The sequence below is a fragment of the Streptomyces sp. NPDC002958 genome, assembly GCF_055563255.1.
In genome coordinates this window covers 282,720-338,355 of record NZ_JBVHDS010000007.1, presented here as the reverse complement: position 1 = coordinate 338,355, position 55,636 = coordinate 282,720, and the positions used below count along the sequence as shown (strand labels likewise).

Here is a 55,636-nt window from a genome sequence, read left to right as displayed (position 1 = left end):
AGCAAGCCGCCCATCTGTACGACAGCAGCCTGCCGGAGGGATCAGTTCTGCGTGCCGGGGCGCTGGGCGACTGGTCGTTCTGCTTTGAGGACTACGGGGCCATGGGCATGATGCCAGGTCCCCTGTCCGCGCTGTCCCACGGCACGGAGACCTTCAGCGTCTTGCTGGGTGGGGACGGCATGAACGGCTTCGCTCACTGGCGTGACGGACAGTGCACCGAGCGGTTCGAGCCCGGCTTCACCCACACCAAACCGAATCATCCGCACCCCTGGTGGGATGCGGTGCAGGAACGACTCGACGCATCGACCGAGGAGTACCCCGGCCTTGTTCCCGTGCTGGAAGCCGTAGCCCACCACACCAGGGCCGTACTCGACACCGGCACCCTCAACGGCCCCCTGCTCACCCTGCGGCTCGAAGACAGCAGCCGAACCCCCGACCCGCCACGCCGCCCTTACCCTGGAGCCCGTCGGCTGCTAGGGCGCGCGTTGGGCACTTTCCTGCCTCAGACACCTCCGCCGTCTGCCATGCGGCGCGTCCTTAACGCCCCCACCACCCAGCACACGTACGGCACCGAGATCGAGGAGTAGAGAGGACTGGTTTCTACGCCGCCGGCTCCGGTTCGGCCGGTACTCACCGCACGGGCTGCACGCACCCGGTCCCTCGGGGAGGTCGCAACTCGTGCATCGAATGATAGAAGCTTGGTATCATTGCATCATGCTGTATGGGATGCCCCGCCTGGACTCACTCGACCTTCAGATCCTGGAACAGGTCGATGCGATGCGCGAGCGGCTGCGGTTTGCGGTGCAGCAGGCCCCGATGAAATGGACACTCGATCTACGCAAGGCGCTGACGGCCAGCGCCATCGCGGCGTCGAACACCATCGAGGGTTACCGGGTTGCTGCCGCAGATGTCGCAGACCTCATGGACGGTGAGCGCGAGGTCGAGACCAGCGACGAGAACAAGGCGGAGACGCTGGCCTATCAGCAGGCCATGACGTACATCCAGTCGCTCCACGATGTCACCGACTTCCGATACAGCAAGGAAATCCTCAACAGCCTCCACTGGATGCTCCAGGGCCATCACCACCCGCGCAAGGTCGCCGGCCAGTGGCGCAGGACCTCCATCCGTATCACCGCCCCCGGCGATGAACTCGCCACCGACTACGAAGGCCCGGACCAGGACCTGCTCCCCGGCCTCATGAGCGAGCTCGTCGACTGGCTCAACGACGGCGACCTCGACAGCCATGTCCTGATCCGCGCTGCGATGGCCCATCTGAACCTGGTGAAGATCCACCCCTGGTCCGACGGCAACGGCCGCATGTCCCGTTCTCTGCAGACGCTTCTGATCGCCCGGGGCGGAGTCCTCGCACCCGAGTTCTCCTCGATCGAGGAATGGCTGGGCATGCCGGGCAACACCTGGGACTACTACAAGGTGCTGCGCGAGGTCGGAGGCCCCGTCTGGTCGCCGGAGCGGGACACACTGCCCTGGATCAAGTTCAATCTTCTCGCCTACCACCAGCAGACGCAGCGGGTGCAGCGTCGTGTCGACCGGTCCAACGACTGCTGGACGCAGCTCATGGAAGAGGCCGACGCGCACGGGATCACCGAACGACAGGTGACGGCGCTCCACGAGGTGGCGATGGCGGGGCGGGTGCGCCGCTCCCGCTACGAGAAGGCCGAAGCGATCAACACCCAGCAGGCGACGCGTGACCTGCAGGCGCTGACCAAGGCCCAGCTACTCACCGCCGTGGGCCGGACGAAGGGCCGCCATTACGTCGCAGGCCCGCGGTTCCCGGAACGGGTGCTGGCCACAGCCCGGCGACACCACACCATCAGCGATCCGTACGCCGCGTAGCGACAGCCCTCTGGCTCGCCGGGGCTGGACCGGATGCGGAGGCCACACGCCGCCTGGAGCGCGGCGGGGGGGCGGAAGACATGGCTGTCCAAGCACATGCGCGCCCGGACGCGGCGATCGCGGTGGGCCGCCGCCCTGCCGCGCCGGCCCTGGCCCGGGTCGAGGACATCAGGGCCGAGGCCGAGCGTCCCGAGCGCTTCCGGGCCGCCGAGGTCCTGGGCGGCCACCACGGGGGCGCCGCCCACACGGCGGCGTACCCGTGAGGCTCGTGCTCCTGGCCTGTTCGGAAGCGGCTACCTCGATGCCCCGGAGGGGGCGTAGGTCTTCGGCCGCAGGAGATCGGCCGCGGGAATCAGGAAGTTGTGCCGATGTGGGAGAGGGGGCCGGCGGCCTACGCTGCGGACCCGGTGCGCAGACGGGCGTGCCGTTGTCGGAGAGGAGAGCCTTGTGCCGATCACCGGCCAGAGCCATGTTCGTCTTGCCCGGCCGTCCCGTGACCTCGCCGCGGCCGAGCGGTTCTGGGTGGGGGGACTCGGGCTGACGGTCCTGTTCCGCGCCGAGGCGGGCCGGGAACCCGGGGCGCACGATCTGCTCATGGTGGGGCATCCGGACGCGTCCTGGCACCTCGAACTCGTCCACGGCGGTGGCCACCCCGTCGAACCCCGTCCCACCGACGAGGACCTGCTCGTCCTCTATCTCGACGAGCCCGTGCCACAAGAACTGGTGGACCGGCTGCGGGACCACGGAGGCAGGTGTGTGCGGTCGCCGAACCCGTACTGGAACGAATGGGGCGTCACCGTCGAGGACCCGGACGGCTATCGGCTCGTCCTCTGCACGCGCGACTGGTCCAACTCCTGACCGTCACACCCTGCCTTCACCTACGCACGTGTTCCACCCATGCGTTGAGCGTCAGGCGCCGGTGGCGAGGGTGCCTGCCTTCACTTCGGCCAGGAACGCCGACCAGGCGCGGTTGCCGAAGACGAGCAGGGGCCCCTGAGCGTTCTTGCTGTCTCGTACAGGCATGACGTCCGGCACGCCATCGCCCACCTCAAGACACTGTCCGTTGCCGCTGCTGTGGCTACTCTTCCGCCACGTGAGCTGCGTGCGTTCGTGCTGCACTCTCAACACCTGCTCTCAGTCTCTCGCTTCTGCAACTCTAATCAGCAGATCAGCACTCTCGTCCGGTCCCAGTGCCACGGCCTGAAGATGCTCGAACATCGACTTGTAACGTCGCATTTCCGCTTCGGACTCCAGGAAGAGATCTCCGGCGGGTGTGTCCACGTAGACCAGTTCCGGGTCTGCGGGATCCGGGAAATCCATGTGGACGAAGTTGCCCGTCATGCCCGCGTGAGCGCCTTTTTCGAACGGGATCACCTGGATGGTGATGTTGGGCTCTTCCGCCAGCTGGAGCAGGTGCCTGGCCTGTGTTCGCATCACTTCGCTTCCGCCCACGAGGCGTCGCACCGCGGCTTCGTCCACGATGGCCCAGAGCTGAAGCGGGTCTTTCTTGGTGAGCAATGCCTGCCGCTCCACGCGAGCTTGGACGCGCTGTTCCACCTCCTTTCTGCTGGCGGTCGGCAACACGCCTCTGACCACCGCACGGGCGTAGGACTCTGTCTGGGCAAGTCCTGGGATGAAGAGAGACTCGTAGTTGCGGATGGTGCGGGCTTCGCTCTCGAAGCCGATGTAGGCGGTGTACTCCTCGGGCAACTCCGAGTGGTACGGACGCAGCCAGCCCTGGTCGTTGGAACCGTTCTGGACCGCCAGGAGATCGGCACGCTGCGCCTCGTTCGCCGCGTAGAGATCCAGAAGAGCGATCAGAGTCCGCTTCTGCGGCCGGGCGCGTGCCTTCTCGACGCGGTAGAGGGTCGCCTCGTTGATGCCCGTCGCCTTGGCCACGTCTTCGCGTGTCAGGTCTGCTGCGGCTCGGAGCCGGCGTAGTTCGGCGGCCAGACGGCGGAGCCTCACGGTGGGCGGTCGTTGTCGCTTTTCCGGCACGCTGCGTCCCTTCGCTGCCTGGGTGGTACCCGCGAGTGTGGATGGTCACTGCGTGACGCCTCAAATCACCTCGAACGCATGGCAGTAGTACGCAATCCTTGCATTCTCCGTGTGTGCAAGAGCATGCCGAACGCGCAGTCACCGTCTGTGGATTTTCGATCACAGCGGGGTGCTGTGGCGGCTTGTGCTGTCTCAGCAAGGACCCCCGCGACCGTGGCACCGGTCCGGGGGCATGGCCAACGCTTACGAAGGAGCGTCAACGTGTTGAACCTTATCGGCCGTTTGCTCGAACCACTCCGGTGTCTCTTAAGTCGACTCCCAGGCAGCGAGCGGCGGGGTGGCGACCCCGTACGCCCATGCTTCCCCGTCCACCCAAGGCGTCAACTGAACGTCCAGAAAGTTGAGTTCGCCCGCTGCGAGCGTGCCGAGAATCGGCTTCGGCGGGAGCGGCGGCGGGTGTGGTGGCTGGCTCAGCAGGGGATCGAGGCGGGGCCGAGCCCGGTTCTCGGTGTGGTGGTGGGCCGGTGAGCGGGACGGCGGATCGTGCCGTCGTGCTGCGTTGGAGCCGGCATCCGCGTTGTGTTTCGCTGGCCAGGGCAGAACTGCGTACCGCGCTTGCGGGCTGGGGGCTCTCGGAGTGGGAGGAGCCCGCGGTGCTCGTGCTGTCCGAGTTGCTGACCAACGCCGGGCAGCACGCCCAGGTCTCGCCGGGGCGGGAGATTGAGACCCGGTTCCGGCCGTTGGGCGAAGGTGTGCGGATCGAGGTGCACGATGCCTCGAATGCGCCGCCGGAGGTGCGCGAGCCGGAGCCCGGAGCGTGTGGTGGGCGGGGACTGGTGTTGGTGGATGCGCTGGCGGACCGCTGGGGGTACGGGGCGCGGTGCGGGCCGGGAAAGGTCGTGTGGGCGGAGTTCGGTTCCGTTAAGCTCACTCCATGACCTCCGTACCGTGCCGAAACTGGTGGCGCTCCTCCTAGGAGCGGCCGCCTCATCTGCACGGAACCAGGGCCGTTCGATATGGACGGCCCTTTTCGTTGCCCTCGTACGGGTACGGAAGCCGGTGAACACGGCGGGCCGTCCTCCACGCAACAAGCATCGCGAGGAGAGAGACCCCATGAGCATCGCCACCGCATCGACCGAGCAGCGCGCCGCCGAGCTGGAGGCGCGGATCCGGCAGGCCCCGGAGAAGTTCCGGGTGATGACCGGGGACCGGCCCACCGGGCCCCTGCACCTCGGGCACTACTTCGGCACCCTCCACAACCGCGTCCGGCTCCAGGAGCTCGGGGTGGACGTCTTCGTGATCATCGCCGACTACCAGGTGCTCACCGACCGGGACGTCGCCGACCGGCTCGGCGAGTACATGGAGGGGATGCTGCTGGACTATCTGGCCGTCGGGATCGACCCGGAACGCTCGACGGTCTTCAACCACAGCGCCGTACCCGCGCTCAACCAGCTGATGCTGCCGTTCCTGAGCCTGGTCTCCGTCGCCGAGCTGAACCGCAACCCCACCGTCAAGGACGAGATCGCGCACTCCCGGCAGTCGGCCGTCAGCGGGCTGATGTTCACGTACCCCGTGCACCAGGCCGCAGACATCCTTTTCTGCAAGGGAAACCTGGTGCCGGTCGGGCAGGACCAGCTGCCGCACCTCGAAGTCACGCGAACCGTCGCCCGGCGCTTCAACGAGCGGTACGGGGCGGTCTTCCCGGAACCGGACGCACTGCTCTCCGACGCGCCGCTCCTCCTCGGCACCGACGGCACCAAGATGAGCAAGAGCCGGGGCAACTCCATCGCGCTGGGTGCCGACGCGGATGAGACGGCCCGGCTGATCAAGGGCGCGAAAACGGATGCCGAGCGGTACATCACGTACGAACCGGAGACCCGGCCCGGGGTGTCCTCGCTGGTGTCGCTGGCGGCGTTCTGCATGGACCGCGATCCGCACGCCGTGGCCGAGGAGATCGGCGGCGGGGGTGCCGCCGCCCTCAAACGGACGGTGACCGACGCCGTCAACAGCCGGATGGCGCCCATCCGGGCCCGTCGGGCGGAGTACGCGCAGGACATGGCGTACGTACGGTCGGTGCTCCGGGCCGGCAACGAGCGCGCCAACGAGATTGCCGGGGCCACGCTGGACGAGGTGCGGGGGGTGATGGGCGGCGCGCTGTAGCGGCGAGCGGTCAGGTGGTGGCTTCCGGCCAGGCGCCCCGGGCCGCCACCTCCAGGATCAGTGCCGCGATGTTCCAGGCGTCGTCCGCGCCGCTGTGGTGGCGGCCCTCCAGGGGGAGACCCGCGATGCGCAGGGCCTGGGCCATGCCGGGGCGCTTGCGCAGGCCGTAGCTTTCGGTGAAGGGGAGCTTCGCGTTGGTGTGGCGGTGGCCGAACGGGTATCGGGTTCCGGTGGCCCGGCACTGGCGGGTGAACTGGTTGCGGTCGTAGTCGCCCCAGCTGGCCCACGGGCGTGCCCCGGCCCGGTGCTCGGCCGCCAGCAGTCGGCAGGCGTCGGCGAAGGGGAGGCCCGTGCCCACCTCGGCCTGGGTCAGTCCGGTCAGCTCCGTGCAGAACGCGCTGACGGTGGACCGGGCCGGGCGGACCAGGATCCGGTGGCGCGCCACCCTCTCCGCCGACCGCAGGTCGACGACCGTCAGCCCGATCTCGATGATCTCGCTGACCGCCCCGGGTGGCGGTTGTCCGTCCCAGCAGGTCGCCTCGATGTCGATGACGTTCAGGAGTTCCGGTTCCGGTCCTGTTTCCATGGGGGGAGGGTAGGGGCCGGGGATGCGGGCCGGCACCCGGATTCCGCGGGCCACGCGGCCACCCGTGGCTCAGTGGTATGTCAACGAGCCTCGCCTGCGCAGCAGTTCGGCCAGGCCCCGGCGGGTCGCCGCGATCACCACGCGGTCCTCGGGGCGCAGTACGTACCCGGGATGCAGGTCCCAGACCAGGCCCGACGGGCGGTCCGGGGAAGCCGGGGTGGGTGTGGCCAGGTCCGGGCGGCGGTGCTCCGGCGGGGTGGCGTCCAGGGCGAGGACCCGCCAGGCGCCCGCCTGGAACGCCTGCTCCACCGTGCGGCCCTCCAACTGGTGGTGCCCCGCCACCTCGACCGCCGCGAACAGCATCACCTTCCGCTCGACCGGGATGGCGCCCAGGATCTGCCGGCCCATCATGGCGACGGCGAAGGACGGGGCGGCCAGGTGGGAGACGGAGCGGGAGCGGGTCAGGGCCTGGGGGTGGGCGGTGCGCAGGGTGCGGTAGACGGCGGTGGCGAACTCGTCGTCGAACAGGCGCAGGGTGACGCGCAGGTCCGGCTTGACCGAGCGGGCGTACAGCGCGGCCTCCAGGTTGGTGGTGTCTGCGCTGGTCAGGGCGAGGAGCGCGCGGGCGCGCTGGATCTTCGCCGCCTCCAGTACGCCCTCCTGCGTGACGTCACCGAGGACCACCGGCACGTGCAGTCGCCGGGCCACGGCGATGCCGCGTGCGTCCGGATCGTCCTCCACACACACCACGGGAACGCCGAGTTCACGTAGCCGGACGAGGACCCGCGTACCGATCTTGCCGAGTCCGAGCAGCACCACATGGCCGGAGAGACCGCGTGGCGGGCGGCGCAGGGACGACGCCGTACGGAGCGAACCGAAGGCCTCCAGCACACCCGCCACGAGCAGCGGCAGCAGCATCAACCCGGCGACGCCCGAAAGGAGTTGGATCACCTGGCGGGCCAGGGGGTCGCCGGTCGCCGGGTCGCCCATCGCGAACAGGTCCAGCAGTGTCAGATACGTAGCGTGCACCGGATCGTCGCCGGTGGTGAGCGTGGAGGCGACGGTGAGGCCCACCACGGCCAGGCCGACGCCCAGTGCCGACCAGCGCAGCCGCCGGGAGAAGAACTGGCTGAGCGGTGCGCCCCTGCCGCCCATCCGGGGCGGCGGACCGGCCGGTCCCGCCTGGCTGACCGCTTCCAGGACGATCGTGCGCCGGCCCGTCGCGGCGGCCACCTGCCGTTCGTCGGGCAGGAGTTGGGGGCCTTCGTCGCCGCTGCTGTCGGAGCCCTCGGTGCCCGCAGGGTCATGGGTGGTGGAGGAGAGCAACGCGAGGGTGCACAGACCGGGGTCGGCGATCCGGCCGTCCTGGGGCGGGGTCCGTTCGGCGGCGCGCAGCAGCAGGCCCTCCGCCTGGATGACCTTGCTGGAGCCGGTGAGGGCGGTTGCCGCGAGGGCGGGCGCGGCGGTGTCGGCGTCGGAGAGAACGGTGGTCGATGCGTCCGGCGCGGTCGGGTCCAGGCCGGGGGCGGTAACGGCGGCGGCCTGGTCGAGCAGGGTCTCCAGGTACTGGCCCAGCTTGCGGTTGTAGAGCCGGATGACCAGCCGGACACGGGGGTTGAGACGGCGGGCGGTCAGCGCGGCGCGGATATTGCGCTCGTCGTCGTCATAGACCAGGGCCAGTGCGGCGGCCGACTCGACGCCCGCCTCCTCGAAGACCTCGTCGGACGGCTCCGGCGCCTCCAGGATGCGTACCGCCTCGACCCCGGCGTTGGTGTCGCCGTTCCCGGGAGCACCTGCGGACCCGTTGCCGGTGTGCCCGCCGTTGCGGTTCATCGCCTGCGACATCCGCCCGAACAGCGCCGCCGCCCGGCCCCGCCCGGTCAGCGGCAGCTCCGGCCGGCGTGCGTCGCGCCCCGGCGGCAGAACAAGGGTGACCCGCTCCCCGTACACATAGCGCAGCTCCACGGCGAGCCGCTGGGCCAGTGCGTCGTCACCGCAAACGACCATGTGCCCGCTGAACGGGGAGCGTTGGGGCTGCTGGGGAAATGTAGACACGAGACCCAGCATGCCGTGCTCCTCTCCGTCGTATCCGCCCGGTCAGTGATCTTCCTGCGGAACGGCGGATGGCGGCGCCGCGTGCCGGGCCTGCGGGCCCGCGAGCAGATGGCGCGGGTCCGCGACCCGGACGATCGCCGACTCGACCGCCGCGATCCGGTCCGCGAGCAGCCCCAGTGCGGCGACCGCTCTGGCGACGGGGTCGCCGTCGGGGGCGCCGAGCGCCTGGGTACGGACGTAGGAGGCGGTGATCGCGGACCAGCGCGCGGACTGCTCGGCGGTGAGGCGGCCGCGCAGCGCGGCAAGTTTCAGCAGGTTGGACTCCGCGCGCGTGGTCAGCGTCTGGGCCTCGCCCGCGTAGTGGTCGTCGATGACGGCGGAGAGTTCCGCTTCGTTCATCACCGGGACGATCCGCTCGGCGATCTTGTTCATGTTGCGGTACGAGCCCTGGAGCCGGAACGGCGGCTCGGTGCGCGTCGCGTCGGTCTGCGCGGCCGAGGCGATGTACGCGGCGTTCACGGCCAGGACCGTGTCCCGGGCGGTCAGCAGGTGGCGCAGGACGGCGACGATCCGGTCCACCTCGGCGGGTGCGTACGGGTGGTCGAGCCGGTCCGCGCGGGCTGCCGGGTCGGTCCCGGAAGAGAGCCGGACGAACAGGGCCAGATCATCGCGGGAACGTCCGGCGAGCGGGGCCAGCACCGGGTTGGCGGTCAGCGCGTTCTCGATGAAGCTCAGCGCGAAGACGTCCTCGCGGCCGCTCAGCACCTCGCCGAGATTCCACACGTCGGCCCGGTTGGCGAGCATGTCGGGGATACGGAACCGCGTCCCCGACTCGGTGTACGGATTGCCCGCCATGCACACCGCGAACCGCTTGCCCCGCAGATCGTGGCTGCGCGGCTCGCCGTCCCGTACGCCCTCGATACGGCGGGTGGCGTCGCAGAGCGGAATGAATTTCTGGAGCAGTTCGGGCGAGGTGTGCTGGATGTCGTCGAGGTAGAGGAGTGTGTTGTTGCCCGCCTCCAAGGCGAAGTTGATCTTCTCGATCTCCTGGCGGGCGGTCGCGGTGCGCGCCTGTGCCGGATCGAGGGAAGTCACGTCGTGGCCGAGGTTGGGTCCGCTGATCTTGACGAGGACCAGGCCGAGCCGGTCGGCGACGTACTCCATGAGCGTCGTCTTGCCGTAGCCGGGCGGCGACACGAGCAGCAGCAACCCCTGCGAGTCGGTGCGCCGGTCGGCGTCGGCGGTGCCGATCTGCTTGGCGAGGCTGTCGCCGATCAGCGGGAGGTACACCTCGTCCAGGAGGCGGTTGCGGACGAACGCCGACATGACGCGCGGCCGGTGGTCGTCCAGCCGCAGCCGGGCACGCTCGGCGCTCACCAGCGCGGTGCGCTGCCGCTGGTAGGCGCGGAACCCGGGGACGGCCACGGTTCGGAACTCGGCGGTACGGGCGAGGAGTTCATCGAGGCGGACGGTCAGCCGGCCACGGTCGATGCGCGGATGGGTGCCGAGCAGGCCGTCCACGGTCGCGGTGAGCGGCGCCTCGCACTCGTACCGGGCAAGCGCCGGCTCCGGGCAGAGTTCCACGGCGACGGCCTCCGCCAGATCGCCCGCGTCGATCCCGGTGCCGCTCGCAGCGGCGTACGAGGCGAGCCAGCCCTCGACCAGCTGACGCCGGGCGGAGAAGTCGTCGTGGAGCGCGGCGAGGTCCTCGTCGTACGCCGAGGATCTCGTCGTACGACGGAACTTGTCCAGAAACGTGCGCGCGGTGGCGCTCGTGACGAAACCGGCCGGGCCGCTCGTCAGCTCCTCGAAGAGGTACGCGGCGACGGCCCGGGGATCGTCGCCCCGGATGGCGTCCGCCCACTCCTCCTGAAGACCGGCGACGGCAGGGGCGAGGCCGAACGTCTCACGGGCGCGGGCCAGCGAGAGGGCCCGCCGGGTCCAGGAGGTGCGCCGGGCCTCGTCCGTCCCGTACGCCCAGAACAGCTGCGCCGCCGCTCGTACGGCGGGCGGGCAGCGCAGCAGCCCCGCTCCGGCGTGCAGCCCGAGCAGGGTGGCGAGGATCGCGGCGGCGTCCTCGTCGTGGACGCCGCGCTGGTAGCCCTCGTCGTACGCGGCCGCCGCCGACTCCCGTACCAGGGACCTCAGTTCGTCGGCGCTCAGGGCGGCCAGCGTGTCGGCGCCGTGCTCGTCGAGGAGCCGGGCGGCCAGGTGCTCGCCCCGGTAGACCTGCGGGGACTCGGAGGGGAGGGTCTGCTCCCAGTACGGGCGGGTCGCCTCGAACTCCGGGTCGGTGACCGGGGCGCGGTAGTCCGTGCCGGTGAGGGCGAACGCGAGCCGGTCCCCGTGCGGGACGAGCGTCAGGTCGAAGGGCTGGGTGTTCACGGCGAACCGGTGTCGGCCGAGACGAATCGTCGCGCCGCCGTCCGCGTACAGCTCACTGCGGTCGCGCAGCGCCCGCCCGGCCTCCTGGCGGGCGGCCAGCAACTGCCCGTCCAGTTCCTCGGCGCGCACCGGGTCGCCGAGTTCCCGCAGCTCGTCCGCGGTGCGCCGGACCTTGGCGACCATCGGGTCGGAGGCGAAGTAGGTGTGGACGGCGTCGAGATCGGGCAGGGCGGCCAGCCGACGGGACACCGTATCGAGGACCCGGGCCGCCGAACCCGCCAGCCGCTCCGCCCGCCGGGCGCGAGCGTCCTGCAACGTCTGCTTACGGGCCGAGAACGCCTCATACACTTCCGTCCGCCGCCCGGTCAGCTCGGCGAGGAAGTCGTCGAACTCCGCGAACCGCGACTCCAGGTTCTCCAACTGAAGCAGAAGCCTGGCCAGTTGCGCGTCACAGGCGTCCGGGGTTTCCGCGGCGGCCAGCGCCCCCGTGACGGCCTGCCCGAGCAGTGCGAACTCGGCGGCGAACTCGGCCCGGCCCTCGTGGTCCAGGAGCTCGCGACGGCGCGCGTCGAGAGTGGCGCGGGCCCGGTTCACCCCGCCGAGGACCTCCGCGATCCGCTCCAGGATCGACGTACGGACCGTCGCGTCACCGATGTCGAGCCCGGCGACGACATCCGTGACGGTGCTCAAGCCGTCCGTCATCTCCGTCAGCCGGTCGCCGAGCGCCGAGGCGTCCGCGACGGTGGTGAGCGCGGACGCCTCGGCGGTCAGGTGCGCGACATCCTCGTGGTAGCCGGCGAACGCGTCGTCCCGGCTCAGGAACGCGACGGCGCGCCGGCCGGCCGAATCGATGTCGGCGGCCGTGTCGGCGGTCAGCGCGGCGATCCGCTCGGTGTCCGCGTATCGCATCTCGGCGATCGTCGCCAAATGGCCCTGGACACGGCGGAGTTCGGTGAGCTGGGTGACCCAGGCGGCGGCAGAGCGCGGGGCTTCGCCACGGATGCGGCGGACGAGTGCGGTGAGTCGGTCGGCCGTCTCGGTGAGCGCCTCGGTGGCCTGCCGGGTCAGCTCCTGCACCGTGTCGAACTCGGTGAGGACCTGCTGGGCGGTGGCCCGCAGATCCGCCAACGGGGATGCCAGTGCGCCGAGTTCGGAGTCGGTCAGCCAGTGGTAACGGTCGGTGGCACGGGTGCAGTCCGCGACCAGCTGTGCGTACACGGCGGCGGTGGGTGTCGTCTCGGCGGCGCTGTGCGCGAGTGCGAGGCAGTCGGAGATGCCGCGCACCAGATCGGCGTTGCCGATCCGGGCGAGCGGACCGGTCCGGGCAGGCCGGGAGGCGGCGTAGGTGTCGGAGACGTACGGGGTCTGCCAGCGCTGCAACGGGTGGACCCGGGCCGGTTCGTCGCCCGTGGCGGTACCTCGCAGGAGGACGAGCGTGCCGTCGTCGAGCAGGGCGTGGCCGCGGCCCTGGAGAGGGGTGGCGACCTCCTGCCGGATCAGGTTGTAGGGCAGGAGCAGGCTTCGGCCGTCGTCGGGGGAGCGGAAGGCATACAGGACGTCCTCGCCGTTCGGCGAGCGGACCGCGCCCTCGAAGACCGGGTCTGTGAGCGGCTCGGCGATATCGAAGGTCTTGGCGGCGCCTGTGGTGAGGTAGTAGCCGCCGGGGAAGATGATCCCCTGGTCCTCCGGGAGCCGGTGGCAGGCGGGCCCGATGAGGTCCAGACGCAGGACCGTGCCGAGGAGAGTGTTGAAGACCAGATACCGCCAGGAGTCCTCGTTGTACGGGCGGACGCGGAGCAGGACCAGCGGGCCGATCACGGCATGCTCGACATCCGCGTCGGCGAGTGACTGGAGGGGGTCGGTGACCGGCTCCTCGTAGATCCCGTCGGGGGTGTCGGTGTCGTTGACCGTCTTGACGGTGAGAGTACCGCCGAGTGTGTCGACGAAGAGGACGGCGTCCGTGCCGTCCCCGTCCCCGCCCACGGCGATGTGCGGGTGCCGACCGAGGACGTGGGCCTCGCGGCCCGCGACGGTCCAGGTGAAGTCGTGCGACGGCGGGAAGACGTGATCGCGGTCGCCGCGCGCGTCGAGGAACGCGCCGGACGAACCGTCCGGGCCGAGCGCCCAGCGCAGCACGCGGATGCCGTCGGCACTCTCGCCGGTACGGAAGACGGCAAGCAGCCTGCCGTCCACGCGGCGCAGTCGAACGAGGCGGGCGTCGCGATAGTAACGGTGCAAGGCGGTGAATTCGCGTACGAAGGCCTCGTCTTCGAGCAGACCGCCTTCGTCGTAAGGTCTCTTCTCCAACTCGGGTCCGAGCAGCGCGAGTACGTCGCCGACCTCGGCGGGTTCTGCTGCCCCTGGGCCCCGTTCGAACCCGAACAGCAGCCGGCCGCCCACGGCCACCAGGTCGCGGGGTACGGATAGCTGCTCGGTACGGATCTGCTCGGTGCCGGTGAGCCGGAGCTCGGTCGACCCGAACTCCTTCGTGCGCCGCGCGTTGAGCGCCTCGGCGCGGCCGGCGAGATCGGCGGCCCGGGCGGTCAGTCTGCGGCGCAGCACGTCGTACGTCCCCGCGTCCACGGGGCCGCCGGTGGGCGGTGCGGTCGTGGTGTCGGTTTCCATACGTACGGCTCTCCCTACGAGCTACGAGCTACGAGCTACGAGGTGTGTGGTTCGGCTGCGTCCCGCTGCCGAACCGTTTCCTCGATTGCCGGACGGGCTCGATCCGTCCTGCCCGTCCGGCGATCGGGGTTCGCTCTATGCGACCGGCGACCCGTTCCGCGAAGCGGGTACGTCGGACGCCCCCGCCACCGCGGACACCGGCACATCCGCCAGCCCCAACTCCCGTGCCGCGGACAGCAACTGCTGCACCTGTCCCGGCGCGACCCCCGTCCCCGGCGCCCGCATCATCCGCGTCAGCAGCGCCGACACCGTCAGGTTCTGCACGTCCCCCGTCGACACCGACCCCAGCACCCGCGTCAGATCGTCCGTGAACGACGACGTGCCGTTCAGCCACGGCCCGGCGAGCGCCTTCGCCGTGTCCGAGTTCTCGACGAACCCGTCGAAGCTCTTGCCCATCGCGATGGACGAGACGAGCCGGTCGAAGAAGACCGACTCCCCGCCGACGATGTCGATGTCGGCGTTCTCCAACCCCGTGGCCAGCACCGTCGCCTGCGCCTCGGCGACCTGCCGCTGCACATCGAGCCCGGCCAGCCGGATTTCCTTCTCCGCGGCGAGCCGCAGCCGGTACTCCTCGTGCCCCCGCGACGCGTCGTCCAGCGCCGCCATCGCGGCCGCCTTCTCGGTGAGCCCCGCCGCCTCGGCCTTCAGCTTCTCGCCGATCACCGCCGCATCGGCCGTCGCCTGGGCCCGCGTACCCTCCGCTGCCGCGAGCGCCTTGAGCCTGGACCCCTCCGCCTCGGCCTTGAGACGGGCGGACGCGGCCTCGGCCTCGGCGAGTCCGGCCTTCTCGATGACATCGGCCTCCGCCTCGCGCACCTGGATCTCCGCGAGACCGGGCGCCGCGGACTCCGCCTGGATGCCCTCGGCCAGCCGCAGCTTCGCCCGGGCGTCCAGGTCCGCGGTCTTCAGCCGGGCCTCGGCGAGCGTCAGCTGCTCGGCGGCCAGGTGGGTGGCCGCCGCTTCCGCTGCCTCCGCGGCCTTGATGTCCTTGACCAGCTTCTCCTGGGCCTCCGCCTCGGCGGCGATGATGACCGACCTGCGGGTGCGCTCCGACTCCTCGACGGCCCGCAGCGTCTTGATGGACTCCTCCTGCTCGGCGACCGTACGGTCCACGGCGATCCGCTCCCGGATCACATCGGCGACCTCGCGGCGCTCGGCCTCGACCTCCTTCGTCGCGGCGATCCGGTCGAGTTCGGTCTGCCGCTCGCGCCCGATGACCTCGATCAGCCGGTCCTTCTCGATGCGCTCGTTCTCCACGGCGATGACACGCTCACGGTTCTTCTGCGCGACGGCGATCTCCCGGGCCTGGTTCTCGCGCTGGATGCCGAGCTGCTCCTCGGTACGGATGAACGCGGTCTGGGCGCCGAGCCGTTCCTCCTCCTGGACCCGGGCGGTCGCGGCCTCCTCACGGGCCCGCAGCGTCTCGACCTCGCGGCGCTGCTTGATCTCGGCCTCGGCCTGTCGGCGCTCCAGTTCCAGAATGGTCTCGCGGGCGTCGACGTTCTGCCGGGTGATCTCCTTCTGCTCGGTGCGCTGGTACTCGTTGGTGCGTACGTGCTCGATCGCCGTCAGCTCGGTGATCTTCCTGATGCCCTGCGCATCGAGGATGTTGGCGCCGTCGAGCTGCGTCATGGGCGTCTGCTCAAGGAAGTCGATCGCCGCGTCGTCGAGGTGGTAGCCGTTGAGGTCCGTGCCGATGACCCGGATGATCCGGTCCCGGAACTCCTCGCGCTTGGTGTACAGATCGACGAAGTCCAGCTGCTTGCCGACGGTCTTGAGCGCCTCGGCGAACTTCGCGGCGAAGAAGTCCTGGATCGCGACCTTGTCGCTGGCCCGCTCCGTACCGATGGACTGGGCGACCTTGATGACGTCCTCGACGGTCTTGTTGACCCGCACGAAGAAGTTGATGTGGATGTCGGCGCGGATGTTGTCCTGGCAGATCAGGCCCTCGCGCCCGGTGCGGCGGATCTCGATGGTCTTCACCGAGATGTCCATGTACTCGGCCTTGTGCAGCACCGGCAGGACGACGGCCCCGGTGAAGGTGACATCGACCTTCTTGGTCTTGGAGATGATCAGCGCCTTGCCCTGCTCCACCTTGCGGAAGAGCCGGCTGATGACGAGAAGCAGGGCAACGGCGATGAGCAGGACAACGGCTACGAGCACACCGAAGCCCAGGGTGATGGCATCCATGACAGTCCTTGGCGGCTGGTGAGGAAGGTGAAGAGGCAAGAGGGCCTGCCCGGACGGACGGCCGGGTGGGCGGTTTCGGCGACGCGGCTGCGGCAGGTAGGCCGGTCAGCCGGAGCGAGGTGGAGGGCGGCGGGTACCCGGGCGCGAGTTCGTGCGCGGCTTCGGTGGTCCCGGGTCCAGCGCCTTGTCGTACGGCGAGACCCAGAAGAACTCGCCCTCGTCCTCGTACGCGTACAAAAGCCCCGTACTGCCCGAGGTGAGAACCGTGCTGTCCGCGTCGTCCGCGCTGTCCGCGTCGTTCGTCGGACTGAGCAGCCTGACCTGGACGATCGCGGTGGAACCGTCGGCCGCCGTAACCTCTGCCTGGCCGAAGTCGGAGCTGACGGAACCGGTACGGATCGTGCAGACCCGGCCGAGGAAGTCCCGCCGCGACGGAGGAGGCTCGTCCGGGAAGCGCCGGCGCACCAGGCGCACCAGCACCCGAATCACGGCCCAGGCGGTCAGCAGCGCCCCGGCGAACACGGCACAGGCGAGCGCGGCGCGGGTGAGGCCGGTGACACCGCTGCGGTGCAGCAGGACGGTACCGGCCAGGCTCGTGAACCAGCCGACGACGACCATCCCGGACACCGAGACGGTGACCGGCACCCCGCCGATCCCGGCCATGCCGGTGTCGAGGTCGCCGTCGAAGGAATGGTGATCGGCCGTACCGGTGAGCACGAGGAGCCAGAAGAAGACGACCACGACCAGCGCGGCGCCGAACAGGACGGTGGGAAAGGAGGTTGCCGCGCTCAGGAACTCCTGCATCGGTCCACCCCCTGTCGTCGCGGGCGGTCCGGTGGTGACCTTGGTGCTGCGGCACTGCGAAAAGCGGTGCCGCAGCACAAGGTCTTCCCCCGTGTCCCCCGTGTTCCCCCGGTTCGTGCTGACCGGATCGTGTCACTCGGGGTCTTGGGATCGCACTGCCGGAATCCGGCAATCTTTGTACGTCCTTGATGCCGGGCACCGGCACCGGCCGGTATGCGTTGGGTGAGTGTCAATGTCGCGTCAGGACTGAGGAGTGCGCGTGCCGGAGCCGGAGATTTCCGACGAATATCTGGGGGACTATGCCCGCATTCTGGCCGATGTCGCCGCCACCGGCCGCCGGTTGACCAGGGACGAGCTCGACACCCGCCGGCTCCTGGGCAGGGAGGCCGCCGAGGCCGGATTCCAGTTGCGCGCCCTGGTCGGCCTCCATCTCGCGGCGACCCGCACCGCCTGGCCGCAGGCCGCCTCCGCCGATGCCGCGTCGACCGATTCCGTGCTGGCCGCGGTCGAGCAGGCCGTCGACGCCTTCGCCGCGGGCTTCGAGCGGGCCCAGCGGCTCACCGTGCGGCGCGAGGAGGCGGCGCGCCGCGAGTTCATCGACGACCTGCTGTACGGGCGCAGCGATCTGGGCCGGCTCGCGGAGCGGGCCACCCGGTTCGGGCTGCGGCTCTCACGCGCCCACGCGGTCGCGGTGGCGATGGGCCCGGAGGCGTACACGGAGACCGACTCCGTACCGCGCACGGTCGAGGCGGCGCTGCTTGCGCGCTTCGGCGGCCGGAAGATCCTGCTTACGACGAAGGATGGGCGGCTGGTCTGTATCGCCCCCGGCACTCAGCCCGATGTCCTGCGGTATTTCGCCAAGCAGGCGCATGCGGCGACGGACGGCGGCCGGGTCGCGGTCGGCCGCCCGCACCAGGGCCCCGGGGGCGTGGTCCACTCCTACGACGAAGCGCTCGACGCACTCGATCTCGCGGAACGGATGGATCTGGACGATCCGGTTCTGTACTCCGCCGACCTGCTGGTCTACCCGGTGCTTACCCGGGACCGGCAGGCGATGGCCGATCTGGTGCGCAGTCAGCTGGGCCCGCTCCAGCAGGCCCGCGGCGGCGCAGAGCCCCTCCTGAGGACACTCTCCGTCTACTTCGACGCGGGCTGTGTGGCCGCCGAGACGGCCCGTCGGCTGTCGCTGAGCGTGCGGGCGCTCACGTACCGGCTGGAGCGGATCCACCAGTTGACCGGTGCCGATCCGTCCGACCCGATGCACCGCTACACGCTGCAGACGGCGGTCATCGGCGCCCGGCTGCTGGACTGGCCGGCCAAGGAGCTGTGACCCGGGCCTGCCCCGATGCCCCGGCCGCGGGCACTTGTGTCTGCTGGCCCTTATGCCCGCGGATGAGGAGCCGGTACGGCCCTGACGCACCCGTGACGCGTCGCTGACGCGTGCCGCGGGGGACAGAACGGGAAGGAAGTGGCCAGGGGTGTGCAAGGGGGAGTGGCACACCCCCGGCCTGCCGGGCACGGACCGGTGGTCAGCCGGTCCGCGGTCGTTCCGGCGGTGTGTGTGTGGGGGGGGGAGAGAGAGAAGCCTGGCGAAGCCGGTCCCGCGAGCAGAGTGGAAGGCCTACAGGTCGAACTCGTGCGGCGGAAGGTCGAGCGCGAAGCATGCCTCCCGTACGACGGCCTGCTCCGACGTGTCGAAGTTGCCGTCGGCGCCGCCGATGACGATGCCGATCTGGATGACGGCACGCGCCTCGGCGGGCTTCTTCTTCGCCTTGCTGATCTCCTGGAGCACGCTGACCTTGCCGAAGGCGAAGTCGGCGGTGAGCTTGTTCACATAGTCGTTGAAGCGGCGCTGCAGATCGTCCGCCGGGAAGTTCTGCAGAACTTGGTTGGAGGCGATCAGCGAGGCGACACGCTGGCGTTCGGACGGATCGATGGAGCCGTCGGCGGCGGCGACCAGGGCGCACATGGCCATGCTCGCGTCACGAAACGCGCCGCTCTTCAGGTCGTTCTTCTTCGCTTCCAGCTGCGACTGCATCGACGAAGCGGATTCCTTGATCCGATCCCACAGTGCCATGACGTCTCCATACGTTGCGTTGCGTTGTGTTGCCGGAATGAAATCCAACTCTACAGACGTGTAGAAGTCAGCGGGGTGGGCGCCCGCTGTGTCCCGGAAACAGCGGTAAGTAGGATGCTGCGACTCCGCGGCTGACGCGGTATCGCAGAAGGGCGGACCCCAGATGGACTCGGCCAGGCCCGGCCACCAGCCGGACAACGAGCCGCCCCATGCGGAAGTGCCCGACGCCGGGCGCCCCGACTCCATACGCCCCGACTCCATATGCCTCGACGTCGTGCGCCCCGACTCCATATGCCTCGACGTCGTGCGCCCCGACTCCATACGCCCCGACGTCGTAAGTCCCGCCCCGGTACGCCCCGACACCGCACGCTCCGACGGACGGCGGCTCCGCAGACGCGGGCAGGGCGAACTGGAGGCCCAGGTCCTCGCCGTACTGCACTCGGCGAACGGCCCCGCGACGGCCGGCTGGGTGCAGGAACACCTCGACGGCGACCTCGCGTACACCACCGTCATCACGATCCTCTCCCGTCTCTACGCGAAGAACGCCGTGACCCGGTCCCGCGAGGGACGCTCCTACACCTGGACGTCCGCCTCCGACGAGGCCGGTCTCGCGGCCCTGCGGATGCGCCGCGTACTGGACGGCGAACGGGACCGGGACGCCGTGCTCGCCCACTTCATTTCGGCGCTGTCCCCCCGCGACGAGGAACGGCTGCGCGCACTCCTGGCGCGTGCGGCGGCCCCGGACGACTCGGACGCCCCGGACGGCCCGGACGACCCGGACGACCCGGACGAATCGGATGATCCGAATGGCCCGGACGATCCGGCCGCCCTGGACAACTGCTGTGACACGGAAGGCCGATAGCGGTCCGATGGGTATCGATTCGAGTACCACCGGCCGGCACGGTACAAAGAGGCATGGCCGCGCACGAACAGGCACATGAGGACCGACCGCCGGACCGGGGCAGGGACGACGACGTCGACGAGGTGACACGCGCCGTACTGACGGCGTCCAGGCTGCTCGTTGCCGTGTCCGCGCGTTCACTGGCGGCGGTGGAGGACCGGGTGACGCTGCCCCAGTTCCGGCTCCTTGTCGTGCTGTCCACGAACAGGAACGCCAAGCTGGTGACGCTCGCCGAACGGCTGGGGGTGAACCCGTCGACCGCGATGCGCATGCTGGACCGGTTGATCGCCGCCGGTCTCGCGGAACGGGAGGTGAACCCCGCCAACCGGCGTGAGACGGTGCTGCGGGTGACCCCCGACGGGCGCAGGCTGGTCGAGGACGTCACGGCGGGCCGCCGCCGGGAGATCGCCGCCATCGTCGAACGCCTCTCCCCGGAGCAGCGCACCGCCCTGATTGACGCGCTGAGCGCGTTCACCGCGGCGGGCGGCGAACCGTCCGTGTCGGCGGACGGCTCGGACGTGTACCCGCTGGGCTGGATGTCCGACCGCCCCGCCCACCACGACGCCTGAGCGCAGCGGCTCAGGAGGCGAGCTCCTCCTGCGCGGCGGGCGCCGGACGGGCCGTGGGAACTTCGCCTCCGCCCGTACCGCCCTTGCCGCCCCGGCCACGCCACGCCTGGAGCCTGGCCACGGTCGGCTCGGTCCAGCGGGCGGTGAGCGGTCCGATGATGACGAGGATGAGGACGTACGCGGTGGCGATGGGCCCGATACGGGGCTCGGCCGCCACGGCAAGACCGGCGATGACGATGGAGAACTCACCGCGTGCGACGAGCGTGCCGCCTGCCCGCCACCGCCCGCGCGGGCCGATTCCTGCCCGCCGGGCCGCGTACCACCCGGTGGCGATCTTGGTGAGGACGGTGACGACGGCCAGCAGCGCCGCCGGAAGCAGCACCGGCGGAATCTCGGCCGGATCGGTGGAGAGCCCGAAGAACACGAAGAAGACGGCGGCGAACAGATCCCGCAGCGGCGTCAGCAGCTTGCGCGCCCCCTCGGCGACCTCTCCCGAGAGTGCGATCCCGACCAGGAACGCCCCGACGGCCGCGGAGACCTGCAACTCCTGTGCCACACCGGCCACCAGGACGGTCAGCCCGAGAACGACCAGGAGCAGCATCTCCGGATTGTCGGAGGACACGGCCCGGCTGATCAGCCGCCCGTGCCGCAGCGCCAGATAGAGCACGAGCCCGACGGTGCCGAGCGCGATGAGCAGTGCGATGCCGCCCCCGGCGAAGCCGGCTCCCGCGAGCATCGCGGTGAGCAGCGGCAGATAGACGGCCATCGACAGGTCCTCGATGACCAGAACGCCGAGGATGACGGGCGTCTCCCGGTTCCCCAGCCGCCCCAGATCGGTGAGCACCTTCGCGATCACTCCGGACGACGAGACCCAGGTGACCCCGGCCAGTGCGACGGCCCCCTCCGGCCCCCACCCGAGCAGGAGCGCCGCCACCGCGCCCGGGGTCGCGTTGAGTACGAAGTCCACGGCCCCGGACGGGTACTGCGTCTTGAGACTGGTCACCAGCTCCGATGCGCTGTACTCGAGCCCGAGCAGGAGCAGCAGCAGAATGACCCCGATCTCGGCGCCGACGGCGGTGAATTCCTCACTGGCTCCGAGGGGCAGCAGCCCGCCCTCCCCGAAGGCGAGACCCGCCAGCAGATACAGCGGGATCGGCGAGAGTCCTATCCGTCCGGCGAACCGCCCGATGATTCCGAGGCCCAGAATGAGGGAGCCGAGCTCCACCAGCAGCGCGGTCGTGTCGTGCACGGTCAGCCCTCCGCAATGATCTCGGAGAGCGCGTCGACGCCCTCTCGCGTACCCACGACGACGAGCGTGTCCCCGATGGCCAGCCGGAAGTCCGGCCCGGGCGACGGATGCGCACTGTGCGTCCGCAGCACGGCCACGATCGAGGCCCCCGTCCGCGTCCGTGCCTGTGTGTCCCCGAGCAGCCGCCCGCCGTACGGGGAGCGCGTCCCGAGCGGTATGTGCTCGGTGACAAGATCGATGCCCTCGGTCCGTACGGCGTCGATGGGCGCGGCGTCGATGAGGTGCGCGAGGCCGGTGGCCTCCTGCGGTGTCAGGGGCACCGAGAGGCGGCACGAATCAGGATCGTCCTGGTCGTAGAAGCCGATGAACCGCCGTCCGTCGTGGTGGACGACGACGGATATGTGCTGTCCCGACTGGGTCGTGTAGTCGTACTGCACGCCGACTCCGGGCAGCGTGGTGCGGTGGGTTCCCATGGCTTCCTCCCGAATCGTGCGGCGACGCGTTGACGCACTTGGTGATCTTTTTAACTGTGTATTACCTTATCCGGAGGCTTCCGCCGCCTCTGGTGTACGGGCACGGGGCGCGGCCCGCGACTAAAATCAGCCGGGCCGGAGGGCGGCCGGGGCTGCTTTCCGGGCGACCGCAGCAACCGGCGGAAGGGCCGAGAATGTCGCGCAGCCGAGAGCTCAAGTTCCGGGCGGTCACCTCGTTCCAGCGGCATGTGGTCAACCCGCTCGCCAGGCAGTCGCGGTCGCAGACCCTGCTGGAGACGACGGGCCGCACCTCCGGCCTTCCGCGCCGCACCCCGGTGGGCGGTCGGCGCGTGGGCCGGGAGTTCTGGCTGGTCTCGGAGTACGGCGAGAAGTCCCAGTACGTGCGTAACATCCAGGCCGACCCCCGCGTCCGGGTCCGGATCAAGGGCCGGTGGCACACCGGCACCGCCCACCCCCTCCCGGAGGACGACGCCCGCGCACGGCTCAGGAGCCTGCCGCGCTGCAACAGCGCCGTGGTGCGGGCGCTGGGGACGAACCTGCTGACGGTACGGGTGGATCTGGCGGACTGACGCCGGGCTCCACAGGTCCGGACGTGCGCGTGCCCGGCCGGTGCGGTGCGGCCGGGCACGGGTGGGTCGCGGGCCGGATCAGTCGGAGATCTCGATCTTCCCGTGGGTAGCTGCGGCGGCAGTCGCGTCCGGTGTCCGGCCGGGCACATCGGCCGAAGTGGCGGCGGCCGGACCGCCCTTGAGGTTCGTCAGCAGGGCTGCCAGGTCGACTCCCGTGGTGGAGCTGAGGAGTTCCATGCCCTGGGCGACGTTGTCCGTGACCGTACGCGACAGTTGGCTTGCGCCGTCCGTCGAGATCACGGTCATCTTGTCGATGGCGCTCAGCGGCTCGGACGCCTTGGCGACGACGTGCGGCAGCACCTCGACCAGCATCTGGAGCACGGCCGCGTCGCCGTACTGCGCGAAGGCGTCCGCCTTCTTCTGCATGGCCTCGGCCTCGGCCGCACCCTTGGCCGCGATGGCCGCGGCTTCCGCCTCGCCCTCGATGCGTACGGCGTCGGCGAGGGCCGAGCGGTGCAGCTTCTCGCCCTGACCGGTCAGCCGGGAGCGCTCGGCGTCCGCCTCGGCCTCCTTGACCTGGGCGATACGACGGGCCTCGGCCTCCTGCTCGGCCCGGTAGCGGGCGGCGTCGGCGGGCTTGCGGACCTTGGTGTCGAGTTCGCGGTCGGTCAGGGCGGCCTGGCGCTGGGCGACCTTCTCCTGCTCCGCGAGGACTTCCTGCTGGCGGGCCGCCTCGGCGAGCGGGCCGGCGGCGTTGGCCTTGGCCGCGGCGGCTTCCGTCTCGGCCTTGATCTCGGCCTGCTTGAGGTAGAAGGTCCGCTCGGCGATCGCAATTTCCTCGGCGGCCTTGAGCCGGGCCTGCTCGGAGGCGCGCTTGGCGATCGCCTCGGCGATGTCCGCTTCCTGCTTGGCGCGGGCGGCCTCGGGGCGGCCGAGGTCCTCGAGGTAGGAGCCCTCGGTGGTGATGTCCTGGATCTGGAAGGCGTCCAGGATCAGGCCCTGCCCGGAGAGACTGGCCTCGGCCTCCTCCGCGACCTGACCGGCGAACGCGGCACGGTCGCGGATGATGTCCTCGACCGACATCCGGCCGACGATGGCGCGCAGCGCGCCGGAGAGCACCTCCTGGGTGAAGCCGACGATGCCGTCCTGCTGCTGGAGGAATCGCTGGGCGGCGGCCCGGATCGCTTCCTCGCTGCCGCCGACCTTGACGATGGCGACGCCTTCGAGGTTGGACTTCACCCCGCGCAGGGTGACGGCTCCGCGCACGGCCACCGGGATGTGCCGGCTGGACAGGTCCAGGGTGAACTTCTGCTGGACGAACGGGACGACGAAGACGCCGCCGCCGACGACGACCTTCTGGCCGCTGTTGTCGATGCTGGTGCGGCCGGTCACCGGGTCGGTCGACTTCTTGCCGCGGCGTCCGGTGATGATGAACGCTTCGCTGGGCCCGGCGACCTTGTAGCGGGTGATGACGACGAGGGCGAGCAGTACCAGGAGTACGACGACTCCGATGACTGCGGTCACGACTGGGCTCATAAGAATGTCCCCCCTGCCTCCCCGCGGGGGCGGCAGCTTGTTTTCGGGCGGTGTACGGCTCGAGCCGGTGTACGGCTCCGGCGGTGGTCAGCGCTCGACGGGGCGCACCGCGACCGAGGTGGTCGACAGTGCGGCCTCCACCCAGATCTCGGCGCCGCGTTCGACCGGCACCGGGCTCTTCGCCGCCAATTTCACGGTCTGGCCCGCGAGTTGCAGCAGGACCTCGCCGTAGCCGTCGGCCGGGATGGCCGTGACGACCGACCCGGACGTGCCGATGAGATCGTCGCCGCGCGGTGTGGTGCTGGTCTGGTCCCGCATCAGGGCCCGGCTGAACTTCCAGGTGAGCCAGGCTGCGACGACCCCGGCCAGCGCTCCGGCGGCGGTCGCGGCGACCGTACCGACGCCGGTGGTGCCGAGCACGATCGCGCCGCCGAAGCCGAGCATCGAGAGGAATCCGGCGATGACGGGGAGGGACAGGAGGCCGTCGAAGAGGCTGTCCAGTACGCCTCCGAAGAGACCTTCGAGGATGCCGTCGAAGATCAGGGACAGGATGAGCAGGACGATTCCCGCAATGCCGAGACCGAGAAACAAGGTCACGTGATCACTTCCCCCGATCTCCGAAATCCCCCGAATGTTTTCGTCGAACTGGCTGGATGTTCCCACATATACCCGGCAACGGATACTGCCGGGTTCCGGCAGTCTTTTACTCGTTCTTGATGCCGGACAGTTGTTCGGCCAAGTGTGTCCAGCGACTGGAACATGGCTCCGAGCAGCGCGACATGTCCCGCTTCCGCGCCAGGAGGCAGGTATGACAGAACCGCCGTGCGCCGTGCGCCGTCCGCGGCCGTGCTCCTGCTGCACGGTGGCGGCGGAGAGACGGGCCTGGGCCCGCCCCCGCCCGGCCCGTGCCACCGGCCTGCTGGGCCCGGCCCCGCACCCGAGGCGGTCGCGACGGCGTTCCGGCTCCCGCCGGACGCACCGGCGACGCACGGAACCCTTGGCCTCGACCGGCTGGACCTCGCCCTCCCGGACTACGCCTGGTCCGGGAGGCGTTCCTGATGCCGTTCCGGTCCGTCCATCGGGAATCGGTAGACCGTCGACTCCCTGGCCCGGAAGCCCAGACGCTCGTAGAGCCGGTTCGCGGCGGCGCGGTCCGGCCGGGAGGTGAGGTCGACGGTGCGCGCGCCCGCCTCCCGGGCCAGCGCCAGTGCCTCCTGTGTGAGCAGGGCCGCGATTCCCTGCCCGCGTGCCTCGGTGTCGACGACGACGTCTTCGATACGGGCTCGCAGCCCGGTCGGCACCGGAAGCAGGAGCAGTGTCAGTGTTCCCACGACGGTGCCTGCGGCACGGGCGACGAGCACCGTGTTCGTCTCGCACCGCACCAGCCGGTTGACCGCCTTGTGATCCAGCGGCCGGGCGGTCGAGGACAGCTGGGGCAGCAGCCGACCGAAGGCGGCCACGATCTCCGGAGTCGCTTCGTGGACGATCTCTACATCGACGCTCATGCAGCGGAGCCTATAGCGGGCGGTGCGGGAGGCGCCGTGGTGCAGGAGCGGAGGAACGGGCGCACCCTGGTAGAGAGGTGATCGTCATGATGAGGACGACTGTCGGGTGGCATGTGGACCTGGAATTCGAGGAGGACTCCCACCGCACCCGTGCGGCAGCCCTGGTGCGGCTTCCGGACGGAAACGAGGTGCGGGCCCATGGATATGCAAGCCGTCACCCCTCCGACAAGGATCAGCCGAGGGTCGGCGAGGAGATCGCGGGAGCCAGAGCACTCAATGAGCTGGCGATGAAGATGCTGACGAAGGCGCACGACGAGATCGACGAGGCGTCAGGCCGGACCTCGCACCCGCTCACCTGAGCCCCCCGCTTGAGAGCTGCCGGCCCCCCAGGGGGCGTGGTGGCCCAGGAACATGTCGACGCCGCTCGTGATCAGACGGCCCGTGGTGGCGTCGTCGATGGCTGGTTCATGCGAGCTGAAGACGATGTGAGGTGGGACCGGGAGCGACAGCTGAATGATCGCCGTTCCGAGGACGGGGATGTCCAGTCGGCCACGTCCGGCGAGGGTGCGCAGGGCGTGAGGTTGGCCAGGGGTGTGCCGTTCGTAGCCGGGGTGGGTGGCAGTGCGGCCCGACGGAGGTGACCGACGGGCCGCACGTGCACTGAGGTGGGAATCCGGGCCCGTCCGGTGGATGAGGATTCGACGGGCCCGGCTGCGGATGCGCGGCAGGGGCGGGCGGTCGACGATTGAAGGCCGGACAGCGCGGGGTCCGCCCCGCCCCAGGAGGTTGACGTGCAGGCCGATGCGTACGCCCACAGCGGGATGCCGTTCGACTACGCGACTCTGGCGGCCCTGGTCGACGGCACGATGGCCGGGGTGGGCGTGCTCGACACGGGGCTGCGCTATCTGTACGTCAACCCGGCCCTCGAACGGCTCAATGGCGTTCCGGTCGCCGAACACCTCGGACGCACCGTCTCCGAGGTTCTCCCGGGCGTCGACGTGGGCGAGGACATGATGCGGGCCGTGCTCGCCGACGGGAAGCCCCGCGAGATCACGTCCAGCGGATTCACCGCCGCGGAAGGTGCGGTCCGGCGGTACTGGCACGGGGCGTACCACCGGCTGGAGGTGGGCGGGCGGGTCGTGGGCCTGGCCGGGATCGTGCTGGAGGTCATGGCCTCGGACGAGGGACGGCGCGAGCTGGACCAGGCCCGGCGGCACATGACCATGCTCGACACCGCGGCCGCCCGGATCGGCACCACACTCGACATGGACACCACCTGTGCGGAACTCGTCGACCTCGTCGTGCCCGGGCTGGCGGACCTCGCCACGGTCGAGGTGTTCCCGTCCGAGGTCGCCGCTCCGGTACGCCCCGCACCCCCCGGGGTGCTGCGGTTGCGCAGGGCGGCAGTGACGGCGGTGCCCAGGATGCGCGACGAGCTGTTGGGGTTCGGGCTGACCGGTGAGTACGTCGACTACCAGGAGGGCTCGGCCGTACAGCGCTGTCTGGCGACCAACCAGCCCGTCGTGGAGAACCTCACCCCCGACGAACAGCTCAGCCGCTCCGCCCCCGAACGGGTCGCCGCCTACCGCGCCCTCGGGATGCATTCGGCGATCATCGTGCCCGTCGCCGTCCGCGGCCGTCCGCTCGGCATCCTCGGCCTGATGCGGGCGGCGGACTCACCGATCTTCACGGACGAGGACGTCGTGGTCGCCCGGGAACTCGCCGGCCGGGCCGCCGTCGATCTCGACCATGCCCGCCGGTTCGGCCATGAGCACACCATCGCCCTGGAACTGCAGCGCTCCTTGCTGTCCGAGCCCCGCCCGCCGCACCCGCACATCGAGATCGCCAGCCGCTATCTGCCCGCCGACCGGAGCGTGCTGGTCGGCGGCGACTGGTTCGACGTCATCCCGCTGCGGGACGGACGACATCTGAAGGCGATGGGCGATGTGATGGGCCACGGCGTGGAGGCGGCGGTCGCCATGAGCCACTACCGCTCGGTGCTGCGGATGCTCGCCGACGACGACCTGCCGCCGCACCGCATCCTGGAACAGCTGGACCGGATGGTCGAACGGTCCGGACTGGACCGGGCGGCGACCTGTCTGCTGGCCGTCGTCGACCGGTTCGGCGGGGCGTGCGAAGTGGCGAGCGCCGGGCATCTGCCGCCGGTGCTCATCGACCCGGGCGCCGCGGGAACCAGGGTGTGCGACGCGGTAACGGCGGGTCCGCCGCTCGGCACCGGCGTGGGCGGGTACCGGTCGACGGTGGTGGAGTACGGGCCGGGCACGGTGCTGTTCATGTACACCGACGGACTGGTGGAGCGGCGCGGTGAGGACATCGACATCTCGGTCGGCCGCCTCAGCGAACTGACCATGCCCGTGGGCGGCACCCTCGACGACCTGCTCGACGAGGTCCTCGAACGGTTCGGACCGGGCGCTGAGGACGACATAGCGGTACTGGCCTCGCGCACCCGGCCCCGCACCACCCCCTGATCCGGGCCGCCGCCGGAAGGGACGACACGTCAGCCCAGCTCCAGGCTGGTGATGCCGAACAGGCCGGTGTGGTCGACGTCCGGTGTCGGGCCCGTGTACATGCGGGCGGTCTCGAACGACGGGGTGAGGCCCAGCTGCTGCGCGAGGTGCACGGCCGCCGGGTTGACGTCGGGTACGTCGATCGCCACCGGGGTACCGGGGTCGGTGGCCGCGAGTGCGCCGACCAGAGCACCGGCCACCTCGGGCGACTCCGCATACACGGGGCCGATGCGGGACGACGTACGGCAGGGACGCAGCACGGCGAGGCCCCGCAGCTCTCCGTCGCGGACCGCGGCGAGCGAGGTGCGTGCGGGCCCGGCGATCCACGACGCGAGGAAGCTGTCCCGGCAGGCGGGGAAGAAGCGCCGGTCGTAGTCGGCCAGTCGGCCGAAGGGAAGGGTGCGGGCGTTGACGAGGGCGGTGCCGGACGGGGCGGCCAGGTCGGCGGGCAACAGGCCCTCGTAACGCATGTTCGTCCAGGCCGAACGGAATCCGGATCTACGGTAGTTGGGCTGCTGCGCCACCACCCCGTCGAGGCCGACATTGCGCCCGTCCAGCCGGGCCATGCCGGCGCGCCAGAGCTGGATGCCGAACCCCTGGCCGCGCAGCTCGGGGCGGGGGAGGTAGAAGCCGAGGAACCCGAAGCCGCAGCCGTAGCGGACCACGGAGACGCAGGAGACCGGCTCATTGTCGAGTCGGCCGACCAGGAAGCCGCGCGGGTCGGCGGCGAAGAAGGCGTGGTGGTCGGTCAGGCCGGGATTCCAGCCCTCCGCATGGGCCCATTCGGTCAGCATCGTGAGGTCGTCGGCGCTTGCGGTGGTGATCTCGAAGTTCGGCACGGGGCACCTGTACCCCGTGGGCGATCGGCTCAACGGTGGTATTTCCGTCACCACCCGGTCGACAGGAGGCCGTCGGCGCGCAGGGTGACGACGGCGGACCGGCGCGGCCTCGCACTCGGCGCCGGCAAAAGGGGTGTGGCCCGCATGTGGGTGTAGCCCTTCACGACGGGGGATGCGTGAAGGGCTACACGTACATTATGACTGCTGGTCAGGCCGTCATCAACTGACCGACCGGTCAGCTGGTTTGGGCACACGGGACGCTGGTTTGGGCACACAGGGCGCTGGGGTACGGGGCGGCTGCGCGGGTACGGCGTCGGATCCGCCCGGCGGTCCGCCCCCGAGCCGTACGGCATCACTCGGACGGCGCGGGGCGCTTCGGCGGGGCGCCGGCGGTTGCGCGGCTTCGGGGCAGATAATTTCCCCGCTCGGACCAGGGAAATCTGCCGCGGCTATGATAGACACGATGGCTCGCACAATGAGATTTTCTCTTTCGGTCAACGAAGTCAGCGATACGCGGCAGGTGCAAATGCCCACAGGAACCCCTCCGCACGCCACCGACCGGCTCGATGACGACGACTACCCCGCCTACACCATGGGCCGCGCCGCGGAGATGATCGGCGCGACGCCCGCTTTCCTCCGGGCGATCGGCGAGGCCCGTCTGATCACCCCTCTGCGGTCCGAGGGCGGCCACCGCCGCTACTCCCGCTATCAGCTGCGCATCGCGGCCAGGGCACGTGAACTCGTCGACGGCGGCACGCCGATCGAGGCGGCCTGCCGCATCGTGATCCTGGAGGACCAGCTCGAAGAGGCCCTGCGGCTCAATGAGGAGCTGCGCCGGTCCAGGACGGAGACCGGCGGTCCCGCGGGCGCCTGAGGCGGATGGCCCGGGTGAATATCTATTGCCGTCGGCACAGAATTCCGTTCAATGTGCGACAAGGGTTTATGGTGCATCCGGTGGAGTGTAATTACGTGCCGCGCCCGGACGCTTCCGCCGTGCTACTGTGAATGCAGTTGCAGTTGTGGTTCCCAAAGACTCCAAGTGCTCTCATAGGCCCCATGTGCCGATGAGTGCGCTTTTGTATTTTCCGGTGCTTCGTTCCGGATGGGGTAATCATCGCGGCGACGCGGGATCCGTACAGTGCGAATCCCCGGGCAATGCCCCCAGAAGGAGATAAAAATGGCTACTGGCACCGTGAAGTGGTTCAACGCGGAAAAGGGCTTCGGCTTCATCGAGCAGGACGGCGGCGGCGCTGACGTCTTCGCCCACTACTCGAACATCGCCTCCAGCGGTTTCCGTGAGCTGCAGGAAGGCCAGAAGGTGAACTTCGACGTCACGCAGGGCCAGAAGGGCCCGCAGGCGGAGAACATCACCCCCGCCTGATCCTGCTGCTCCGGCGCTGACGCGCTGAGACGCACTCGCGCAGCTGGGGCCCGCACCTTCGGGTGCGGGCCCCAGCTCGTTGTTTTTCCCGTCCGGTACAGCTCATTCTTCGCAGCCGGGCTCCGTACACGAATGTCAACGGCCCGTTCCTGCGATTCCTGCGCCGCTCGTCGATGCAGTGAATTCCTCGATACGCGCCACTTCGAGGAAGGGTTCTCTATGAACCGCGATCGCACACCCCGCTCGAACGACCGGTACTCCCGCACCCGCTCCGGCGGATTCCGCGCACATTCCCCGAGCCGCCAGGGCGGACAGGGCGCGGGCCGTTACGGCGCGCCCGCCCAGCGTTCGGGTGGTTCCGGCCGCAGGCCCGCCGCCAAGCAGGGCGAATTCGCGCCGCCGAAGACCATCACCCCGGCGCTGCCCGCCGCGGAGGCCTTCGCGGACCTGGACATGCCCGCACCCCTGCTGGCGGCGCTCGCCGCCGAGGGAGTCACCACGCCGTTCCCGATCCAGGCGGCCACTCTGCCGAACTCCCTCGCGGGGCGCGATGTGCTGGGCCGTGGCCGGACCGGCTCCGGCAAGACGCTCGCCTTCGGTCTGGCCCTGCTGGCCCGTACCGCGGGCAACCGGGCCGACGCCCGCCGTCCGCTGGCCCTGGTTCTCGTCCCCACCCGGGAGCTGGCCCAGCAGGTCACCGATGCGCTCACCCCGTACGCCCGCGCGCTCAAGCTGCGCATGGCCACCGTCGTCGGTGGGATGTCGATCGGCCGGCAGGCCTCCGCGCTGCGCGGCGGGGCCGAGGTCGTCGTCGCCACGCCCGGCCGGCTCAAGGACCTCATCGAGCGCGGCGACTGCAACCTGGAGCGGGTCGCCATCACCGTCCTCGACGAGGCCGACCAGATGGCCGACATGGGTTTCATGCCGCAGGTCACCGAACTGCTCGACCAGGTGTGGCCGGAGGGCCAGCGGATGCTGTTCTCGGCGACCCTGGACCGTAACGTCGACCTGCTGGTCCGTCGGTACCTGCACGACCCGGTGGTCCACTCCGTCGACCCGGCGGCCGGTGCGGTGACGACGATGGAGCACCATGTGCTCTACGTGCAGGGCGCCGACAAGTACGCCACCACGACCGAGATCGCGGCCCGCGACGGCCGGGTGATCATGTTCCTGGACACCAAGCACGCCGTGGACAAGCTCACCGACCACCTGCTCAACAGCGGGGTGCGGGCTGCCGCGCTGCACGGCGGCAAGTCCCAGCCGCAGCGCACCCGCACCCTGACCCGGTTCAAGACCGGGCACGTCACGGTGCTGGTCGCCACGAACGTCGCGGCGCGCGGCATCCACATCGACAACCTCGACCTTGTCGTCAACGTCGACCCGCCGAGCGACCACAAGGACTATCTGCACCGCGGCGGCCGCACCGCCCGCGCCGGTGAGTCCGGCAGCGTCGTCACACTGGTGCTGCCGGGCCAGCGCCGTGAGATGACCCGTCTGATGGCCGACGCCGGGATCACTCCGAAGATCGCCCAGGTTCGCTCCGGCGAGGCCGAGCTGAGCCGGATCACCGGCGCGCAGGCGCCCTCGGGGGTACCCGTCACCATCACCGCACCGGTGACCGAGCGCGCCAGGAGCGGCGGCCCGTCGGCGCGGGGCCGGCGCGGCCGTCCCGTCCGGTCCGGACAGTCGCGCCGGTCCGACCTGCCCACATCGGAGGCGCGTGCCGCCGCCAAGCAGCGCCGTACCAACCGGGCGGCTTGACCCCGGGGCCGCAGCTCTCACGCGATCATGAACTCGCCTACGGGCAGGGCGCGTTCGACGTCCCAGTCGGCGGGGAGGCGAAGGAACGCCTAGCGGGCGCACGCCCCGATCGCACCGCCGAGTGCGACCACGGCGACGACAGAACCTTGGGGATTGCGTGCTCCCATGCGTGCCTGTCTCCTGCCTGTTTCACGCATCAGGCTATCGCCGCCGCCCCGGAGAAGCGTGTCGGCCCATCACCCGAACGACCCATGCGGCGCACTGCCCCCGCGCCGGCACGGTCGGCCGGGGCCATGCGTGGACGTGCTGGGGAGGTGGCCATGCCGGCCGCCGGCGCTCAGTCGCTGCCGGGCGGCGCCTGCCCGCTGTACCTGGCCTGTGCCAGCAGGGAGATGACCTCCTCGTCGGACGTCTGCGAGAAGTCCCGGTACCACTCGCCGACGGCGAAGAACAGACGAGGCGTGGACAGACACACCACCTCGTCCGCGCTCTCCCGCAGCCGGACGACGGCGTCCGGCGGCGCCACCGGTACGGCCGCCAGCAGGCGTGCCGGCCGCTGTGCGCGGACCACCCGGCAGGCGGCCTCGGCCGTGGCGCCGGTCGCGACGCCGTCGTCCACGACGATGACGGTCCGGCCTTCGAGCGGTGTCCGCGGCCTGCCCGCGCGGTATGTCTGCGCCCGGCGTACGAGCTCCGCCGCCTCGACCCGCTCGACGGCCGCGAGATCCTGCTTCCCGGCCCGGATGTGGCTGACGACGTCCTCATTGATGACCCGCACCCCGCCCTCGCCGATGGCGCCGAACGCCACCTCCTCGTGGTGCGGCACGCCGAGTTTGCGGACCACGATCACATCGAGCTGGGCGCCGAGCATCTGCGCCACCTGGAAGGCCACCGGGATTCCGCCGCGGGGCAGGCCCAGCACGACGGGGTTCTCCCGCTCCAGATGACGGAGCGCCTCGGCCAGCTGCTGTCCCGCGTCCACGCGGTCGGCGAACAGCACGGTGGTTCACCCCCAAATCAGGGGAGAGCAGGGACCACGTGGGTACGTAACCCAGCCGCTTCCCTACTTCGAAACAACCCCATGTGCGGCGGCCGTGCAACTCGGGCAGGGTCGGTTGCATGGAACGAATCGGAGCGGTCCTGATCGACATCGACGGAGTGCTCACGGTGTCCTGGAAGCCACTGCCCGGCACCGTGGCGGCCATGGAGCGGCTGCGCGGGACGGGTCTCCCGCTGGCCCTGGTCACCAACACCACCTCCCGCACCCGCGCCTCGATCGCCGAGAAGCTGGCCGGAGAGGGCTTTCCCGTCTCCGCCGACGACATCCTCACCGCCCCCGCCGTCACCGCCGCCCACCTGCGGGAGCACCATCCGGGAGCCCGCTGCCTGCTGATCAACACCGGCGACATCCGGGACGATCTGACGGGCGTGACACTCGTCGACGAGGACGGGTACGACGGCGAGGACGGGTACGACGACGAGGAAAAATCCGGTTCGGCTCCAGGCGAGGCGCCGGATGTCGTCGTCCTCGGCGGGGCCGGGGACGCCTTCACCTACGCGGCGCTCAATCGCGCCTTCCGCCATGTGCAGCGCGGTGCGCGGCTCGTCGCCATGCACCGGAACATGTACTGGCGCACGGCCGCCGGGCTCGACCTCGACACCGGAGCCTTCCTCCTGGGGCTGGAGCGGGCCGCCCGCGTCGAGGCGGAGATCACCGGCAAACCCGCGGGGTCGTTCTTCGCCGCAGCCCTGGCACACCTCGGCGCCACCGCGTCCCACGCCCTGATGGTCGGCGACGACATCGAGTCCGATGTTCTGGCGGCCCAGCGAGCCGGACTCACCGGCGTACTTGTCAGGACCGGCAAGTACCTCCCCGAGACGCTTCGGGCGGCCGACGGCACCCCGGACCATGTGATCGACTCCTTCGCCGATCTCCCCGCCCTGCTGGAGCTGCTGGGGGTGTGAGGTCCGGGGGACGGCCCGTGCGGTGACCCGGTTGTACAGTCCTGCTTCCTGACCGGTCAGGACACGGGGGACGTCCTGGGCACCTCGCCCTCGGTCGTGTTGACGTCGATCACGGAGAACGCCGCGCCCTGCGGGTCCGTCAGTGCGGCGAAACGGCCGAAGGGCATGGTCATCGGGCCGAACCGCACGATCGCGCCCAGCTCGGTCGCCTTCGCCACGGCCGCGTCGCAGTCCGCGACGGTGAAGTACACGTTCATGTGGGCCGGCACCTCGGGCGGGAATTCGTCGCCCATCTTCATCCGCCCCATGACCGTCTTGTCGCCGAGGTTGAACATCCTGAAGTCGATGGCGTCGTCCTCCATCTTCACCATGCTGTACGGGAAGAGGGCGGAGAAGAAGGCGTCCGACTTCTCGGGCTCCCGGGTGAAGACCTCGGCCCAGCAGAACGCACCGGGCACACCCTGGGCCTCGAAGCCCTCATGGGTGCCCGCCTGCCAGACGCCGAAGGTGACACCGCTGGGGTCGCGGGCCAGCAGCATCGTGCCGAACTCGCCGACCTGCATGGGGCCCATCAGCGTCTCGCCGCCGTTCTCACGGATCTTCGCGGCGGTGGCGGCGGCGTCCGGCGAGGCGAGATACAGACACCAGGCCGGCTGTCCCTCCTGGCCGGGCATCGGGGGCACGACGGCGGCGACCGCCTTGCCGTCGGCGTACGCCTGCGTGTAGTCGCCGAACTCGGACGAGGACTCGCCGAACGTCCAGCCCAACACATCACCGTAGAAGCTCTTCGCTCCCTCGATGTCGGGGAACATCGCGTCGGCCCAGCACGGCGTGCCCTCCGGTTGTACAGCCATGACTTCGACTCCTTCGTGTTCGGTGGCTTGTCCGGTGTTTCACGCTAGCCAGCCGACCGTCCGCCCGCGCGCTGGAAACGGAGCTGCCGACCCCGGTGGCGTACACCGTACGTACTTGTGCACCTGCCGGTCGGGGCCGAGCGGGGTGCCTACCGAGCCGATCGTCTGTCGGGCCGTCCGAAGTCCTGCGTCCAGTAGTTGCCGGGCTGTGCGAGTCCCACGCCGATTTCCTTGAACGAGCAGTTGAGGATGTTGCGTCTGTGGCCGGGGCTGCTCATCCAGCCCGCCATGACGCTCTCGGGGGTGGTGTAGCCGTGGGCGACGTTCTCGCCGTACGCGCTCCGGTCGTATCCGGCATCCGTGATCCGGTCGCCCGGGTCCGAGCCGTCGGAGCCGGTGTGGGACATGTTGCGGCGGGATGCCATGTCCGCGCTGTGCTTCCGGGCGGCCTTCGCGAGCCTTTTGTTCATCGTCAGCGGCGGGCAACCGGCCGCGCGGCGCACGCCGTTGACCAGCTCCAGCAGGCGGTCGGCCTTCTTCTCCTGAGGGCCGAAGGCGGCCGCGGCGGAGGGCACGTACGCGGTTTCCGCGGTCTTGGCGAATCCCATGGTTCCCACTGCTCCCAGAGCGACGACAGCAATGGCCATTCGTCGGTGAGACGGCTTCCCGCAGTGCTTCCTCATGTGTGTGACCTCACTCGATACTCGATAGTCGGTGTTCGCGTGGGAACGGCTTCAGGAGAGTGCAGAGGGAAGCTTCTGACTCGTGGACGCCCTGCACACGCCGGACTCCGCGCCCTTTCCCGCCTGGCACACCGCTTTGCCCGAAGAAGTCTTGGCGTTCATCCACACACAGTGATCAAAAACGTGACAAAAGTGGATCAATATGTCGCATCCCTGAAGCGGAAGGCTACCCCGTGACCGGAGCAACCTCCCTGAGCAACACATGTGCTGATCCGCTGCGGTGGTTGGGGGAGGAACGGGGGGAGAGAAAGGGAGAGGCCCCCGGAGGCCTCTGGGAAGAGGACTCCGGGGGCCCGGGGGAGCGAAGGCGGGGGCCCTCAGCCCTTCTTGGTCGGGGTCTGCTTGATGTCGTCGACGATGGCCCGCTCCATGATGGCGCTGGTGCCCAGCACGGTGCCGCGCTTGTGGAGGACATCATCCTGGACCTGAACGGCGCGGGTGCCCAGGAAGACATGGGTCTTCTTGTCGAAGATCCACTCTTCGCGCACACCGGCGTCCTGCCGGGCCACCGCAACCCCGTGCCGGCCCGCCGCGTCCACCGCGTCGTCCACCACCACGACCCCGGGGATCTTCGCGGCGGCCTTGAACAGGGCGGAGTAGAGCTCGGCCGGCGGGTAGCTCTCGGTGAGCAGGTCGCCGATGGTTGCGAAGGCCTGCTGGTCGGGGTTGCGGCCCTGGCCCTTGGTCTCCTTGTAGATCTTCTGCAGCAGCTTGTCGGGGTCGGTGGGCAGCTTGGTCAGGTAGTTGTACGACGGCCCGTTGATCGTGTCCTTCGGTTCGGCACCGTGCTCGTCGTAAAAGTCCAGCGTCTCGCCCCCGGGGATCTTGTTGGCGACCGGGTCGATCAGCCACCCCTTGGTGCCGTCGAGGGACTTCCAGACCTGACGCTTGTGCAGCGGGTGGAAGGTCACGCTGGGCTTGCCACCGTGGGTGACCCCCACGCCGCTGGTGGCCGTCTTCGACTCGATGTAGACGTACTGGCCCGCCTTCGGGTCGGGCACCTCGGCCGCCGCCAGCGAGATCTGGTCGAGCAACTGGGGCACGCCCTTGGTGGTGGCCCCGTCGACCGACGTGGTCAGGGCCGACCCGCCGGCCGCCTTTGTGCCCTCGCCGCCCGAGTTGAACATCGAGGCTCCCACGAGGACCGCCCCGGCCAGGGCGCATGCCATCGCGGGTGCGGCGAAGGCGCGCCGCGGCATCGTGAAGCGCCGCCCCTTCGGCTCGGCGGCGGTTGCCGTCGCGGTTCGTTCTTCCTGCTGGATCCGGGCCATCAGACGCTCCTTGTGGAACTGGTGACGGCCCGACGGCAGTTCGCGAGTCGTCAGCGGGAGCAGCTGTGCGCTCTCCTCCCACTCGACCGGACTCTGCCGGGACGGGTTCGCGTTCATCGGATTCCTTCCTGTGCGGGCCGGATCGCGGTTCTGCGATCGCCTCTTATCTGTCCGAGACCTGGCACGGGTTCCCGATTTCTTTTCACCGATCCGGTCGCGGCCGAGGCCAGTTCGGTGTCGGCGAGCTTGCGCAGCTTCGCGCGGGCCCGGGAGAGGCGGGAACGGACCGTGCCGACCGGGATTCCGAGCGCCTCGGCGGCAGCCGTGTACTCCAGGCCCTCCCACAGGCAGAGGGTGAGGACCTCGCGCTCCGGTCTTCGCAGCGCGGCCAGCGCGGTGAGTGCGGCGGCGAGGCGCCGCCGGTCGTCGACCCGGCCTGCGACCTCCTCGGCGTGGTCCGGCACCGCCATCTCGGCCCGGGCGGCGGCACCGGCCGCGGCCCGGTAGCGCCGGTTGCTCCGGGTCTGGTTGCGTGCGGTGTTGGTGGCGATGCCGAGCAGCCAGAGCCGCAACGAGCCGCCTTCGGGGTCGACCTTGTGGCGCAGTCGCCAGGCCTCCATGAACGTCGCGGCCATCACGTCCTCGGCCGTCGCCCAGTTGGCGGTCAGCCGGAACGCATGGTTGTAGACCGTGCGGGCGTAGCTGTCGTACAGCTCCGCGAACACGCTCGGATCCCCGGCCCGTACCCGGGTACGCATTGGTGTGCTCACCTCACCCACCTGTCCGGCACCCCGCCCCGGGTTCCTGTGGCCCGCATCACACGACAATCGCCGTACGGGCCGGAAGGCGGCCCGTACGGCGATCGGGGACAGAGAGGGCGACCGGGCGGATCGGGTGGTCCCGGGCCGGCCCGGTGACCCAGGGTGGGGGCGTGGTGCTGACGCTCCGGTACGGCGCTACCGCACCGGTACGGCTCCCGCCCCGGTTCTCTCCGGTTCCCGGTTCCGGTGGGTCGCGGCGGCGACGGCGGCCAGCAGCTCCGAGTCCAGGACGGACGGATCGGCCAGCCGGGTCGGCGCGGCGTACGAGTTGAGCAGCGCCTTCGTGACGCGCAGGGCTGCCTCCGGGCGGCGGACGATGGGCTTGGCCCACGCGGCGACCGCCCCGTCGAGGGCATCCTCCGGTACGACGCGTTGGAGGACCGACAGTTCGTACGCTTCCGCCGCGCCGAAGGGCCGTCCGGTCAGGATGAGTTCGCGCACTCGGGCAGCGCCGACCTCATGGATCAGCCGCGGCAGCATGCCGCCCCATGCGGTGGGCAGCCCGAGCGCCAACTCCGGCAGCCGGAAACCGGCGGTGTCGGCTCCGACGCGCAGATCGCAGGCGAGTGCCAGTGCCAGGCCCGCGCCGATCGCCTTGCCCTGGATCCTCGCGATGGTGACTGCCTGGCTGGTGGAGAGGGCCTCGCAGACACGGCGGCCCTTCTCGCCCGCGATCTGGATGCCCCGTCCGGTGGGGTCCTCGTCGAGCCAGTCGGCGAACTCGTTGCGGTCGCCGCCCAAGCAGAAGTTGTCGCCGGCCCCGCTGAGTACCAGGACCCGGACGTCGGGGTCCGGCACGGCAAGGACCGTCAGCAGATCGTCCAGCATCGCCTCGGTGACCGCGTTGCCGGTGGCGGGTTGGTTCAGTTCCACGCGCAGGACGTGGCCCTCGCGTTCGGTGCGCACCGTGCGCGGACGCCGGAGCGGGGACAGGTGGTCGAGGAGCGGGAGCTTCATATCGCCACGTCCATCGAGGTCACGCGTCGGAAGACCAGACGGGACGCGTAACTGGGTGGTGTCACGGTGCGCAGGGTGGGGAAACGTGTCAGGAGCTGGGTGAGCAGCGTACGTGCCTCAAGGCGGGCAAGGGCCGCGCCCAGGCAGTAGTGCACACCGCCTCCGAAGGTAAGGTGGGTTCCCTTGCGCTGGATGTCGAAGGCGTCCGGGTTCTCGTTGCGCCGAGGGTCGTGGTTGGCAGCCCCGTACATGACGTGGACCATGCTGTCCTTCGCGATCGGTACGCCCGCCAGGACGGTGTCGTCGGCGGCGATCCGGGTGTTGATGTGGATGGGCGGGTCGTACCGCAGGACCTCGTCGACGGCGGCGTCGATGTAGCCGGGGTGCTCCCTGAGCCACGCCCACCGGCCGGGCTCCTTCAGTAGCAGCGCCACCATGGTCGACAGCAGCGTCGCGGTGGTCTCCAGCGAAGCGATGGTGACGAACATGGTGAGACGGTAGAGGATCTCGTCCGCCGCCTCACGGTCGGGTTCCAGCGCGTCCCAGGTGTGTATCCAGCCGGTCAGGACATCGTTGCCGGGATTCGCGCGGCGCTGCTTCACCAGGTCGGTGAAGTACGCGCGTAGATGCACGGTCGCCTCGGCGGACACGGCCAGCTGGCTCTTGGTGGGCAGCAGCTCCTGGGCGTGCACCTGGTTGTGGGTGATCTGCAGGATGTGGGGGTAGTCCTCGGGCGGGATGCCCAGCCAGGAGCCGATGGTGCTGATCGGCAGCGGTTCGCTGACCGTGCTGACGAAGTCGGCCGCGCCCCAGCGCAGTTTGTCGGCCAGCTCGTCGAGCAGGCGGGTGACGTGCCCCTCGACCTGCGGGGTCAGCCGCTGGATGGTCGAACGGTCGAAGAGATTGCCGAGACTGCGGCGCTGGCAGGTGTGCTCGGGCGCATTGAGACGGGAGAGCGTCTTGGTCATCTCCTGGGTGGCGATCGCGTCCCAGCGCTCGGTGTCCGCCTGGCGCTCCTGCCAGGCGAAGTCCGGCGCCAGCCAGTTGCGACCGCGGAGCACCTCGCTGCACGCGTCGAAACCGGTGACGAAGTACGCGTCCCAGGGAGCGCGCACGACGTCCCCCATGGCTCTCAGCTCACCGAGAAGGGCATAGGGATCAGCCTGCCCTTCCGGTGATTTGAGACGTCGTAGGAGGGAGATGAGGGCACGACGGTCGACGGGCCTGTCTGTGCCACATATTGCGCTCACGCAGAGTTCCTTGCCCTTGGCTCATGGTTATGGCCAGAACCTACCCCTCCGCATATTTGCCATGCGTCGATCTCTGTTGTGCCTGTCACAGAGAAATGCCCCGCCGGCCCCTTGCCATCTGCCGATTTGTTCACAACTCCATTGGAAAAAGCGGTAGTTGCATGCACGGCAAAACGCCTGACTCTGCGTCAGTGAGTATCGTCATACGCGGAAGACGTCCAGGAAGGAGCTCCACCAGCCCTTCGTCTTCTTCGGCGGCTCCCCATGGTCGTACCGTGCGGTGGGAACCTCCTCGGGTGCGGAGATCCGGGACGAAACGGGCGACTGTGTCGCGGTCTTCGTGGCGTGGCGCGCCGCACTCGGGCTGAACCGGACCGGCAGGGACACCAGGGCACGGTGGAACGGTCCCGGCCGCCATTCGACTCCGGAGGCCGGGACGGCGAGGGTGAGGTCCGGCACGGTGTTGAGGACCTTCTCGATCGCGGTCAGGGCGATGAGCTGGGCGGGGGACTTCGCCGGGCAGACGTGCGGGCCGGCACCCCAGGCCAGATGGGCGCCCTTGCTCAGCGTCTGGCGGGCATCGGTGAGCGCGGGATCGCTGTTCGCCGCGGCGAAACTGATCAGTACAGGGGTGTCCGCCTTCAGCGTCACGCCGCCCAGGTCGACATCCTGGACCGGGTAGTGCGTCGCGTAGTTGGCGATCGGCGGGTTGTGCCACAGCACATCGTCGAGGGCGTCCTCGACCAGCATCCCCGTACCCCGCCGCTGCGAACCGCCGGCGTCGTCGGACAGCAGGAGGAGCAGCGCGTTGGCGATGAGATTGCGTTCCGGCTCGATGCCCGCGCCCATCAGCATGACGAGCTGGTCCTTGAGCTCCTCGTCCCGCAGGCCCGCCGGGTGTTGGATGAGCCAGGAGGTGATGTCCTCGCCGGGCTGCCGCCGCTTGAGCGCGACGAGCTCCATCAGGCACTCCGTCAGCTCGGCGTTGGCCCGCAGCACGTCCTCGCCGTCGAAGATGGCGGACATGCCACGGGTCAGCCGGTCACCGATGTCACCGGGGCAGCCGAAGAGCTGGTTGAACAGCAGCAGCGGCAGCAGCTTGGCGTAGTCGCCCAGCAGGTCGGCGGAGCCGCGTTCGATGAACTGGTCGATGAGGTAGTCGGCGATGCGCTCGACATCCCGGCTGAGCCGGGTGCTGTTGAGGCGGCTCAGGCTCTCGGTGACCGCCTTGCGCAGGCGCAGATGCTCGGTGCCGTCCGTGAACAGGCAGTTGGGCCGGTACGCCATCATGGGCAGCACCGGACTGTCGAGCGGAACGCGGCCCTCCCGCAGCGCCGCCCAGCGCCTTGAGTCACGGGCGAAGAACGAGGGGTTCTGCAGGACCCGGAGCGCGGCCTCGTGCTGCACGACCAGGGTTGCCTCCACCCCGGGGGCCAGCTCGATCGGAGCGGCGAGCCCGTGCGCCCGGAACTCGTCGTACACACGGTGCGGATCGGACGCGAACTCCGGCCCGTACAGCGACGTCTGCCGCTCACCGTGCATCGGGCACCCGGTGGGGGCGCTGTACGGGGTGGCTCCCGACTGAGAGTCCATGTGTGATTCCTCGATGTGATCGCGGACCTCGCAGGGCCCGGACGGTGGACGGAAAACGGGATCGGGCCACCCGTACCGACGGACGGCGACGGCGCGGAGGTCAGCCCACCCGTGCGAGCAGGTGCCGGACCAGGGTGATCAGGGCCTGCGCGGACGAGTTCTCGTCGCGGGCGTCGCAGTACACGATCGGGGTGTCCGGCAGCAGGTCGAGAGCCTCGCGCAACTCCTCCTCGGCGTGCCGGGAGTACGGGTCGAAGCTGTTGACCGCGACCGCGTACTCCAGCCCGTACGTCTCGACCAGGTCGATCACCGGGAAGGTGTCGGCGAGACGGGCCGGGTCGACGAGGAGCAGCGCGCCGAGCGAGCCCCGCGCCATGTCCTCCCACAGCTCGACGAAGCGCTGCTGGCCCGGCGTGCCGAACAGGTACAGCACCAGTTCGTCGCTCAGCGTCAGACGGCCGAAGTCCAGCGCTACCGTCGTCGTCACCTTGTCGGGCGCGCCCCGCAGATCGTCGATGTGGGCACTGGCCTGCGTCATCCTCTCCTCGGTGCGCAGCGGAGTGATCTCGGAGAGGGTGCCGATGAGCGTCGTCTTGCCCACGGCGAAGTGTCCGACGACGAGGATCTTCGCCGCACGCTGTACCGCGTCCGGCACATAGATGCTGTCAGCCGAACCGGACGTGGAGTCCATGCAACACCTCTTCGAGGATCTTCCTGTCAACGAGTTGAGCCGGCGGCGGCGCCTTGCGGCGCATCAGATGACCCTGATCAGCTAAATCGTTCAGCAGCAGCCGTGCCACTCCGACGGGCAGCCCCAGATGGCCCGCGACCTCCGCCACCGACAGATAGCCGCCGGAGCACAGCTCCCAGATCGCCCGGACCTCGGGGCTCGGGTTGGGGGGCAGTTGCCGGTCGGGTGCGATGGTGACCAGGGTGACGAGGGAGAGGTCCTCCGCGTCGGGCAGGCCGCGCCCGCCGGTGATGACGTAGGAGCGGACGAACCCGCTGTTGACTGCCTGCTCCTCGCCCGGCGTCGTCATACTTCGCTTCCTGCGCTCAGGCGGGGAGGCGTGGTCATCGCCTTCCCCAGTGCGGTGACCTGCTGCTGCATACGGAAGGACATGGCTTCCATGTCCACGTCGGCCGCGGCGGCCGCCGCCAGATAGGCACCGGTACCGGCGGCGATCAGGAAGATCCAGCCGTGCTCGTACTCGAGGAGCGTCTGGCGCCAGCGGCCGGGAGCCTGGGCTCCGATGAAGGGCGCGACGGCCCGGCTCAGCGACTGCATGGAACTCATCGCCGCCGCCACGGTCTCCGCGTCGTCCCGGCCGATCTCGCTGGAGTTGGCCAGCAGCAGGCCGTCGGCGGAGACGAGGATCGCGTGCCGTGCGCCGGGTACCTGGAGCACATCGTTGAGCACCCAGGACAGATCGGGGTTCACTGGAACTCGGGTCCTTCCATCGTCGTCGTGTCACGCCCGGACCGGGTTCCGCGCTGGAACGCGCCCAGGCGGGAAGCGGTCTCCTCGTTGCTGCGCACCGGCGTGGGGTCGGCCGACGGCACCACTGACACCGGGCTCTTGCGACGACGCTTGGGGAGGCCGCCGGGGGTGGTGAAGGACCCGGTGGGCTGCGGGGCGGGGGTCGGCTGCGCGGCCGGGGGGAACAACGGAGTCGGAGCCGGCGCGGGCACCTGGCGGCGGGGGAGCGCCGATACGCCCGCGTCCTGGCCGCCGGGGGCCGCAGGGGTGGCTGCCAGTGGCGCGGGCGCGTCTCCGGTGAGAAGTTCGTCGGGCAGGAGAACCACCGCGCGTACGCCTCCATAGGGTGATACGGAGTCCACCGAGACCTTGAACCCGTAGCGAGCGGCCAGTACGCCGGAGACGGCGAATCCGAACTGCGGGGGAATGCCGAGACTGGAGACGCTGATCGCGGCCTGAGGAGCGAGGAGAGCCGCCGCGCGGTCCTTCTCCTCCTGACCCATGCCGAGGCCCGCGTCGTCGACGATGAGGCAGACGCCCTTCGGGACGGCCTGGATGTTGATCTCCACCGGAGCGCTGGGGGCCGAGTAGTTGGTGGCGTTGGCCAGCAGCTCGGCGAGGACCACCGCCACTGGCTCCACGGCCTTGCTGACGACCGAGAAGTTGACCTGTCCGTTGACCCGGACCCGGTCGAACTGCCGGATACGGCCCTGGGCGCTGCGGGCCACGTCGAAGACGGAGGCGACGGTCTCCCTGCGCCCGAGCCAGCCGCCGCACAGCACGGCGATGCCCTGCGCCCGGCGCCCGAACTGGCTGTTGGCGTGGTCGATGGCCATCAGGTCGGCGAGCATGTTGGGGTCGTCGCCGTACTTCTTCTGGGCGTTCTCGATGACCACCTGCTGCTCGTCCGCAAGCCCCTGAAGGGTGCGCACGGCCGCCTTGAGGACGGCCTTGGTCTCCTCCTCGGCGTCCTTGCGGACCTCGGCCATTTCGGCGGCCTGCCGGTGCAGCAGACCGGTGTGGGTGACGTGGAGCTCGTCCCGCTGCCGTTGCAGCGCGTCGCGCTCGCCCCGGAGTTCGGCGGTCTGTCTACGCAGACCGATGTTGGTCTTGCGAGCACGCAGGACGGCACCCACAGCGACCAGTGCTACGACAACCAGTGCCCAGAAGAGAGGGCCCTGTGCAAATGTCATGAGACTCACTTCAAGTGCCATGGCTAGGGAAACGGCTTGACGCTCCCTCATGGGCCGCACAGGTCGGACTCATCGAGTCACTGCTTGTGCCACGCAGGGAAGGCCCCTCCGAAAGTGGGGCCGAGGAATTCATCCCTCCCGGAATGCCCCCATACGCCATCAGCCCACTGGAAGTAAGATGATCTTAGCATCGGGTGCTCGGGTAAATGTCAAGGCCGACACGCCAGTTGCACTCTTGATGCGGAATGTTCACATTCAGGGGCGGAATTGCGTGACGATCGCTCAGGTGTGTCGGGCGCCGCGGGTGCTCAGTTCCGTGCGGGGCGCCGCGGAGCTCGGAGACAGTGGTAACTCGTTCGCTGGGTCCACGAGGGCGCGTACGGGCGGCGACCGGACAGGGCGACAGGCATGCACGCCGTGATCTCGACCGACCTCCTCCACCGCCACCTCGGCCTGGCTCTCGATCGACCTCCTCCACCGCCACCTCGGCCTGGCTCTCGATCGACCTCCTCCACCGCCACCTCGACCTGGCTCTTGACGGCCTCACCACCGAGGCCACGACCACCCCGACGCCGGGCACCCTGTCCTTCGCCGCCCGCATCACCGCTGCCGACCCGCCCGACCGCCACGGACTGACCACCCCGCGGCAAGCGGCGTCCCAGGCGCCGGACTGACCACCCCGCGGCAAGCGGCGTCCCCGGCGCCGGACAGCTCCCGGCACAGGTGTCACGGCGCGCCCGCCCCTCCCGGGACCTCGGGTCACGTGCCTGCGGGAGCGGGCTCTCGTCACTGTCGGCGACAGCACGCGAAAACCAGGATGGAGATCAGCCAAGGGGAAGCGCCCCGGGGCACGAACCCCGGCCTCACAGGGCCGGCCCGATGACACAGGAGATCTCATGAACCTTTCGCAGAACACCGCGCAGCCGACCGAGGCCCAGCCCAAGGCCGGCCTGACCCTGTCCCGCAAGGCCGCCCTCGGCGTCGCCGCGGCCGCGGTCATCGGCGGCTCGATGTTCGCCCCGAGCGCCTTCGCCGCGTCGGACTCCGCGCCCAGCCACTCCGTCGAGGCGGGCTGCGGGGACTGCTACCCGGACGTCATCTGATCCCGGCAGTCATCCGACTCCGGAAGTCGTCCGGCCCCGGCAGCCAGCCGGCCCCGGCAGTGACCTGACCTGGCAGGTAGCCGGCCCCGGCAGCCACCCGACGCCGGCAGCCAGCCGGCTCCGGCAGTGGCCTGACCCGGCAGCCACCCGACACCGGCAGCCGCCCGACACCGGCAGCCGCCCGACACCGGCAGCCGCCCGACGCCGGCAGCCAGCCGGCCCGGCAGTGACCTGACCCGGCAGTCATCCGGCCCCGGAGCCGTCCGACTCCCGTAGTCCCCTTCGGATCCGACCCCCGACAGCGCCCTGACGGGGCCCGCCGGCCACCCACCCGGCCGGCGGGCCCCGCAGCCGGAGCGTGAGCAACGCGAGCAAGGAGAGTGAGCCGTGAACTGGCTCGAACGCTGTGTTTCCGACGCGGAACGGTTCCTCCGTACGCAGTGGCGCCAAGGGCCCGTCGTGCTGCGGCCGGACGATCCGCCCACCGAAATCCTCACCCCCGCCGACCTCGACGACCTCATCGACTCGGGCGCCCTGAGAGTGCCCTACGCCGGACTGTTCACGATGGCGGGCGCCGTGCCGGAAGCGGCCTTCTGCCCGGCCCGCGTGGTGGCCGGGCGGTATATCGAAGGCTGGCTCGACCCGGAGCGCGTACGGACGCTGATCGGGAGGAGCGGGCCACCCTGCAACTGCGCTACGTCAACCACTGGTACCCGCCGGTCCGGCAACTCACCGCCGGTCTTGCCGAGCAACTCGGGCGGCTGGCCGAGGCGTTCTGCTTCTACTCGCAGCCCGGACGCTTCGGCGCCGTACACCGCGACGACGGCGACATCCTCGTGCTCCAGCTCAGCGGCGCCAAGCACTGGCAGGTGTTCGGTGGCCCCACCGACGCGGACTGGCAGCCCGTGCGGGAGGACGACCCCGGCCCGGTCCTGCTCGACACCGTCGTACGGCCCGGCGAGGTCCTGTACGTCCCGAACGGCTACGCCCACACCGCGCAGGCCACCGAGGACGGCCCCTCGCTGCACCTCACGATCGCGCTGCGCGAGGCCGGCGCCGGGCACCTGCGCGCGGAGCTGCAGTCCCTGCTCGCCTCCGGCCTCGTCCTGCCCGCCCGCCCTCTCGACGACGCGGATCTGACCGGGACGGCCGCCGCCCTCCTCGACCACTTCAGCGACAGGCTCGACAGCGCGAGCGCCGAGTCCCTCGTGCGCAGCGCCCGCCTGCACGCGTACAGCAGCCGCCCCACGGCCTGACCGGCCGGAGCACCCGACGGAGAGTGAGACCAACGATGGACTGGCTGAAGCGATGTGTCCGGGACGAGCAGGATTTCTTCGCCATGCACTGGCGCCGCGCACCGGCCGTGCTGCGACCCGACGACCCCCCGGTGGACCTCCTGGACACCACCGAACTGGACGGCCTGCTCGACGCCGGGCTGCTCAAGGTGCCCTACATCGGGCTTGTTCACGAGGACAGCCACGTACCCGCCGAGCGGTTCTGCACGCCCCGGGTGGTGCTCGGTGAGGTGGTCGAGGACTACGCGGACGCGGAACTCGTGCGCCGGCTGGTCGACGACGAGCGGGCCACCGTACTGCTTCGATACGTGGACCAGTGGCACCAGGGTGTACGGGCGCTCACCACGGGCCTTGCCGAGCAACTCGGCCGCCAGGTCGAGGCGTTCTGCTTCCGCACCCCTGCGGGCTCCCAGGGCCGCCCGCTCCACCGCGACGACGCCGATGTCCTCGCGATCCAGATCAGCGGGGAGAAGCGCTGGCGCGTCCACGCCGGACCGGCCGACGGCAACTGGGAACCGGCCAGGGAGGACGGCGACCCGGGCGAGGTACTGCTGGAGACCGTCCTGCGACCCGGTGAGGTCCTGTACGTACCGAGGGGGTTCGCGCACCACGCGGACGCCGTGGGCGACACTCCGTCCGTCCACCTCTCGCTGACCGTACGCGAGGCGGGCACCGCGAACCTGTACGCCCTGCTGCAGGCGCTCCTCGCCGACGGAGCCGCGATCCCCGGCCGGCCGCTCGACGACGAGGCGCTCACCGATGCCGCCGAGGCCCTGATCGGCCACACCCGCCGCACCCTGGCGACCCTGACCCCCGAGGCACTGGTGGCCCACGCGCGCGCCGCCATGCGCGCGGCGATGCCGGCCGCCGCGTGACCGGTCCGACGGGTGCCGGTCCCTGAACCGCCGCGCAACCCGAAGCACCCAGCCCCCGAAGTCCTGCGCTCGGGGGCCTTTGCGCAGTCCTGACGCGACAAGATCTGTTCTGCCCGCCCCTTCTGCCTATCCTTGCCCGGGGCATCCGATGCGCCGGTCGGCACCACCCGTCACACGGCGACGAGGGGGGTACGTGGAAGGGCAGGAGCAGGTACGTACCGGGCCGTTCGAGGCGGCCCGGGGGCTGGGCGAGAACGACCTCGCCGTGTACGGCTGGGTCCTCGAACACCGTACGGGCGATCCGGAGGCCGTATCCGAGGCCACCGGGATCGGCCCCGAGGAGGCCGCACTGAGCCTGGAACGGCTGCGGCGGGCGCTGTTGTCGCACCACGGGCCGGCCTCGCCGCAGCCCACGACCCCCCTTTCACGGCGGCGCGAGCCATCCCGATCACGTCCCCGGCGTCGTAACAGGTGATGCTGCTCATGTAGATGCCACCGTGGTCGGCGCTCTTGCCTGCCGTGGTGTCGTGGTACAGGAAGGGGCTCGCCTCCACGTCGGAGAGGGAGTGACCTGAGGGCCAGGTCACGTGGAAGCTGACGCTGGGCAGTTTCTCCTCGGTGGTGCCCACGACGATGGGCTTGCCCGAATTCACGACCATCTTCGACACCGTGATTCCGGTGTCGGTGGCTTCCGCGGCCGGTGCGCCGAGGGCGAGGTCTGGAACTGTGTGCCCGACGGTCGGCTCCCGGACCGAGGAGTTCCGCCGGTGCCGAAGGAAGCTCTGCCGGCCGACCTGGTGTATTTGCTGATCCACCGGGTCGGTCTGGCAGAGAAGACGGTCGCCGAGCTGGCCAAAAAAGAAGCTGTGGCCCGGCTTCACCGGTACTGGACGGAGGAACCTGAGCGATCGAGGGGGGCGACGGGTAACCGCGCGGCCCTTGCCGAGGCGGGCCGATGCGCACTCCGGCGGAGCGGTGGAGCGGGGTGGATGAGGCCGGACTCGAGACCTGTCACCTCGCAGGTCGGTGTGGCTGTTGTGCGAGCGCCTCGATGGTTCCAACCACCGTGATCAACCGCCTGTGGCCGCCCGTATTCCTCGTTCGGGTGCGTACCTCGTGCAGGCTTCAGCCCTGATGCCCAGGATTGACCTCGCGATCTGTTTCCTCGTGGAGGTGGAAGAACATGCCGACCTACGTTGCGTTGCTGAACTGGACCGATCAAGGGATCCGAAACTACAAGGACACGGCGGAGCGCGCCGAGGCCTTCGGCGCAGCAACACAGAAGCTCGGGGCGAAGCTGCTGAATATCTACTGGACCGTCGGTCCATACGACCTCGTGGTCGTCGTCGAGGCGCCCGACGACGAAACCGCCACCGCAGTATTCCTACAGCTCGGTGGGGTGGGCAACGTCCGTACGACGACTCTGCGGGCCTTCGGCCAACAAGAGATGGATCGCATCATCGGCAAGGCCGCTGGCTGACGTCCCCGCCGGGGGCTTCAGGTGGGCCCGACTCCGAGTTCGCGGCCGCGGTAGAAGCCTTCCCGCTCCTCGACGATGTAAGGGGCCATGGCCTCACGCCGCTGCGCCTCGGTCGCGGAGGCCCGCCAGGAGTCGCACGCTTCCTTGGTGTCCCAGAACGACACCCCGGTGATCTCCTGCCCGTCCTCGGACCAGTACGCATAGGCGCGGCGCAGCGCCCGCGGGTACGGGTCCGGGCGCCAGGCCCTCTCGAACTCCTCCAACGCGCCCGGCTTGATGCGGCGTGTCGTCACCCAGACAAAGTGCTCCACCATCGCGGCCTCCTCCGGAACGCCGGTTCGACTTGATGGTGCCTTCTGCAGCCATCGTAGGTTTGTGGCACCGCTTCCGCCCCTGCTACGGGGCAGTGCGGTCGCCCCAGGCCGCTGAGCGGGCCTGAGTGCGACGGGGCAGGGGCTGACGAGCCGGGCGATCTCGTCGGGCGGGGTGAAGATCTCGACCGCCGCGTCCGACGTCCACCCCAGCTTTGGCGGTCTGTCGGCGTTCTACCAGGCGCCGGAGGCGGACCAGTTGTTCGCGACACGGCCGAGGCCATGGCGCCGGTCATCGCGTCCGCCCAGGACGCGATGAGGCCGCACCGACCGAACCGGGGGTCGATGGCCCGACGCTTCATCCACCAGCTTCCTCCGTACCGGAGGTTTCCACGACTAGCCTCCACAGCATGCTGCGTATCGCCGACGCCCGCACCGGCCGCCTGGTGGAGATTCCTTCCGCGCACCGCCACCCCCTGCGCATCTGCGTCCATCTGCCGTTGATCGACAACGGGATCGGCGCGGTGCACCTGCGCGTGCTGCTGCTCGGCCACACCTATCGCACGCCCGTCATGGTCACCGGCGCCGCGCTAGCCGAGGCCCGGCGGGCACTGCGGCGCCGGCGGCAACCGGTGGCCGACTGGGCGCAGGAGCCATCGAGGCCGATCCCTGCCGACCTGCTGCGGCGGGCTCGTGCCGCGCTCGCCGACAACTTCGGCGTCCCCGCGGTCCTGGACATGTTGCGCGGAGTGGAGAGGGACGCGGACGTGTCGGCCGGTGCCGAGTTCGATACGTTCGCCCGTCTCGCCCGTCTCGCCCGTCTCGCCCGTGTCCTCGGGCTGGGCCTCGCGCGCGAGGTCGGCCACCAGCAGCAGGTGACACCATGACCTCGGGCAGCCTCCGACGCCTGGTCGTGCTGCGGCACGCCAAATCCGCCTGGCCCGACGACGTGGCCGACCACGAGCGGCCTCTCGCCCCGCGCGGCCGTCGTGACGCCCCGGCGGCCGGCCGCTGGCTGCGCGAGGCCGACTGCGTTCCCGACCTCGTCGTGTGCTCCACCGCCAGCCGTACCCGCCAGACATGGGACCTCGTCTCGGACGAGCTCGAAGCCATCACGCCGGTAACTCACGACGCACGCCTCTACCAGGCGAGTGCCGGGGAGTTGCTCGGCGTCGTACGGGACGTCCCGGCGCGGGTACGGACGCTGATGCTGATCGGGCACAATCCCGGAGTGCAGGACCTGGTCCTGATGCTCGCCGGTGAGGCGGAGTGCTACGCCCTGGAGCGGACGCGTACGAAGTTCCCGACGTCCGCGATCGCCGTGCTGTGCCTGTCCGGCCCCTGGTCGGACCTGGAACCGGGTGCTGCCCGGCTGACAAACATGGTCGTGCCCCGTGGCTCGAAGCCATGACGGGACGGCGCCGACACCAAGCCGTGCCCGGTGTGCACGAGTGGCCGCCAGAGCGCTGCAGACCTCGGAGCTCTGCAGCTAGGTGGGACTCGCCTCGCTGGCGGCCGGACTCGTACTTTCCTTGGCCTGGCCTACTGCGAGAGATTCTGAGAGCGACAATTGTGGGTGGGTGCCGTGTTGGTCGGTTCACGGAGTCAGGTCGCGAGGTCCTGCCCGGTGGACCGGGTGCCGAGTCGGCGGGAGACGACGATGAACGGCTCGGTCCGTGTCGGACAAGTTGTCGGGGTACCACTGCGGATGCACTGGAGCGTGCCGCTGCTGGTGGTCCTGTTCGCGTACGGGCTTGGCCGCCAGACCCTCCCCGCATGGACTCCAGGGCGCTCGGATGCGGTCTACACCTTCGCCAGTGCCGTGGGGGCCGTGTTGCTCATGGGCAGCCTCCTGCTCCACGAGACGGCACACGCCGCGACTGCCCGCAGGAAGAAGATCGCGGTACAGGATGTGACGCTTTGGGCGCTGGGCGGGATGACCCGGATGGGGCGACCGCCGACGGCCGCGGTGGCTTTCGCAGTGGCGATCAGCGGGCCGCTCACCAGCCTGGCCATCGGAGGCGCCGCGCTCGGAGCGGGAATCGGGCTGCACGCGATGTCCGGCTGGGCGGTGCCCGCCGCCGTTCTGGTGTGGCTCGGCTGGGCGAACCTGTTCCTGGGCGCATTCAACCTCCTTCCCGCTGCGCCGCTCGACGGCGGAAGGGTGGTGCAGGCGCTGTTGTGGTGGCTTACCGGAGACCGGGAACGTGCGGATCGGGCGGCCTCCCGAAGCGGTCAGGTCATGGGCGTGCTGCTGATGGCCTTCGGCTGGATCTCCTTCCTGCGCGGGGCGCCGGGCGGGCTGTGGCTCGTCCTCGTCGGTCTCTTCATCACGTTCGTCGCCGGCACCGAACGGCAGCACGCCGTGATCCACACAGCACTGCGGGGCATCAAGGTCGCCGATGCCATGTCCAGCCCGGTGACCACCGGCGCCGACTGGCTGACCATCCGCCATTTCATCGACGAGGTGGCAGCGAACTCCCGCCATTCCACCGTGCCGCTGCTCGATTTCGAAGGCCGTCCCAGCGGGATCGTATCGATACGCAAGCTTGCCCGGATACCGGGAGCGCGCCGGGAGGCGCTGCGCGTGCGCGAGGTGGCGATCCCGCTGGCACAGTGCGCGGTGGCCGCCCCGAGTGATCTTCTGAGTGAGGCTCTCGACAAGCTACGCCCGGGTACTGGCATGCGCATTCTCGTCGTGGACGGGGGCCATCTGGTGGGGATCGTCACCGCGAAGGACATTTCACGGCTGGTCCAGCGGCGCACACTGGAAGGCCAAGGGCCCAACTGAGCCCGAGTCCCGCAGCGTCGACCCGGCTCCGCCCCCGCCCTCCGGACACCTCCGCAGGCCCCGACCAGAGCATCAGGGGCGCGGTTGGTGGGGTGCTTCGCACCCTGACGGACCGCTGTTTACGGCTCCGAAGGGCACGGACGGGGCACGAGGACGGCGGATATGGCGTCGTGTGCACCTGGCAGTTGTGAGCGGTGAGTAAGGAGGCGGGCGAGGTCGCGGTTGTCGAAGGTCGCCGGGTTGCCATTCGACCAGGGCCGCTCACATTTCACTTGGCGGCTGACTTGGTTCCGAAAACCCCGCCGAAGCAGTGAGTCACCTCTTGGACCTCACCGTATTTCTCTACGGGGGTTGCGTTTCGTCGGCGATTCGAGAGGATTTGTCTGCTGTTCTGTTGGAAGAAATTACTCGGAGGGTTGACTGTACTATCGGGAGCGCGGAGGTGTGGTTAAAGAGACTGGCTGTTCGTTTTCATGATATAGTCCTAATGAATTTACAGGACGCCACGAAAAAAGGGGAATGGCGTGAATACCGAGAAGGTTACGGCTCGACGTCTTACGGCCGGAGAGGTTTCGGAATTGGGCCTCCAGGACGACATCTTCGTCTCGGCAGAGATGGATGGCCTTCCTCTCGACTGCTACGCCCCGGCTTTTCTTACGAAGCCGGGTAAGAATTTCGAGGGAGGGTCCTTCATCGCGAGGACGATCTTCGGTGAGGAAATTCATGTTCTCCCGGACAATCTCGAAGAGCGCGGGATCTGGATTGCCGACAAGGCGGGGGAAGAAATCGAGGTTCTCCAGAGTGCCGGCGTCCTTCTGAACCTCGCCCTCTTCGTGCCCGACGGGAAGAAGGAATCCCTGGAGTCGCTCTACTCCGCCGCACGGGACGCGTTCGGCGCGGGGATCGTTCAGCGCTGGAGCGAGGACACCGTCGCGGTGCCGGACGTCAAGGTCGACCTGTACGAGGAGCCGGCCCGGGGGCGGAAGAACACGAACAGCCAAAACCGCGACCGCCGTGCCCTGGACATCTACCCGACCCGAGTGCGGTTCCTGGAGCCCAGCGATGGCTGGAGGTTCATTGTCGAACCGCACAAGGAGATCGTCGATGAAACACCGACGATCTGACCTGATGGCAGGTTAGCCTCAGGGCAAGCCTCGATTTTTCGCGGGAGCCCGTCAGCTTGCTGACGGGCTCTTCTTCGTTTGTTGGGGCGTGTGGGGCAGGCCGCTGGCCCGATTGTCGCGTTGGGTGGGCGCCGGGGTCCATGGTCCCGGGGATGGTTCAGGCCCGTCGGGGACAGGTGGATCTGCTGATCAACCGGGGTTCGGGAGGGCGTCGAGTTGCTCGATCGCGCTGGTGATGACATCGGTCCAGTCCCAGTGGTGGGTGAATCGCAGGTGCCGACGGCGGGCGGTGGTGATCAGCTGGGGGGCGGCTGAGAAGAGGCGGAGTCGCAGACCGCGGGGTTCCCGGAGCCGACGGGGAGCCGAGGTGCGGCTGTTCCTCGGGCTTCTGTGTTTGTCGCCGGTCCCCTGCGGATTCGTCTGCGATCGGTAACAGAGGGATCTTGTGCGGGCGTTCGTATGTCTTCATGGGCGCACGGCATCGGTGGAGACAGCAAAGGGGCGGGCGGACATGGCAAGGCATAAGGGAAGGGGATGGCACGGCCGGCTTCTCGCGGCGGCTCTCGGGGTGACAGCGGTGGCCGCTGCCACCTCGGTGTGGACAGCGCAGGCCGACCCCGTCGGAGGGCGGCAGCCGCAAGCGCGTGTCTCAGCGCCGGACGCCCGGCCCCAGGACCGGACCGTGGCCAAGGTGGCGGCGGACATCGCGCACGCGTCGGACCGCGGCGCCCGGGGTGTCAACATCACCATCGACGACGGACCGGACCCGGTCTGGACGCCGCAGGTGCTGCAACTGCTGAAGGACAGCGGTGTGAAGGCTACGTTCTGCATGGTGGGCACGCAGGCTCAGATGTACCCGGACCTGGTCAAGGCGGTCGTGGCGGCCGGGCACCGGCTGTGCGACCACGCGGTCTCGCACGACACCAGCATGGACACCAAGTCCGAGGCCTACCAGTCCCAGCAGATCCTGGATGCCGAACGCATGATCACCAAGGCGTCCGGAGGCGTCCGGCCCCAGTATTACCGGGCCCCGGGAGGTGCTTTCACCCCGTACAGCCGACAGCTCGCCGCGTCCCGGGGAATGCGGCCGCTGGGCTGGAACGTCGACTCCAGGGACTTCGAGCGTCCCGGCACGGACACCATGGTCGCCACCGTCAAGAGTGAGATCTCCAACGGGCCGACCGTCCTCTTCCACGACGCGGGAGGGGATCGCTCCCAGACCTTGGCCGCTCTGCGCGAGATCCTGCCCTGGCTGAAGCAGCAGGGGTACTCCTTCGGCTTCCCCGTGCGGTGAGTGAGGCTCGCCGCGGTACACGGCGCAGCGTTCGGGTGCCCGCCGTTGCAATGCTTCTCCGCCCGCCCGCCAGCCCGGCCGGATCGTCATGGGTCAGAGAAGAAAGCATCGCGTCAGATCCCGGCCGTCTGTGAGATCGGAGTACGGACTTCCGCGGCGAGGACCTACGCAGACTGGCGCGCCATGGCCGCGACCACCCGGCTCGGCAGCCAGGCCGGCCCCAGCAGCGCACCGGCCGAGTCCAGAACCGTCGCCATGGGGGTGGACGACGCTCCGGGCAGCGCGCGTAGTACCTCGGGTGCAGTCGGGCGGGCGGTGGAGTGTTCCCCGCGGCTTCCCCTGGCGTGCGTCTCGAACGGGCACGCCAGGGGCACGGTGTCGCCTAGCCGACCGAAGTTGCCACGGTGGTGAGCGGTGACCGCGGCATGCTTCCGACAGGCCTTACGCTCGCCGTGAGCAGGTTCGTTACGTGTTGGGTGGCGTGGGCATCTGCGTGAAGGTGCACGGGACCGTGAGCGGGAGCGTTGAGGTGCACACGCCCTGCCATACCTCTCCTGTTGAAGTCAGCACGGTGACCAGGAGGCGGGCATCGAATACCGACAGCGTGGCGTCGAATACGTTGGTCGGGCCACCTACCGGCTGCCAGAAGACGTTGCCCGGTCCCGCAACAGGGGTTGGCGGGTTCGGACCAGCCTCATTGACGGACAGGACGCGCACCTCCCCGCTGCAAACCACCGAGACGTACTTGGTGTTGCCTTGAACTGCTGAGTCGATGTCGTTGCAGCCCGTTGGCGGCGGCGGCGGCGGCTTCGGCTTCTTGCACTTGCCCAGGCTCCCCATGCCATACGGGTCGCACTTGGGGTCGTTGGCGGACGTGACGCTCTCGTGGGTGGTGGTGTGTGCGATGGCCGCGGTGGGGGTGACCAGTCCGATCGCCGCCAGCAGCGCGACTGAGGTGAGCCCGCCAATCTTCTTGCGCTTGCCTCGCAGCAGGGTCGCGAACGGCGTAGGTGTCCTGCGCTCAGGACTCATGTGTGCTCCTTGTTTCAAGCGTTTCGGATGTCTCCTGCATCCGCTTGTGAGCTTGAACTGCACACACTGGATCAATTG

Annotated in this window: 55 protein-coding genes and 2 pseudogenes (1 of these 57 running past the window's edge); 27 read left to right on the top strand and 30 right to left on the bottom strand. The window is 69.7% G+C overall.

Features of this window, described 5'->3' with window-relative positions:
- From ACZ3IC_RS16185 to ACZ3IC_RS16170, 4 genes are all read left to right on the top strand, one after another.
- Positions 1-587 carry the 3' portion of a DUF6461 domain-containing protein gene (locus ACZ3IC_RS16185; protein ID WP_467416653.1) on the top strand. The gene continues 148 nt to the left of window position 1, outside the view, so 587 of the gene's 735 nt are visible here — the last part of the coding sequence; the start codon falls outside the window, past its left edge; it ends in the stop codon at positions 585-587.
- 127 nt (positions 588-714) lie between these two features.
- A complete protein-coding gene (locus ACZ3IC_RS16180; protein WP_467416651.1) occupies positions 715-1,854 on the top strand; it encodes a Fic family protein in 1,140 nt (379 codons plus the stop codon).
- A gap of 80 nt (positions 1,855-1,934) precedes the next feature.
- A complete protein-coding gene (locus ACZ3IC_RS16175) occupies positions 1,935-2,117 on the top strand; it encodes a hypothetical protein (RefSeq protein WP_467416649.1) in 183 nt (60 codons plus the stop codon).
- A 184-nt stretch (positions 2,118-2,301) separates the two neighbouring features.
- On the top strand, positions 2,302-2,712 hold the full coding sequence (locus ACZ3IC_RS16170; protein WP_467416646.1) for a VOC family protein: 411 nt from the start codon (positions 2,302-2,304) through the stop codon (positions 2,710-2,712).
- Between the two features lie 51 nt (positions 2,713-2,763).
- On the opposite strand, the gene ACZ3IC_RS16165 is transcribed toward ACZ3IC_RS16170, so the two are convergent.
- Together ACZ3IC_RS16165 and ACZ3IC_RS16160 are read right to left on the bottom strand one after the other, a co-directional pair.
- Positions 2,764-2,973 (bottom strand): DUF397 domain-containing protein, encoded by a 210-nt coding sequence (locus ACZ3IC_RS16165; protein ID WP_467416645.1) that lies wholly within the window; start codon positions 2,971-2,973, stop codon positions 2,764-2,766.
- A gap of 15 nt (positions 2,974-2,988) precedes the next feature.
- A complete protein-coding gene (locus tag ACZ3IC_RS16160) occupies positions 2,989-3,822 on the bottom strand; it encodes a helix-turn-helix domain-containing protein (RefSeq protein ID WP_467416721.1) in 834 nt (277 codons plus the stop codon).
- A 581-nt stretch (positions 3,823-4,403) separates the two neighbouring features.
- On the opposite strand from ACZ3IC_RS16160, the gene ACZ3IC_RS16155 reads away from it, so the two are divergent.
- Both ACZ3IC_RS16155 and trpS read left to right on the top strand, forming a co-directional pair.
- A complete protein-coding gene (locus tag ACZ3IC_RS16155) occupies positions 4,404-4,790 on the top strand; it encodes an ATP-binding protein (RefSeq protein ID WP_467416644.1) in 387 nt (128 codons plus the stop codon).
- Positions 4,791-4,965: 175 nt separating this feature from the next.
- The gene (gene trpS / locus ACZ3IC_RS16150; protein ID WP_467416641.1) at positions 4,966-6,012 is read left to right on the top strand and encodes a tryptophan--tRNA ligase; all 1,047 of its coding nucleotides are present in this window, start codon (positions 4,966-4,968) and stop codon (positions 6,010-6,012) included.
- Positions 6,013-6,022: 10 nt separating this feature from the next.
- Here trpS and ACZ3IC_RS16145 read toward each other — a convergent pair whose 3' ends face one another.
- The 5 genes from ACZ3IC_RS16145 to ACZ3IC_RS16125 form a co-directional block, all read right to left on the bottom strand.
- The gene (locus tag ACZ3IC_RS16145; RefSeq protein WP_467416640.1) at positions 6,023-6,598 is read right to left on the bottom strand and encodes a 3'-5' exonuclease; all 576 of its coding nucleotides are present in this window, start codon (positions 6,596-6,598) and stop codon (positions 6,023-6,025) included.
- Between the two features lie 69 nt (positions 6,599-6,667).
- Positions 6,668-8,665 (bottom strand): NAD-binding protein, encoded by a 1,998-nt coding sequence (locus tag ACZ3IC_RS16140; RefSeq protein ID WP_467416638.1) that lies wholly within the window; start codon positions 8,663-8,665, stop codon positions 6,668-6,670.
- Between the two features lie 30 nt (positions 8,666-8,695).
- Positions 8,696-13,663: a DNA repair ATPase gene (locus ACZ3IC_RS16135; protein ID WP_467416636.1), complete on the bottom strand. Its 4,968-nt coding sequence runs from the start codon at positions 13,661-13,663 to the stop codon at positions 8,696-8,698.
- Between the two features lie 135 nt (positions 13,664-13,798).
- Entirely contained in the window at positions 13,799-15,913 is a 2,115-nt protein-coding gene (locus ACZ3IC_RS16130; RefSeq protein WP_467416635.1) for a flotillin family protein, read from the bottom strand.
- 105 nt (positions 15,914-16,018) lie between these two features.
- Positions 16,019-16,717, bottom strand: coding sequence for a hypothetical protein (locus ACZ3IC_RS16125; RefSeq protein ID WP_467416632.1), 699 nt, complete (start codon positions 16,715-16,717; stop codon positions 16,019-16,021).
- Between the two features lie 259 nt (positions 16,718-16,976).
- On the opposite strand from ACZ3IC_RS16125, the gene ACZ3IC_RS16120 reads away from it, so the two are divergent.
- A complete protein-coding gene (locus tag ACZ3IC_RS16120) occupies positions 16,977-18,047 on the top strand; it encodes a PucR family transcriptional regulator (RefSeq protein ID WP_467416631.1) in 1,071 nt (356 codons plus the stop codon).
- Between the two features lie 291 nt (positions 18,048-18,338).
- On the opposite strand, the gene ACZ3IC_RS16115 is transcribed toward ACZ3IC_RS16120, so the two are convergent.
- Entirely contained in the window at positions 18,339-18,794 is a 456-nt protein-coding gene (locus ACZ3IC_RS16115) for a tellurite resistance TerB family protein (protein WP_467416629.1), read from the bottom strand.
- 409 nt (positions 18,795-19,203) lie between these two features.
- Between ACZ3IC_RS16115 and ACZ3IC_RS16110 the strand changes: the two genes are divergently transcribed.
- Together ACZ3IC_RS16110 and ACZ3IC_RS16105 are read left to right on the top strand one after the other, a co-directional pair.
- On the top strand, positions 19,204-19,656 hold the full coding sequence (locus ACZ3IC_RS16110) for a BlaI/MecI/CopY family transcriptional regulator (protein ID WP_467416718.1): 453 nt from the start codon (positions 19,204-19,206) through the stop codon (positions 19,654-19,656).
- 53 nt (positions 19,657-19,709) lie between these two features.
- Positions 19,710-20,264: a MarR family winged helix-turn-helix transcriptional regulator gene (locus ACZ3IC_RS16105; RefSeq protein ID WP_467416627.1), complete on the top strand. Its 555-nt coding sequence runs from the start codon at positions 19,710-19,712 to the stop codon at positions 20,262-20,264.
- A 10-nt stretch (positions 20,265-20,274) separates the two neighbouring features.
- Here the strand turns inward: ACZ3IC_RS16105 and ACZ3IC_RS16100 are convergent, their stop codons facing one another.
- Complete coding sequence (locus tag ACZ3IC_RS16100; protein ID WP_467416625.1) at positions 20,275-21,513, bottom strand: cation:proton antiporter; 1,239 nt, start codon at positions 21,511-21,513, stop codon at positions 20,275-20,277.
- 2 nt (positions 21,514-21,515) lie between these two features.
- Entirely contained in the window at positions 21,516-21,986 is a 471-nt protein-coding gene (locus ACZ3IC_RS16095) for a cation:proton antiporter regulatory subunit (protein WP_467416623.1), read from the bottom strand.
- A 194-nt stretch (positions 21,987-22,180) separates the two neighbouring features.
- Between ACZ3IC_RS16095 and ACZ3IC_RS16090 the strand changes: the two genes are divergently transcribed.
- Positions 22,181-22,576: a nitroreductase/quinone reductase family protein gene (locus ACZ3IC_RS16090; RefSeq protein WP_467416621.1), complete on the top strand. Its 396-nt coding sequence runs from the start codon at positions 22,181-22,183 to the stop codon at positions 22,574-22,576.
- 78 nt (positions 22,577-22,654) lie between these two features.
- Here ACZ3IC_RS16090 and ACZ3IC_RS16085 read toward each other — a convergent pair whose 3' ends face one another.
- Positions 22,655-24,112, bottom strand: a complete 1,458-nt coding sequence (locus ACZ3IC_RS16085) for a flotillin family protein (protein ID WP_467416620.1) — start codon at positions 24,110-24,112, stop codon at positions 22,655-22,657.
- An 87-nt stretch (positions 24,113-24,199) separates the two neighbouring features.
- Positions 24,200-24,709 carry a hypothetical protein gene (locus ACZ3IC_RS16080; RefSeq protein WP_467416617.1) on the bottom strand — a complete coding sequence of 170 codons (510 nt, stop codon included), beginning with the start codon at positions 24,707-24,709 and terminating at the stop codon, positions 24,200-24,202.
- A 225-nt stretch (positions 24,710-24,934) separates the two neighbouring features.
- On the opposite strand from ACZ3IC_RS16080, the gene ACZ3IC_RS16075 reads away from it, so the two are divergent.
- The gene (locus ACZ3IC_RS16075) at positions 24,935-25,171 is read left to right on the top strand and encodes a hypothetical protein (protein WP_467416615.1); all 237 of its coding nucleotides are present in this window, start codon (positions 24,935-24,937) and stop codon (positions 25,169-25,171) included.
- Here the strand turns inward: ACZ3IC_RS16075 and ACZ3IC_RS16070 are convergent.
- A complete protein-coding gene (locus ACZ3IC_RS16070) occupies positions 25,144-25,617 on the bottom strand; it encodes a GNAT family N-acetyltransferase (protein WP_467416614.1) in 474 nt (157 codons plus the stop codon). The genes ACZ3IC_RS16075 and ACZ3IC_RS16070 overlap by 28 nt on opposite strands.
- Before the next feature lie 86 nt (positions 25,618-25,703).
- On the opposite strand from ACZ3IC_RS16070, the gene ACZ3IC_RS16065 reads away from it, so the two are divergent.
- Both ACZ3IC_RS16065 and ACZ3IC_RS16060 read left to right on the top strand, forming a co-directional pair.
- On the top strand, positions 25,704-25,976 hold the full coding sequence (locus ACZ3IC_RS16065; RefSeq protein ID WP_467416612.1) for a DUF1876 domain-containing protein: 273 nt from the start codon (positions 25,704-25,706) through the stop codon (positions 25,974-25,976).
- 432 nt (positions 25,977-26,408) lie between these two features.
- A complete protein-coding gene (locus tag ACZ3IC_RS16060; RefSeq protein WP_467416610.1) occupies positions 26,409-28,106 on the top strand; it encodes a SpoIIE family protein phosphatase in 1,698 nt (565 codons plus the stop codon).
- 29 nt (positions 28,107-28,135) lie between these two features.
- Here the strand turns inward: ACZ3IC_RS16060 and ACZ3IC_RS16055 are convergent, their stop codons facing one another.
- The gene (locus ACZ3IC_RS16055; RefSeq protein ID WP_467416607.1) at positions 28,136-28,984 is read right to left on the bottom strand and encodes a GNAT family N-acetyltransferase; all 849 of its coding nucleotides are present in this window, start codon (positions 28,982-28,984) and stop codon (positions 28,136-28,138) included.
- 526 nt (positions 28,985-29,510) lie between these two features.
- On the opposite strand from ACZ3IC_RS16055, the gene ACZ3IC_RS16050 reads away from it, so the two are divergent.
- From ACZ3IC_RS16050 to ACZ3IC_RS16040, 3 genes are all read left to right on the top strand, one after another.
- Positions 29,511-29,858, top strand: coding sequence for a MerR family transcriptional regulator (locus ACZ3IC_RS16050; RefSeq protein ID WP_467416606.1), 348 nt, complete (start codon positions 29,511-29,513; stop codon positions 29,856-29,858).
- 303 nt (positions 29,859-30,161) lie between these two features.
- Positions 30,162-30,365, top strand: a complete 204-nt coding sequence (locus ACZ3IC_RS16045; RefSeq protein ID WP_073727988.1) for a cold-shock protein — start codon at positions 30,162-30,164, stop codon at positions 30,363-30,365.
- A 219-nt stretch (positions 30,366-30,584) separates the two neighbouring features.
- Positions 30,585-32,126, top strand: coding sequence for a DEAD/DEAH box helicase (locus ACZ3IC_RS16040; protein WP_467416604.1), 1,542 nt, complete (start codon positions 30,585-30,587; stop codon positions 32,124-32,126).
- 373 nt (positions 32,127-32,499) lie between these two features.
- Here ACZ3IC_RS16040 and ACZ3IC_RS16035 read toward each other — a convergent pair.
- Positions 32,500-33,126 (bottom strand): annotated as a pseudogene (locus tag ACZ3IC_RS16035) (phosphoribosyltransferase); the annotation flags it as partial.
- Between the two features lie 119 nt (positions 33,127-33,245).
- On the opposite strand from ACZ3IC_RS16035, the gene ACZ3IC_RS16030 reads away from it, so the two are divergent.
- Entirely contained in the window at positions 33,246-34,091 is an 846-nt protein-coding gene (locus ACZ3IC_RS16030; protein ID WP_467416602.1) for an HAD-IIA family hydrolase, read from the top strand.
- A 56-nt stretch (positions 34,092-34,147) separates the two neighbouring features.
- Here the strand turns inward: ACZ3IC_RS16030 and ACZ3IC_RS16025 are convergent, their stop codons facing one another.
- The 11 genes from ACZ3IC_RS16025 to ACZ3IC_RS15975 form a co-directional block, all read right to left on the bottom strand.
- Positions 34,148-34,945, bottom strand: a complete 798-nt coding sequence (locus tag ACZ3IC_RS16025; RefSeq protein ID WP_467416600.1) for a VOC family protein — start codon at positions 34,943-34,945, stop codon at positions 34,148-34,150.
- Between the two features lie 149 nt (positions 34,946-35,094).
- Entirely contained in the window at positions 35,095-35,553 is a 459-nt protein-coding gene (locus ACZ3IC_RS16020) for a CAP domain-containing protein (protein ID WP_467416598.1), read from the bottom strand.
- A 452-nt stretch (positions 35,554-36,005) separates the two neighbouring features.
- Positions 36,006-37,076: a CU044_5270 family protein gene (locus ACZ3IC_RS16015; RefSeq protein WP_467416595.1), complete on the bottom strand. Its 1,071-nt coding sequence runs from the start codon at positions 37,074-37,076 to the stop codon at positions 36,006-36,008.
- On the bottom strand, positions 37,073-37,729 hold the full coding sequence (locus ACZ3IC_RS16010) for an RNA polymerase sigma factor (RefSeq protein ID WP_467416593.1): 657 nt from the start codon (positions 37,727-37,729) through the stop codon (positions 37,073-37,075). The genes ACZ3IC_RS16015 and ACZ3IC_RS16010 overlap by 4 nt, the downstream gene beginning before the upstream one ends.
- Before the next feature lie 186 nt (positions 37,730-37,915).
- Positions 37,916-38,737: an enoyl-CoA hydratase/isomerase family protein gene (locus tag ACZ3IC_RS16005; RefSeq protein ID WP_467416590.1), complete on the bottom strand. Its 822-nt coding sequence runs from the start codon at positions 38,735-38,737 to the stop codon at positions 37,916-37,918.
- Positions 38,734-39,864 carry a cytochrome P450 gene (locus tag ACZ3IC_RS16000; RefSeq protein ID WP_467416588.1) on the bottom strand — a complete coding sequence of 377 codons (1,131 nt, stop codon included), beginning with the start codon at positions 39,862-39,864 and terminating at the stop codon, positions 38,734-38,736. The genes ACZ3IC_RS16005 and ACZ3IC_RS16000 overlap by 4 nt, the downstream gene beginning before the upstream one ends.
- A 324-nt stretch (positions 39,865-40,188) precedes the next feature.
- A complete protein-coding gene (locus tag ACZ3IC_RS15995; RefSeq protein WP_467416587.1) occupies positions 40,189-41,580 on the bottom strand; it encodes a cytochrome P450 family protein in 1,392 nt (463 codons plus the stop codon).
- 100 nt (positions 41,581-41,680) lie between these two features.
- Positions 41,681-42,271, bottom strand: a complete 591-nt coding sequence (locus ACZ3IC_RS15990; RefSeq protein WP_467416584.1) for a GTP-binding protein — start codon at positions 42,269-42,271, stop codon at positions 41,681-41,683.
- Positions 42,246-42,620 (bottom strand): DUF742 domain-containing protein, encoded by a 375-nt coding sequence (locus tag ACZ3IC_RS15985; RefSeq protein ID WP_467416583.1) that lies wholly within the window; start codon positions 42,618-42,620, stop codon positions 42,246-42,248. Before ACZ3IC_RS15985 ends, ACZ3IC_RS15990 begins: the two co-directional genes overlap by 26 nt.
- Entirely contained in the window at positions 42,617-43,021 is a 405-nt protein-coding gene (locus ACZ3IC_RS15980) for a roadblock/LC7 domain-containing protein (protein WP_467416581.1), read from the bottom strand. Before ACZ3IC_RS15980 ends, ACZ3IC_RS15985 begins: the two co-directional genes overlap by 4 nt.
- The gene (locus tag ACZ3IC_RS15975) at positions 43,018-44,253 is read right to left on the bottom strand and encodes an ATP-binding protein (protein ID WP_467416579.1); all 1,236 of its coding nucleotides are present in this window, start codon (positions 44,251-44,253) and stop codon (positions 43,018-43,020) included. The genes ACZ3IC_RS15980 and ACZ3IC_RS15975 overlap by 4 nt, the downstream gene beginning before the upstream one ends.
- 896 nt (positions 44,254-45,149) lie before the next feature.
- On the opposite strand from ACZ3IC_RS15975, the gene ACZ3IC_RS15970 reads away from it, so the two are divergent.
- Positions 45,150-45,356, top strand: a complete 207-nt coding sequence (locus tag ACZ3IC_RS15970) for a hypothetical protein (protein WP_467416577.1) — start codon at positions 45,150-45,152, stop codon at positions 45,354-45,356.
- Positions 45,357-45,901: 545 nt separating this feature from the next.
- On the opposite strand, the gene ACZ3IC_RS15965 is transcribed toward ACZ3IC_RS15970, so the two are convergent.
- Positions 45,902-46,219, bottom strand: coding sequence for a hypothetical protein (locus tag ACZ3IC_RS15965; protein ID WP_467416575.1), 318 nt, complete (start codon positions 46,217-46,219; stop codon positions 45,902-45,904).
- On the opposite strand from ACZ3IC_RS15965, the gene ACZ3IC_RS15960 reads away from it, so the two are divergent.
- From ACZ3IC_RS15960 to ACZ3IC_RS15945, 4 genes are all read left to right on the top strand, one after another.
- Positions 46,193-46,612 carry a JmjC domain-containing protein gene (locus ACZ3IC_RS15960; RefSeq protein ID WP_467416573.1) on the top strand — a complete coding sequence of 140 codons (420 nt, stop codon included), beginning with the start codon at positions 46,193-46,195 and terminating at the stop codon, positions 46,610-46,612. The genes ACZ3IC_RS15965 and ACZ3IC_RS15960 overlap by 27 nt on opposite strands.
- A 35-nt stretch (positions 46,613-46,647) precedes the next feature.
- Positions 46,648-47,526: a JmjC domain-containing protein gene (locus tag ACZ3IC_RS15955; protein ID WP_467416571.1), complete on the top strand. Its 879-nt coding sequence runs from the start codon at positions 46,648-46,650 to the stop codon at positions 47,524-47,526.
- Between the two features lie 193 nt (positions 47,527-47,719).
- On the top strand, positions 47,720-48,001 hold the full coding sequence (locus tag ACZ3IC_RS15950; protein ID WP_467416570.1) for a hypothetical protein: 282 nt from the start codon (positions 47,720-47,722) through the stop codon (positions 47,999-48,001).
- 708 nt (positions 48,002-48,709) lie between these two features.
- On the top strand, positions 48,710-49,006 hold the full coding sequence (locus ACZ3IC_RS15945) for a GYD domain-containing protein (RefSeq protein ID WP_467416567.1): 297 nt from the start codon (positions 48,710-48,712) through the stop codon (positions 49,004-49,006).
- A gap of 17 nt (positions 49,007-49,023) precedes the next feature.
- On the opposite strand, the gene ACZ3IC_RS15940 is transcribed toward ACZ3IC_RS15945, so the two are convergent.
- On the bottom strand, positions 49,024-49,320 hold the full coding sequence (locus tag ACZ3IC_RS15940) for a hypothetical protein (RefSeq protein ID WP_467416565.1): 297 nt from the start codon (positions 49,318-49,320) through the stop codon (positions 49,024-49,026).
- Positions 49,321-49,727: 407 nt separating this feature from the next.
- On the opposite strand from ACZ3IC_RS15940, the gene ACZ3IC_RS15935 reads away from it, so the two are divergent.
- The 4 genes from ACZ3IC_RS15935 to ACZ3IC_RS15920 all read left to right on the top strand — a co-directional run bounded on the left by ACZ3IC_RS15935 (position 49,728) and on the right by ACZ3IC_RS15920 (position 53,232).
- The gene (locus ACZ3IC_RS15935; RefSeq protein WP_467416562.1) at positions 49,728-50,204 is read left to right on the top strand and encodes a hypothetical protein; all 477 of its coding nucleotides are present in this window, start codon (positions 49,728-49,730) and stop codon (positions 50,202-50,204) included.
- Entirely contained in the window at positions 50,201-50,728 is a 528-nt protein-coding gene (locus ACZ3IC_RS15930; protein WP_467416560.1) for a SixA phosphatase family protein, read from the top strand. The genes ACZ3IC_RS15935 and ACZ3IC_RS15930 overlap by 4 nt, the downstream gene beginning before the upstream one ends.
- Before the next feature lie 249 nt (positions 50,729-50,977).
- Positions 50,978-52,108 (top strand): site-2 protease family protein, encoded by a 1,131-nt coding sequence (locus ACZ3IC_RS15925; RefSeq protein WP_467416559.1) that lies wholly within the window; start codon positions 50,978-50,980, stop codon positions 52,106-52,108.
- A 524-nt stretch (positions 52,109-52,632) separates the two neighbouring features.
- Entirely contained in the window at positions 52,633-53,232 is a 600-nt protein-coding gene (locus ACZ3IC_RS15920; RefSeq protein ID WP_467416558.1) for a hypothetical protein, read from the top strand.
- 189 nt (positions 53,233-53,421) lie between these two features.
- Here the strand turns inward: ACZ3IC_RS15920 and ACZ3IC_RS15915 are convergent.
- Positions 53,422-53,586: pseudogene (locus ACZ3IC_RS15915) on the bottom strand (IS1380 family transposase); the annotation flags it as partial.
- Positions 53,587-53,743: 157 nt separating this feature from the next.
- Here ACZ3IC_RS15915 and ACZ3IC_RS15910 point away from each other — a divergent pair.
- A complete protein-coding gene (locus ACZ3IC_RS15910; RefSeq protein WP_467416556.1) occupies positions 53,744-54,526 on the top strand; it encodes a polysaccharide deacetylase family protein in 783 nt (260 codons plus the stop codon).
- A 465-nt stretch (positions 54,527-54,991) separates the two neighbouring features.
- On the opposite strand, the gene ACZ3IC_RS15905 is transcribed toward ACZ3IC_RS15910, so the two are convergent.
- Positions 54,992-55,558 (bottom strand): hypothetical protein, encoded by a 567-nt coding sequence (locus tag ACZ3IC_RS15905; protein WP_467416555.1) that lies wholly within the window; start codon positions 55,556-55,558, stop codon positions 54,992-54,994.
- Between the last annotated feature and the right edge of the window lie 78 nt (positions 55,559-55,636).

Coding starts and splice junctions, on each gene's coding strand:
- ACZ3IC_RS15970 (WP_467416577.1), top strand. CDS start 45,150: ATGAACCTTTCGCAGAACACCGCGCAGCCGACCGAGGCCCAGCCCAAG.
- ACZ3IC_RS16135 (WP_467416636.1), bottom strand. CDS start 13,663: ATGGAAACCGACACCACGACCGCACCGCCCACCGGCGGCCCCGTGGAC.
- ACZ3IC_RS15910 (WP_467416556.1), top strand. CDS start 53,744: ATGGCAAGGCATAAGGGAAGGGGATGGCACGGCCGGCTTCTCGCGGCG.
- ACZ3IC_RS15955 (WP_467416571.1), top strand. CDS start 46,648: ATGGACTGGCTGAAGCGATGTGTCCGGGACGAGCAGGATTTCTTCGCC.
- ACZ3IC_RS15995 (WP_467416587.1), bottom strand. CDS start 41,580: ATGGACTCTCAGTCGGGAGCCACCCCGTACAGCGCCCCCACCGGGTGC.
- ACZ3IC_RS16040 (WP_467416604.1), top strand. CDS start 30,585: ATGAACCGCGATCGCACACCCCGCTCGAACGACCGGTACTCCCGCACC.
- ACZ3IC_RS16030 (WP_467416602.1), top strand. CDS start 33,246: ATGGAACGAATCGGAGCGGTCCTGATCGACATCGACGGAGTGCTCACG.
- ACZ3IC_RS16015 (WP_467416595.1), bottom strand. CDS start 37,076: ATGAACGCGAACCCGTCCCGGCAGAGTCCGGTCGAGTGGGAGGAGAGC.
- ACZ3IC_RS16045 (WP_073727988.1), top strand. CDS start 30,162: ATGGCTACTGGCACCGTGAAGTGGTTCAACGCGGAAAAGGGCTTCGGC.
- ACZ3IC_RS15935 (WP_467416562.1), top strand. CDS start 49,728: ATGCTGCGTATCGCCGACGCCCGCACCGGCCGCCTGGTGGAGATTCCT.
- ACZ3IC_RS15975 (WP_467416579.1), bottom strand. CDS start 44,253: ATGACATTTGCACAGGGCCCTCTCTTCTGGGCACTGGTTGTCGTAGCA.
- ACZ3IC_RS16000 (WP_467416588.1), bottom strand. CDS start 39,864: ATGGGGGACGTCGTGCGCGCTCCCTGGGACGCGTACTTCGTCACCGGT.
- ACZ3IC_RS16050 (WP_467416606.1), top strand. CDS start 29,511: ATGCCCACAGGAACCCCTCCGCACGCCACCGACCGGCTCGATGACGAC.
- ACZ3IC_RS16180 (WP_467416651.1), top strand. CDS start 715: ATGCTGTATGGGATGCCCCGCCTGGACTCACTCGACCTTCAGATCCTG.
- ACZ3IC_RS16105 (WP_467416627.1), top strand. CDS start 19,710: ATGGCCGCGCACGAACAGGCACATGAGGACCGACCGCCGGACCGGGGC.
- ACZ3IC_RS16130 (WP_467416635.1), bottom strand. CDS start 15,913: ATGGATGCCATCACCCTGGGCTTCGGTGTGCTCGTAGCCGTTGTCCTG.
- ACZ3IC_RS15930 (WP_467416560.1), top strand. CDS start 50,201: ATGACCTCGGGCAGCCTCCGACGCCTGGTCGTGCTGCGGCACGCCAAA.
- ACZ3IC_RS16125 (WP_467416632.1), bottom strand. CDS start 16,717: ATGCAGGAGTTCCTGAGCGCGGCAACCTCCTTTCCCACCGTCCTGTTC.
- ACZ3IC_RS16020 (WP_467416598.1), bottom strand. CDS start 35,553: ATGGGATTCGCCAAGACCGCGGAAACCGCGTACGTGCCCTCCGCCGCG.
- ACZ3IC_RS16095 (WP_467416623.1), bottom strand. CDS start 21,986: ATGGGAACCCACCGCACCACGCTGCCCGGAGTCGGCGTGCAGTACGAC.
- ACZ3IC_RS15940 (WP_467416565.1), bottom strand. CDS start 49,320: ATGGTGGAGCACTTTGTCTGGGTGACGACACGCCGCATCAAGCCGGGC.
- ACZ3IC_RS16140 (WP_467416638.1), bottom strand. CDS start 8,665: ATGCTGGGTCTCGTGTCTACATTTCCCCAGCAGCCCCAACGCTCCCCG.
- trpS (WP_467416641.1), top strand. CDS start 4,966: ATGAGCATCGCCACCGCATCGACCGAGCAGCGCGCCGCCGAGCTGGAG.
- ACZ3IC_RS15925 (WP_467416559.1), top strand. CDS start 50,978: ATGAACGGCTCGGTCCGTGTCGGACAAGTTGTCGGGGTACCACTGCGG.
- ACZ3IC_RS16090 (WP_467416621.1), top strand. CDS start 22,181: ATGTCGCGCAGCCGAGAGCTCAAGTTCCGGGCGGTCACCTCGTTCCAG.
- ACZ3IC_RS16145 (WP_467416640.1), bottom strand. CDS start 6,598: ATGGAAACAGGACCGGAACCGGAACTCCTGAACGTCATCGACATCGAG.
- ACZ3IC_RS15945 (WP_467416567.1), top strand. CDS start 48,710: ATGCCGACCTACGTTGCGTTGCTGAACTGGACCGATCAAGGGATCCGA.
- ACZ3IC_RS15985 (WP_467416583.1), bottom strand. CDS start 42,620: ATGACGACGCCGGGCGAGGAGCAGGCAGTCAACAGCGGGTTCGTCCGC.
- ACZ3IC_RS16115 (WP_467416629.1), bottom strand. CDS start 18,794: ATGGCACTGTGGGATCGGATCAAGGAATCCGCTTCGTCGATGCAGTCG.
- ACZ3IC_RS15990 (WP_467416584.1), bottom strand. CDS start 42,271: ATGGACTCCACGTCCGGTTCGGCTGACAGCATCTATGTGCCGGACGCG.
- ACZ3IC_RS16175 (WP_467416649.1), top strand. CDS start 1,935: ATGGCTGTCCAAGCACATGCGCGCCCGGACGCGGCGATCGCGGTGGGC.
- ACZ3IC_RS15905 (WP_467416555.1), bottom strand. CDS start 55,558: ATGAGTCCTGAGCGCAGGACACCTACGCCGTTCGCGACCCTGCTGCGA.
- ACZ3IC_RS16005 (WP_467416590.1), bottom strand. CDS start 38,737: ATGAAGCTCCCGCTCCTCGACCACCTGTCCCCGCTCCGGCGTCCGCGC.
- ACZ3IC_RS16065 (WP_467416612.1), top strand. CDS start 25,704: ATGATGAGGACGACTGTCGGGTGGCATGTGGACCTGGAATTCGAGGAG.
- ACZ3IC_RS16070 (WP_467416614.1), bottom strand. CDS start 25,617: ATGAGCGTCGATGTAGAGATCGTCCACGAAGCGACTCCGGAGATCGTG.
- ACZ3IC_RS16025 (WP_467416600.1), bottom strand. CDS start 34,945: ATGGCTGTACAACCGGAGGGCACGCCGTGCTGGGCCGACGCGATGTTC.
- ACZ3IC_RS16085 (WP_467416620.1), bottom strand. CDS start 24,112: ATGAGCCCAGTCGTGACCGCAGTCATCGGAGTCGTCGTACTCCTGGTA.